This window comes from Nocardia sp. NPDC047654 (genome assembly GCF_043205035.1).
In the GTDB taxonomy this organism is placed as follows: domain Bacteria; phylum Actinomycetota; class Actinomycetes; order Mycobacteriales; family Mycobacteriaceae; genus Nocardia.
The window spans coordinates 1-57,177 of record NZ_JBIDDF010000013.1; the positions used below are offsets into that span (position 1 = coordinate 1).

Consider the following 57,177-nt stretch of genomic DNA (forward strand, 5'->3'; position numbering starts at 1 on the left):
GCGTCTCCGCCTCGCTTCTCGGCTCCGGGTCGGTGTCCGTGTCGCTCTGACTTGGATAAAGTTACGCGGCGGAAAACGCTACGTCAAATCGCCTGGACAAGCTGGCGTTTCCGCAGGTCAATGCCATGGGATCACCGTGATGGCTGGCTTGAATCACACGGATGTGATTCAAGCCACGGCGATCTTCATGCACCTGCCCGCAGAACCCCCGCGAGGTTCTTCTTCCCGCGCCGCAGGACGAGCCACCGTCCGTGCAGGTAGTCGGCATCCGCCGGGGTCCACTCGATATCGGAGATCTTCCCGTTGTTCACCGAGGCGCCGCCTTCGTTCACCGCGCGCCGCGCCGCGCCGCGGCTTTCGGACAGGCCGGTGGCGACGAGCAGATCCACGATGGTGCTCGGCTCGCCGGCTTTGATCTGCGCGACCTCACCGTCGACCGCCGCTTCGCGCAGGGCGGCGCCGAGGGTCGCCTCGTCGAGTTCGCGGAGCTCACCGCGACCGAACAACGCTTGGCTGGCCAGCTGCACCGCGCGGGTATGGGCCTCCCCGTGCACCAGGGTCGTCATCTCGGCGGCGAGCCTGCGCTGCGCTTCCCTGGCATGCGGTCGCTCTGCCGTCGCCCGCTCGAGTTCGTCGAGTTCCTCGCGGGACAGGAACGTGAACCAGCGCAGGTACCGCACCACATCGGCGTCCGCCGTGTTCACGAAGTACTGGTACCAGGCGTAGGGGCTGGTCATCTCGGGATCGAGCCACAGGCTGCCGCCGCCGGTGGACTTGCCGAACTTCTTGCCGTCCGCGGAGGTCACCAGCGGAACGGTCATGGCGTGCACGGACGCGCCGTCCACCCGGCGGTTGAGTTCGACGCCCGCGATGATGTTGCCCCACTGGTCGGAGCCGCCCACCTGCAGCGTGCAGCCGTAGTCGCGACGCAACTGCAAGTAGTCGTTGGCCTGCAGGAGCATGTAGCTGAACTCGGTGTAGGAGATGCCCTCGCCGTCCAGCCGCCGCTTGATGGTGTCGCGCGCCAGCATGACGTTCACCGAGAAGTGCTTGCCGATGTCGCGCAGGAAGTCGACCGCGGACAGCCGCCCGGTCCACTCCATATTGTCGACGACGACCGCACCGGTCGGCGAGTCGTCCAGGTCGACGAAGCGCTCCAGCTGGGAGCGGATCCGCTCGGCCCAGCCCGCGACGGTGTCGGTGGAGTTCATGCTCCGCTCGCCGACGTCGCGCGGGTCACCGATCAGCCCTGTGGCGCCACCCGCCAGCACGATGGGGCGATGTCCGGCGCGCTGGAAACGCTTCAGGGCGAGCAACGGCACCAGGTGTCCCGCGTGCAAGCTGGCTGCGGTGGGATCGAAGCCCGCGTACAGGGTCAGCGGCCCGGCGGCCGCCGCCGCGCGCAGGGCATCCAGATCGGTGGACTGCGCGATCAGTCCGCGCCAGGTCAGTTCGTCGATGATGTCGCCGCTCACGTTGTCCTATCTTTCCGCACCGGATCCGAGGCTTCGTGCGCACCTCGGTGTCGTGGCGCGGCACGGCGTGAGTCGAACGATTTTGCTGTGCACCGGCGACCCTGCCGCCCGGCACGACGGCCGGTGGACCGAGTCCACCGGCCGTGCGCGTGGCGCGAGCGCTCACCGCGACAGGGTTTCCCGCACCGCGACGATGCTGTCGCGCCGCTGGTAGGCGATCCAGGCGAACACCGCGGCCAGTACCAGCGGGAACGGCGCCAAAGCTGAGGCGCCCAGGAGGAAGGGCTGGGTGGCGGCGGCCAGCACCATGGTGATCGACAGACCGGACGCGGCCACGCCGCTCAGCCGCGGCACCAGCAGACCGGCGCCGCCGGCGACCTCGACCAGGCCGGTGAGTTAGCGGAACCAGTCGCAGAAGCCGATCTCGTGGAAAATGCGCACGGCATCGGACTGACCGGCCAGTTCCGGCAGGCCCGAGGCGATGACCAGGAACAGGCGGAGCAGGATCTGCACCGTCCACAGGGTGCGATCGAGAACCTTGCCCGGCTGGGCGGCGGCGGGCGCGGTGCTGGTGGAGGCGATGCGAAAACTTCCGCCGAGTGCTCAGGCCGACTTCTCGGTGGGCAGTGGAGCACGCGGACTGCGCCGGTAGACCGACACCGCCCGCGAACCCGGAAGCCAGAAACGCCATGGCAGGTCCGCCGCGCTGCTGACCCCGACCCGCGGACCACTGGCGATCTCGGCGTCCGCGATCGGATCGTGCAACTCGAGCCGAATCGGTGACGCCGGATCGAACAGTGGGGTTCCGTAGTCGCTCAACGTGATTCCCAGCGCGCTGCCGAGGTTGCCCGGGCCGCGGGCCGAGTCGAGGTCGCTTCGAGCTCCGGGGCGCCGTTCACGCACCGTCTCCAGCCCCTCGATGACCTCGCCGGAGCGGATCAGCGCGGCGCTGGCGACCCCATCCGGGCCGCTCGTCACGTTGATGCAGGTGTGCATGCCGTAGCTGAGGTAGACGTACAGCACACCGGCGGGACCGAACATCACGTCGTTGCGCTTGGTCCGGCCGCGCCCGGAATGCGATGCCGGATCCGGCCATGGCCCGGCCGGGTCTCCCCCGTAGGCCTCGACTTCGACTATCCGGACACCGACCGGGCCCGACCACAAGGTCGCCCCGAGCAGACGCCGGGCGGCAGCGGGTGGTTCGACGGCGAGTTCCTCGACAGGCTGGGCACACACAGCCGCCATTCTCCTCGACGGCTACGACAACGGTGCGCCCAGCCGCTCGGCGACCGTACCGCCCTCGGCGCGGGCAATCGCGCGGGTAGAAGCAACGCCGAGTGCGCGGCACGCGCTCGCGCGCGCAGGCCGGGACACCCGGCTACGCGCCGAAGACGCGAGGTCACCCGAGGAAGCCGGACGGACGACGACCACGGCCCTCAGAAGTACGTACTGTGCTCGCCGGACCGCAGCGTGAGCAGGTCGTCGGCGATGACCGCGGCGTAACCGACGACGACGATCGCGACCAATTGGGCCCACGACACCCAGAAGATGCCGATCGGCGTTGTCGCCGCCACCGCGAGCGCCGCGAGCAAGCGAGCCCATGGACGCGGCAGCCGCAGTGTCAGGCGGAAGAAGAACTGGCCGAGGAAGTACAGCGCGACGCCGCCGGAGAGCGCGGCGGCCACGGCGACCGAGGTCGCTTCGTCGCCGTGGGCGACGCTCATCTGAATGCCCGCCGCGGCCACGATGACGCCGATCAGCAGCGGGTACAGGGAGTAGCCGTAGGCCAGCACGGCAGGCCGGGAGCGTTCCCGGTCCGGTACCGCGGCCAGCGCGTGCTCGCCACGTTCGTCGTCGACACCGAAGTAGGCCCACCACAGGACGTAGGCCAGACCTAGGCCGAGGCCGACGGTGGCGATCAACTGCGGGGTGATCTTCTCGCCGGCCAGCCCGGCGCCGACGGCGACAATGGACTCACCGATCGCGACGATCACAACCAGCCCGTGCCGCTCGCAGAAGTGGCGCGCTCGGATCACGAAGTCGCGCGTGTCGACCAGATAGGGGCTGATCACCTGCACCGTGAAGGCCACGATCCAGCAGGCGTACTGCATCCAACCGTGCACGAATCCGCCTGCCAGTACGAGCGCGGCGGCCAGGGCGTTGAGCGGCGCGAGCCTGCGGATCGCGATCGTCGCCGACGCTCCGCCCGCCGAGGCGAACAGCGCGGTGTGCACGGCGGTGACCAGGACGTACCCGATCCCGAACGCGAGGCCGGTGCCGTGGAACGCGTCCGGGATCGCCAAGGCGAGAACGAAGAACGCGAACATGCCCACCAGCAGCCAGGTCCGCCTGGTGGAACTGTTCGGGGCGACCTCGTTGGTGAGCCAGACGTAGCCGGAATACATCCACCAGACCAGTCCGAACAGCAGGGCGACCTGGACGAGCGCCTGGAAGCCCGGGTGATGCGTGTAGACGTGCGAGAGCTGGGTGATGGTGAGGACGAAGACGAGATCGAAGAACAGTTCGAGCGTCGAGGCCCGCAGCTGCCCGCCGTCGGCGGACAGGGCGCTCTGGTTGGTCACAGCTGGAGCCTAGAACGACCGCCGTCACCCCAGCGTGTCGGTGCCCATGGCGAGACCCTTCAGCTTGTACGGGTTGACCTGGAACCGGAGGTTCTGGATCCGTCCGTCGGCGATGTCGTAGGTGAACACGGCCACCGGATTCCCCTCGATGAGCGCCAGCGCCCCGAGTTCACCGTTGATGTGCGCGGGTTCGAGCACGAATCCGGCGACGATCGGCTTGGCCAGCACGCCGAGTATCCAGCGCGCCACGTGATCGGGTCCGTACAACGGCCGGCGCGCCGCGGTGACCACGCCGCCGCCATCCGACCACGAGGTGACATCCGGGGCGAGCAGGTCCATCAGCGCGTTGAGGTCGCCGCCGGAGCACGCGGCCATGAACCGGGCGGTGACATGGTCGCGCTCGGCCTTGTCGGTGTCGAAACGCGGTCGGCGGGATAGCACGTGCCGCTTGGCGCGATGCGCGATCTGCCGGATCGCGGGCTCCGGCCGGTCCAGGGTCTCGGCGATCTCGGCGTGCGTGTAGCCGAAGACCTCGCGCAGCAGGAAGACCGCGCGTTCGACGGGACCGAGTGTTTCCAGGACCACCAGCATCGCCGTGGAGACGGTGTCGGCCAATTCGGTCTCCTCGGCGACGTTCGGTGAGGTGAGCAACGGCTCGGGAAGCCAGGGCCCGACATAGCTCTCGCGAGTGGCCCTGGCCGAGGTGAGCCGGTTGAGCGACAGGTTGGTGACCGCCCGCACCAGGTAGGACTTGGGCTGACGCACCGTGGAGTGGTCGGTCTCGTTCCACTTCAGCCAGGCGTCTTGGAGGACGTCCTCCGCGTCGGTGACGGTGCCCAGCATCCGGTACGCGGTGGCGAACAACAGACGCCGGTGCTCGAGAAAAGGGTCCTGCTCCGATATCGGGTCGGTCATGCCTGGATTCTCCTGGTTGCCCGGCCGCCTTTGGACAGGGTGACCGACACCGTCATCCGCTTGCTCAGCGTGAACACCGGCACCGGGCTGCCGCTGACGGCCTCCTTGTAGCGGACGGCGGCGCGTCCGGTCAGGTAGCCGCGGCGCGGACGGTCGTCGGCCTTGGTGAACTGGATGACCGCGTCCTTGCGCCCGAGGCTGACCGGCTGGTGGAAATAGCCGAAGCGGAACGGCCGCACGCGCTTGCCGCGCAGCTGCCGCGCGATGACGTCCGCGGTGTAGGCGGCGGTCGGCATCCCGCTCTGGCAGGTGCCGTGGATCCGCCCCCACGTCTGGCGGACCGCGGCGGCGTCGCCGATGGCGTGGATCGTCGGGTGCGACACCGACTTCAGGGTCGGGTCGACCACGATCAACCCGTGCGGGTCGGTCTCGATCCCGGCCTGCGCGGCCAATGGGGAGACGCGGACACCGGCCGTCCACAGCGTCAGGTCGGTGTGCACGAGTTCCCCGCCGGCCAGTTCGACCGCGTCGGGCAGCACCTTCACCACAGCCCGGCCGGTCTGCCGGGTGACACCGAGCCGATCGAGTGCCCGATGCAGGTAGGCGCGAGCCTTCGTGCCCATCATGGCGCCGGGCTCCCCGGTGCTGATCAGGGTGACGCGCGCGCCGGGATGGCTCTCGGCGATCTCGGCCGCCGCCTCGATGCCGGTCAAGCCGCCGCCGCAGACCGCGACCGTGCCGCCGCGCGCCGCCACCTCGGCGAGGCGTCGGCCGAATCGGTGTGCGGTGGCGGGGTTGTCCAGGGTCCACGCATGGTCGGCGGCGCCGGGCACGATGCTCGTGTCGGCGGTGCTGCCCAGCGCGTAGATCAACTCGTCATAGGGAAGGCGAGTGGTGCCGTCGACGGTGACCTCTCGAGCCATCGGGTCGATGGCCGTGGCCCAGCCCTGGACGAAGGCGACGCCGGTGCCCTCCAGCAGCGCGGGGATCCGGTGGTCCGCCAGCTCTTGGCCCGCGGCCACCTGGTGCATGCGCAGGCGCTCGGTGAATCGCGCCGAAGGGTTGACCAACGTGATCCGGACGTCCAGCGCACGGGTGCGCCGGGCCAGCCGCACGGCGGCCAGCATGCCGGTGTAGCCGCCGCCGACGATGACGATCCGATGTGTGGTGTTCATGACAGTGCTCCAATGGTCGGGTCACCGAGGCAGTGTTGGCGGATGGTGACGACCATGGGACAGCTGAGCGGTCCGGAACGTGACACCCCACGATGTGTTCCGAGTCACACTCGATGGGCGCGGCCGGACCAGCGAATCCCGCGCGCACCCTGAGGCCGCGGCACGGGTATCAGGGGCGGGATCGGGGAGGAAATCGGGACGCTTCCGGATGTGTTGTGGCACCGCTGATTTCTACCGTCGGTCCATGTCTTCGGATTCCCGGCCGCGCAGGCGGTTGTTCCTCGTTCTCGGCTGCCTCGCGGCATTGCCGGTCCTGATCCTCGGTGGTGTCGCGTGGGTGTACGCCGGGGCAGCCGTATCCACCGTGGGCAAGACGGAATTCCGCAACGAACTGGCCGTACCCGCGCTGGCTCCGTCGCGGGTCGGCGCCGACGGCACGCGCACGTTCGAACTCGACATGCGCGCCGGGCAACGGGAGTTCCTTCCCGGCCGGGCCACGCCGACCTGGGGGTTCAACGGCGACTATCTCGGTCCGACACTGCGGGCGCGGCGCGGGGAGAAGGTGGCGGTGACCGTTCGCAACACCCTGCCGGAGGCCTCCACCGTGCACTGGCACGGCATGCACCTGCCCGCCGCGATGGATGGCGGCCCGCACCAGATGGTGGCGCCCGGCGCCGCTTGGACGCCGCAGTGGACCGTCGATCAACCCGCCGCGACGCTGTGGTACCACCCGCATCCGCACGGCGCGACCGAAACCCACGTGGGCCGCGGGTTGGCGGGCATGTTCCTGCTCGACGACGACGTGTCCACCTCCCTGGCGCTTCCCTCCACCTACGGCGTGGACGATCTGCCGGTGATCGTGCAGGACGTGAAGTTCAACGGCGCGGCGCTCGACTCCTCGCACGGAATGTTCCGCGATGTCGGTTTCCTCGGCGACCGGACCATGGTCAACGGCACGCTCGCGCCGTACCGGAACGTCGGCGACGAACTGGTCCGGCTGCGCCTGCTCAACGCCTCCACCGCCCGGATCTACACCTTCGAATTCTCCGACGGGCGACCGTTCGCGCTCGTCGCCACCGACGGCGGCTTCACCGAACGGCCGAGCACCCAGGATCGGCTGCGGCTGTCGCCGGGTGAGCGCGCCGAGATCGTGGTGCGGATGCGACCTGGCGAGCGCGCCGTACTGCGCTCCGGCGAACTCGACGCCGGACTCGATTTCTGGACACAGCGTTTCGCGGGGGGTGACGACACCTTCGACATCCTGGAACTGCGCGCGGCCGAGACGCTGCGGCCGTCACCGGAGCTGCCCGCGGCCCTGACTCCCCCCAGCACCCCGGACGGCGGCGATTCGGTCCGGGAACGGAATTTCGACCTGAACCTCGCCGGGATCAACGGCACCCCGATGGTTATGGACCGGATCGATTTCGCGGTGACGCGCGGCACCACGGAGACGTGGGTGGTGCGCAACGGCGACGGCATGCCGCACAACTTCCACGTCCACGACGTGCGATTCCGCGTGCTCGCGGTGGACGACGGCCCGCCACCGGCGGCGCTGACCGGCCCGAAGGACACCGTCTTCCTGCCACCGGGCAGCACGGTGCGATTGGCCATGCGCTTCGACGGCCCGGCCGATCCGGACGCGCCCTACATGTACCACTGCCACCTGCTGTGGCACGAAGACCTCGGAATGATGGGCCAGTTCGTCGTCGTGAACCCGGGCCAGACACCGGGGACCCCGCCGGTGCACCACGGCCACTGACTCTCCGCCCGACACTCTTGCCTGTTCAGCGCGAGCGCGCTAAATTCATCACACAGTGAATTCAACACTCGATGAATTGAGGCGACCGTGTCGCAAGCCATCCCATCCCCCGCCGTCGAGGTACGGAACCTGCGGGTCCGTCGCGGCGGCCGCGAAGTACTGCACGACGTCTCACTGACCATCCCGCGCGGCTCGATCACCGGGTTGCTCGGCCCGTCGGGATGCGGCAAGACCACGCTGATGCGCAGCATCGTCGGCACTCAGATCATCGAATCGGGCGACGTCAGCGCGCTCGGACGCCCGGCGGGCTCCGCGGCGCTGCGCCACCTGATCGGTTACGTCACCCAGGCGCCGAGCATCTACAACGACATCAGCGTCCGCGAGAACGTCGCGTACTTCGCGGCGCTCTACGGCCGCGACCGCGCCGACGTCGACGACGCGATCACGGCGGTCGGTCTGACCGATCACGCCCACCAGCGCGGCGACGAGCTCTCCGGCGGGCAGAAGACGCGCGCGTCACTGGCGTGCGCGCTGGTCGCCCAGCCCGATCTGCTGGTTCTCGACGAACCGACCGTCGGCCTCGATCCCGTGCTGCGCGTCGAGCTGTGGAAGCAGTTCCACGAACTGGCCTCGAACGGGACGACGCTGCTGGTGTCCAGCCACGTCATGGACGAGGCCGAGCACTGCGACCGGCTGTTGCTGATGCGCGAGGGGCAGTTGCTCGCCCAGCTCAGCCCCGACGAACTGCGCGCGCAGACCGGCGAGCAGAACCTGGAGACCGCCTTCCTCACCCTGATCACGATGGGACAGAACGCATGACCGCCACCATGGAAGCCGCGCCCCGGCGGACGCCCACGCTGCGCCCCTATGCCGCTACCACCGGCCGCATCCTGCGCCAGCTGCGCAACGACCACCGCACCGTCGCCATGATCCTGGTGGTCCCCGCGCTGCTGATGGCGCTGCTGTATTTCATCTACAAGGACACCCCGACCAACCCGCTGAACCCCGTCTCGCTGTTCGACCGGGTCGGCATCAGCATGCTCGGCATCCTGCCGTTCATCGTGATGTTCCTGATCACCGCGATCGCCATGCAGCGCGAACGCACCTCGGGCACGCTCGAGCGGCTGCTGTCGACGCCGCTGTCGAAACTCGACCTGCTCGCCGGTTACGGCACCGCGTTCTCGCTGGCGGCGGCCGCGCAGGCCGTCGTCGCCTGCCTGGTCTCCTTCGGGCTGCTCGGGCTCGGCGCGGCGGGCAGTCCGAGCTGGGTGGTGCTGATCGCGGTGGTCGACGCGGTGTGCGGGGTGGCGCTGGGACTGCTGGCAAGCGCGTTCGCGCGCACCGAATTCCAGGCCGTACAGTTCATGCCGGTCGTGGTCGCGCCGCAGATCTTCCTGTGCGGCCTGCTCGTTCCCCGCGGCCAGCTGCCCGATTGGCTGGAGGTGATCAGCAACGTGATGCCGTTGAGCTACGCGGTCGACGCGCTGCAGCAGGTTTCGACGCATCCGGAGGTCACCGGCCAGATGTGGCGTGATCTGGCCATTGTCGCCGGGTTCGCGATCGTCGCCCTGTGCCTGGGCGCTGCCACGCTACGACGGCGGACCACGTGACGGCAGGCAACGGCTCCGGCGGCGCCGAGCGGCCTACCCGCACGGGCCGCCGACCGGGGCAATCGGGCGCCCGCGAGGCCATCCTCGCGGCCGCCCGCGCGCGTTTCGCCGACGCGGGCTTCGACAAGACCTCGGTGCGCGCGGTCGCCACCGACGCGGGGGTGGATCCGGCCCTCGTGCATCACTACTTCGGCACCAAGCAGCAACTTTTCGCCGCGGTGGTGGAATTCCCGGTGAATCCCGAGGCGACACTGCGCATCATCGAGGCCGCGCCGCTGGATCGCTTGGGCGAGACCATCATTCGCGCGGTGGTCGGGGTGTGGGACTCCCCCGCGGGGCCCGGCGTCGTCGCCGTGGTGCGCAGCATCCTGGCCGGCAGCGACGACCCGTCCCTGGCCAGGAGATTCCTGTTGGAGGTGGTGCTGGAGCGCGTCCGCCTGCGCATCGCCACCCCGGAGGACGACGGCCGGGTCCGGATCGGTTTGGTCGCGTCGCAGATGATCGGCGTGCTGGTAGCCCGCAAGATCGTCGGTGTCGAACCGCTGGCATCGATGCCCGCGGCCGAGCTGGTCACCGCGGTGGGCCCGACGCTGCAGCGCTATCTCACCGGAGACATCGGCCGGGGACCGGCGTCCCCGTGACCGCGGCGATCACCGGGACACGCCGGAGCCGTCACTCCACGACTTCGACGATGTCACCGGGCCAGAGGTATTCGTAGAACGCCTTGGCTCCCTCGTGGGTCATCCGAACGCAGCCGTGCGACTTCTTCTCGATCGGGCCGACGTGGAAGGCGATGTCGCCGTTGAAGAAGGTCGCGTACGGCATCGGAGCGTTGTGCATGGTGCTCCAGTGGAATTCCTTCTTGAACGACACGTGGAAGACTCCGGGCGGCGTCTCGTACCCCGGCATCCCGTGCGAGATCGGCGTGGGGCCGTAGACCACTTTGCCCTCGTCCATCAGCCAGGCTTCGTCGGTGGACAGCCGCATGCACGCGCGGGCCGCCGTGGAGCACGGCGCGACGGGCGGCGGGGGCGGAATCAGCGCGGGCATACCGGGGATGTCCGGGCCGCCCGGCCAGAGCGGTTCGGCCTGGGCGGGCACCGCCATGGCGAATGCCGCCGCCGCGACTCCGCAGGCGATCGCGCATCGAGCCGTCCAGTTACGTGAACGCGAACCGCTCATTACGTTCCCGACCTCTCTCCCATACGCCACCTGTGCCGCTCATCAGGTCGGCCGCGGCGCCCCTTCGCTGGAGCGCCTGGACCGTCGCGAAGTGCAAATGATCATGGCGGACCCGGCTCCAAACGGTCAATGGCCGCAAAACGACCGTGACGCATCCGTTGCCCTGCGGCGGGCGAGTCGTGCGAAGAGAGTTCGGCGGGTCAGGCGTCGGGCTGGGCGGTGAACGCGTCGTGCTCGGCGTCGGTGACGTCCCTTGCCTCGTCGACGAGCAGGACCGGGATGCCGTTCTCGATCGGGTATGCCCGGCGCAGGCGCGGGTTGTAGAGCAGCGCGCTGCCGTCGGCGGCGCGGACCAGCCGCAGCGGGCCCTTGTCCTGCGGGCAGGCCAGCAGGCTCAGCAGTGTGGCGTCCAAAGTGGTGTGCTCAGGCATACGAGGAACCTACCTGCCCGCGGTGCCGGACCGGGAACCGTCCGCGTCGAGTGCGGACGCTCGGCGGAACGAGATGTGGCGATGCCCGAAGAAGCTGGCGCCCGCCACCAGCGCCATCACGGCGACCGCCGACGGGATGCTCGGCAGGTGCAGCAGCGACACCCCCAGCTGGAGCAGCACCATGTTCAGCACCAGCCCGCCGGAGTTCACCGCGACGAACGCGGCGAAATCCCGCATCAGCCGCCCGCGCACCCGGAACACCAGGGTGCGGTGCAGGACGAACGCCACGACCACGCTGATGCCGTAGGCCAGGGCGGGCGCGAGCGCGGCGGGCGTCCGGTTGCCGAGCACCGCCAGCCACATCACCGTCAGCGCCATGCCCAGACCCGTGTTCACCACGCCGACGACGGCGAACGCGATCTCCTGGCGACGCACCAAACGCAGCAGCGGGCCGGGGTCGGCGGGGAGTTCCGCGGCACGGGGAAGCGGAGCATCCGCCTCGGCGGGCGGTGGCGTGCTCGTCGCGTCCGCGGCATCGGAGCGTCGCACCTCCGATGCCGCCCCGGCTCCGTCCCCCGCGCCCGCGCTCATCGGACGGCGTCGGCCGAGTCGGTTTCCGATGTCACGGCGGCATCGGGTGCGGACGGCTCACCGCTGTCGCCGATCGGCCGGTCGAGCCGCCGCCTGCTACGCAGGTACACCCACTCCAGCAGACCGAGGCCGAGCAGCCCGAGCAGTGCCGCGGCGACGCCGATCCACCAGCCCGGCGGCTGCCAGGACAACTCCAGCTCACCGGAGGCGCCGGGCGGGAGATCGACGGCCGAGAAGGTTTTCCCTACCAGCGTGGTGGGAATCTCCCGGCCGTCGAGCGTCGCCCGGTAACCGGGCCACCCGAGCCGGGCGAACACGATCCGCCCGCCGTCCGGGGAACTCACCCGCACCCGGCTGGCCGTATCCGATTCGCCGATCGATGTGGCCGTAACCCCCTGGGCGGCGGCCACCCGGCCGTCACGGGTCGAGATCAGGCCGTCGGTGCGTTCCAGGACCGAGATGTACTTCTCGTGCCCCGGATAGTCGACCCATTTCCAGCCGGGGGGCGCGGGCTGGTCGCGCGCGTCCGGGTACAAGGCGCGATGCAGCACCACCCGGTCGACCTTCATGAGGTCGACGATGGTCCGGCCGGTGGTCGGCTCGGTCGCGAACGCGCGGCGGTAGGCATCGGCGCAGACGCTGGTGTCCCAGCGCATGCACAACGTCTCGCCGAACCAGTAGTGCCCGTTGGGGGTGTAGCCGCTGACGTAGGTCAGCTCGAGATCCTTCGCGTAGTTGCCGAATACCAGCGATCCGTACGCCCCGGAAAGGTTCCGTTCCGACGGCGGGATGAGCATACGGTCCGCGAGTTGCAGCGTGGTGCCGGGGAAATCCGGGAACGCGGCCTTCATCTCCGACCGCTTCTCCGGCAGATTCCACCCCATCGGAGTCGGTTGCGCGTCCCACACCTGCAGATACGCGATCGGGAACACCGAAGCGACGATCAGCGCGCACGCGGCGGCCGCGCCACGGCTGCGGCCGAGCCATACCGCGACGGCGCCGAGCGCCGCCACACCGAGCGCCGCGATGACATGCCTGATCACCTCGTGGGGTGCGGCCGAGAAGGAGCGCACCCACAGCAGACCGATCAGCACCGCGGCCGCGATTCCGCGACGCCGCCAGTCCTGAACGGTCGCGAAGCGGCCGAGCAGCACGCATACGAGCACCAGCAGACCGAGCGCGACCATCGGCAGCACACGGACGGGCCAGCGCAACGGGCCGATGGCGCCGGGACCGGCCGTCCACATCAGTGCCATCACCGCGAACAGGGCGGGCGCGACGAATTCGCGCGCCGAGCCGAGCGCCCTGCGCCAATCTACGAAGGCCAGCGCCGGAACGAGGAACCACGCGATGTAGACCACCGGCATCGGCTGCACGTAGCCCCACCAGGAATTGAACGCGGGCAATGTGCTGGGCAGGCTGGCGTTCAGCGACTCCGACCACGGCACCGTGAGGAACTGGTCGTTGTTGATCTGCGCGGTGCCGCGCCAGGTCACCTTCGCCGACAGCATGCTCGGCAGGTAGGTCGCCGATCCGGCCACCGCGGCACACGCCGCGACCGTGAGCAGGCGCAGCGACGGGCGCCACGCCTTCTGATGGACGAGTTCGCCGATCGCGACCGCGCCCACCATCAGACCGGCCTCCACCGCGGGGAAGACGTATTGCACCGAAATGGCCAGATACAAGAAGACGAAGGTGGGAATCGGCCCGCTGCGCCCGCGGGCGTAGCGCACCCCGGAGGCCCACGCGTGCGCCATCCATGCCGTGCCGGTGAACGCGGTCATCCAGCTGGCCTCGTCGAAGAACAGCAGCCATCCGCTGAACGGTATGGCGACGCCCGCCACCGCCGCCCACGGCGCCTTCGCTCCGTAGGCCAGGCAGATCCGGTAGACGCCGAGCGCGAGGATGATCGCGAAGATCAGTTTCACCACGGTGGCGTACAGCGCGAGGTTGTCCACCGAAGGCGCGATCAGGTCGATCAGCAGCTGCGGCGGATTCAGCAGCCCGGCTTCCTCGATGGTGTAGTTGCCCGCCATCCAGTGTTCGGGCACGAGTGCCGGGAACCGTCCTTCGCGAAGGTATCGCCCCAGCATCACCCACAGCGGCGCGTACTGCGATTCGGTGTCGTCGGTATAGAAGTGCCGGACGTTGGCCACTAGAACCGCACCGTATCCCGCGATCACCCCGAGCGCCGTGATGACGCCCCATGTGCGGACTTCTCGCGAAGAAATGGTGCTACGTTCGGCCACGAGTCCCAGACCCTACCCGCACCTGTCCGCCCGTCCGGCAAGCCAGTGCCGGGATGCGGTCCGCGACCGCGCTATCCGGACCCGGCCTCGGGCCCGCGGCGGAACGAGATGTAGCGATGACCGAAGAAACTGGCGACCGCGACCAGGCCCATCACCACGACCGCCGATGGAATGCGCGGCAGGTGCAGCACCGAGACGGCCAGCGACAGCAGCACCGTATTCATCAGCAAGCCACCGGAATTCACCACGACGAAGCCGACGAAGTCGCGCAACAGCCTGCCGCGGACCCGGAATACGAGGGTCCGGTGCAGGACGAAGGCGACGACGATGCCAACGGCGTAGGCCAGCACCACCGCGACGGCGGGCGGCCACGCGTCACCCAGCACCGCCAGCCACGCGACGGTCAGCCCGATGCCGAGCAGGGTGTTGCACGCGCCGACCATGGCGAACGCGACCTCTTGGCGCCGGACCATCCGCAGCAGAAGCCCCGCCGCGGGCCCGTCGCCCGTCGCGTCGGAATCCGCGGCGACCGGCCGAGCGTTCGTCTTCACGAAACGACGTCCGCCAGCTCACGATCCGGCTCGGCGCCCTCGGCGTCGCCGGGCTCCTCCGGTTCGTCGCGGCGCCGCGACCGGAGCTGGAACCATTGCAGGACGCCGATGCCGAGCACGCCCGCCACCGCGGCGGCGATGCCGATCTTCCACCCGGGCGGGCGCCAGGTCAGCACGAGCTCGGCGTCCTGGGTGCCCGCGGGAACGTCGACCGCGATGAACGATTTGGCGACCGTGGTGATCGGCAGCGACTTCCCGTTCAGCGTGACCCGATATCCCGGCCAGCCCAGCCGGGCGAACACGAGCCGGCCGCCTTGGTCCGAGGACACGCGCACGCGGCTGGTGGTGTCGGTCTCGGAGATCGATGTCGCGCGAACCTTCGCCGCATCGGTCACGCGGCCGTTCGTGGTCGAGATGGGGCCGCCCACGCGTTCCAGCACCGCGATGAAACGCTCGTGCCCGGGGTAGTCGACCCACTTCCAGCCCTCGGGCGCCGCCTGGTTCGGCGCGTCCGGGAACAGCGCTCGTTGCAGCACCACGCGGTCCAGGTTCATCAGGTCGACCAGCGGCCGCCCGGTGGTGGGCTCCGGTGCGAACATCCGTCGGTAGGCGTCCGGGCAGACGCTGCCGTCCCAGCGCATGCACAGCAGCTCACCGAAGTAGAAATGGCCGCTGGGGGTGTAGCCGTTGACGTAGTCCAGTTCGAGTCCGCGGGCGTAGTTGCCGAAGACGAGCGACCCGTAGGCGCCCTCGATGCTCTTGTCCTGCGGCTGCAACAGTCCGCGATCGCCCAGCTGGATGGTGTTGCCCGCGAAATCCGGGAACGCCTCTTTCGCCACCGAGCGCTGCACGGGCAGGTTCCACGACATCGGCGTGGGTTGCGCGGCTTCGACCTGGAAATAGGCGATCGGGAACATCGCGACGATGGTCAGCGCGCACGCCGCCGCGGTCCCCTTCGCGCGCCCGAGCCACACCGCCCCCGCCACCAGCGCGGCCAGCGCGAACGCCGCGATCACGTGCCAGATCGCGTCGTGCGGGTCGGCGGAGAACGAGCGCACCCACAGCAGACCGATCAGCACGCCCGCCGCGACGGCGCGGTTCTTCGGATCGCGCACCGTCCCGTAGCGGCCGAGCAGCACGCACACCAGCACGAGCAGGCCGATGGCCAGCATCGGGAGTACGCGCGCGGGCCAGCGCAGCGGTCCGATCGAACCGGGGCCTGCGGTCCACATCAGCATCATGATCGCGAAGATCGCGACGGCGCTCAGTTCCCGCCATGCCTCCCTGGCGCGGCGCCAGTCGACGAACGCCAGCGCGGGGATCAGGAACCAGGCGATGTAGGTGACCGGCAGCGGCTGCACGTATCCCCACCACGAGCTGAACGCGGGCAGCGAGCTGGGCAGGCTGGCGTTCAGCGACTCCGACCACGGCACCGTGAGGAACTGGTCGTTGTTGATCTGCGCGGTGCCGCGCCAGGTCACCTTCGCCGACAGCATGCTCGGCAGGAAGGTCAGCAGGCCGGCGAGCCCGGCGCAGCCCGCCGCGACGGTCAGCCGGAGCACCGGCTGCCACTTGCGCTGGTAGACGAACTCACCCACGGCCACCGCCAGCAGCATCAGCACCGCTTCGACCGCCGGGAAGATGTACTGCGTCGAGATGGTCAGATACAGGTAGACGAAAACCGGGATGGGGCCGCCCTGTCCTCGCGTGTACCGCACCGAGGCCGCCCAGGCGTGCACCATCCACGCGGTGCCGGTGAGCGCGGTCATCCAGCTGGCTTCGTCGAAGAACAGGAAGAAGCCCGACAGCGGCAGCGCGATACCCGCCACCGCCGACCACGCGGGCCGCCCGCCGTAGACCAGGCAGATCCGGTAGACGCCGAGTGCGGCGATGATCGAGAAGATCAGCTTCACGACGGTGGCGTACAGCGCGACGTTGTCCACCGAAGGCGCGATCAGATCGATCAGCAGCTGCGGCGGGTTGAACAGGCCCGCGTCGTCCATGGTGTTGTTGCCCGACATCCACTGCTCGGGCACCATGACCGGGAACTCACCGGCGCGCAGCGCGCGGCCGAGGCCCACCCACAGCGAGGTGTACTGGGATTCGGTGTCGTCGGTGAAGAAATGGCGGGCGTTGGCGAGCAGGACAGCGAGGTAACCCGCGACCACTCCGAGCGCGGTGATGACCCCCCACCGGTAGACCTCTCGCCGCGAATAGACATCCGGCCGCGAGCCGGGCACTGCACTGTCCGTCACGAGTTCCAAACCCTACAGGGCGGCTCTCCGCTTGGCATGGGTCGTGGACGCCACCAAGATGAGGGCATGATCAGCTGCTCCGGTAGCCGGATATCGCACCGTGCTAAAGTCCACACCGGTTCGGGCTCCGCAGTTCTGCGACGAGTACCGGCACGCACCGTCATCGAAAGTCGATCCAGCTGATGCCGATTCCCTCCGCCCGCGCACTCCGTTCCGGCGCCTCCGCGACGAACGGCGCCCCGGCACGGCCCGGCGTGGACCGGCCGCACCGGGTGTCGGTGGTCGTGCCGGTGTATCGGGGCGAGGACACGATCGCCGGTCTGGTCGCCGAGCTGCACGATCTCACCCGCCCCGCCGAGACCCCCGGCGGCACCACGTTCGCCGTCACCGAGATCATTCTGGTGCACGACCACGGCCCCGACCGCTCCGATGTGGTCCTGCAGGAACTGCAACGGACCTATCCCACGGTGCGCGCCGTCTGGCTCAGCCGCAATTTCGGTCAGGACGCCGCGACGATCGCCGGAATGTCCGTCGCGGCCGGTGACTGGATCGTCACCATGGACGAGGACGGCCAGCACGATCCCGGCTTCATCGGCACGTTCCTGGACACGGCCCTGGCGCAGCGAGCCGATCTGGTCTACTCCAAGCCGACCAACACCAGGCCGCACGGATTCCTGCGCAATCTGACCTCGCGCGGAGCCAAGCTGGTGCTCGCGACGCTGTTCGCCTTCCCGGATTCCACCCGGTTCGAAAGCTACCGGCTGATCCGCGGGGACATCGGCAGGCAGCTGGCCGAGGTCGCCTCCAACGGCGTCTACCTGGACGTCGCGCTGACCTGGGTGGTCGGCGCCGTCGCGCAGGCACCGGTGACGTTGCGCGCCGAGGGCAGGGAGGAATCCGGCTACAACTACCGCCGCCTGTTCTCCTTGTTCTGGAAGATGGTGCTGTGCAGCGGGACCCGCGGGCTACGGCTGGTCAGCATGCTCGGCGTCACCCTGGCGCTGGCCGGTGGCGTGATGGCCGCGATCGTCGTGGTCGAAGCGCTGACCACCGACGGCTGGGCGCCCGAGGGCTGGGCATCCACCATCGTGGTGTTGCTGCTGTGCTCCGGCGCCGTGCTGTTCTCCCTCGGGCTCATCGCCGAGTACCTGGGCGTCGCGTTGCACATCCTGGTGGGCAAACCGCTCTATCTCACCGTCGAGACGCCGACACCGCGTCCGGCCGACACTTCGGAACTGACCGCGACCGCAGCCAGCAAGGGGACCGACCGGGTTGAGCACTGACCGCGTCATCTTCAGCCGCCCGTACCGGGCCCGCCGGGAATTGGCGAACCTGGAGGCCGTGCTCGCCTCCGATCACAGCCACGGCGACGGACAGTTCACCGCGGCGGCCACCGCGAAGCTGAAGGCGATCACGGGCGCGCCGCACGCCCTGCTCACCACCTCCTGCACGTCCGCGCTGGAAATGGCGGGCCTGCTGCTGGAGCTGGGCCCCGACGACGAAGTGATCGTGCCCAGCTTCGCGTTCACCTCCACCGCCACCTCGATGGCGCTGCGCGGCGCGACCTGCGTTTTCGGCGACATCGATCCGGCTACCGGAAACCTGGACCCGCAGTCGGTGGCGGCCCTGATCACCGAGCGGACGAAGGCCGTGGTGGTGATCCACTACGGTGGCGTCGCCGCCGATATGGCCGGCCTGCTCGACCTGGCCGGCGCGCACGGCTTCGCCGTCGTGGAGGACAACGCGCACGGGCTCGGCGGCAGCTGGCGCGGCAGGAAACTGGGCACCATCGGCACGATGGGCACGCTCAGTTTCCACGACACCAAGAACGTGCACTGCGGCGAGGGCGGCGCGCTGCTGCTCACCGACGAGATCCTGATGGCGCGCGCCGAGATCATCCGGGAGAAGGGCACCGACCGGGCCAGGTTCCTGCGCGGAGCCGTGGACAAGTACTCCTGGCAGGACATCGGCTCCAGCTACTTGCCGAGCGAGTTGAACGCGGCCGTGCTCGACGCGCAATTGGACGAGTTCGACGCCATTCAGGCCGGACGGCACCGGGTATGGGACGCCTACGCCGCCGCCCTGCCGGATTGGGCCCTGCGCAACGACGTGCGCCTGATGTCCGTGCCCGCCGATCGCGAGCACACCGCCCACCTGTACTACTTGCGGACCCCGACCGAGCGCCGCCGCGACGACCTCATCGCGCATCTCGCCGCACAAGGCATCTCCGCGCCGTTCCACTACATCCCGCTCGACTCCAGCCCGGCCGGCTTCAAGCTCGGCCGCACGCCGCGGGCGTGTGTGCGCAGCGCCGAGTTCTCCGGAACGGTCGTGCGCCTGCCGCTGTGGCCGGATCTGACCGACGCGCAGGTAGCCCGCGTCGTGGACGCGGTCACCGCGTTCACGGTGTGAGCGCGCCGCCCCGGCGCGCGACATCCGTCCTCACGCGGTGAGGACGTAGAGCTTCTCCCTGCCGCCCGCGATCAGTGATTGCCGGGCGACCCGCGGCCGGTACGGCGTGAAGAACTCGTCCAACGTGCGCTCGGTGAAGCGATGCGCCTGCTCGCCGTCGCCCGCGTCGGTGAACCGCTTGCCGATCGTGGCGAGGAACGGATTGGCGCTGCTGGCCAGGTTGCGCACCGGCTCGGCGACGATCACCCGCTCGGTGGCCGCCGCGAGCATCCGATCGAGCAGGGGGCCAGGCTCGGGCAGGAAGTGATAGAGACTGGCCTGCATGACGACATAATCGGCCGCGGGCAGCGCGTCACCGGAACGCAGGTTCCACACTCGCCCGCGTCCGCCCGCTTCGTTCACGCGTGCGACGAAGCGTTCGTTCAGATCGAGGCCGGTGTAGTCGACCGACTTGTGGCGCAGGTAGCGGGTGTAGAGCGTCGCGGGCCCGCAGCACAGATCGACCACGCTCGCACCCTCCGGGACGAGTTCCGCGATAGCGCGATACCGAGCCGCGTAGTGCCTGCCGTACAACCCGCGCATCAGGACCTCGTAGACGGTCCCGTTGCGGTAGATGAGGCTCGTTCTCACAGGCACAAACTATGCCATCGGTCGGCGAATCCGGTGTTTCGGCAACAGGAATCGCATCAGCCGCCGAACAGGATGCTCGCTCGGTCCTCGGTGAGGACCTCGTAGGCGTCCGAGGCGCGGTTGTACCACCAGGTGTCCGGTCCCGGCTCCGGCCGCTCGGCCGCCTGCACCGCACGGGCGGAGGGACGGAACGACGGGCTGCGCGGGATGTCGTCCACCACATAGACCAGATCGGGCCGCTGGTCCGGTTCCAAGACCCGCAACGCCTCGGTGACGTCCTTCGGTTCCAGGCGGAAGCCTTCGCGCACGCTCACCGCGGCCACCGCGAGGCAGTGGTCGCCGACATTGAGCCCGTAGGTGACTTCCATGTCGACGGGGGTGATGTCGTTGAGCACGTCGACGATCGGCTGACCGAAGACCGGTCCGCGCCGGGTGTGGATCACCGTGTCCGTGCGGTCGACCAGCCAGTAGTCGCCGTCGCCGTCGCGGCGGAACAGATTCTCCGTCGGCATCCAGGAGTCGCCCGCCGCGAAGACCCCGCGCAGGCCCCCCGCGGAGATGTCGACGCCGTCGGACGCTTTGCCGATCAGCAGGCCCACCTCGTTGTCCGCGCAACGCCTGGCGAAGCCGGATCCGTCCACCAGGATGCGTTCGGTGAGCGGGTCGTAGGCGACCAACTCCACCTTCGCGGTGCCGGGAACCGGCCTGCCCTTGCACCCGCGCTTCACTCCGGCCACATTGGCCAGCACCACGTCGCCCTCGATCGAGGCGTAGAACTCCAGCACGCGGGCCGGGTCGAACTGCTCGACGGTGCGCCGCCACAGCCCGGCGGGCATACCGGAGCCGATGAACAACCGGATCGGATGGCGATGGCCGACCGGGAACACCTCGGCATCGAGGATGTCGCGCAGCATGGTCCAGGTGTAGGTGACCACGGTGACGCCGTAGCGGTGCACCTCCTCGGCGAAGCGCTGCGGGTCCAGCGACCGGGCCAGCGCGATCCGGCTTCCGCCCGCGACCGCCCCGCCGAGGCTGACCAGCAGCCCGGACGAATGATGCAGCGGGGCAAGGCAGTACACCGTATCCTTGCGATCGAGGTCGGCCGTGGTCGCGGTGCCGAACGCCGACAGCGCCCAGCGGTGGTTGCTGATGTACTTCGTCTCCAGCCGCTCACCGGTGCCGGTGACGAGCACGAACGCCAGCTCCCGCGCCAGGCCGGGATCGGGCCGGTACCACGCGGGCACCCGCACCCGCGCCGGATCGATCTGCTCCAGGTCGATCAAGCGGTCGCTCGTGGGCAGCGCCAGCTCCCGGGTGTCGCCACCGCCGAGCACCAGCACCCTGGCGCCGGTCTCGGCGGCCCGCCGCAGATTCTCCGGGTCGGCGATCAGAGTCTCCACGCCGGTCAGCTCGATCGCGCGGCTCAGTTCGCCGTTCGGGGCCAGCAGGACCGCCACCGCGCCGAGACGCGACAGCGCCGCGACGGAGGCCAGCGCGCTGGGCCGGGTCTCCATCACCACGCCGACCCGCATGGCGGGGCGCACGCCGACCGAGATGAGGCCGCGCACCACGTTGTCGATGCGTTGGTTGACCGCCTCGTTGGTGTGCACACGGTCGTCGAACAGGAACAGGTCCCGCTGCGGCGCGCGCCGCGCCTGCTCGGTAAGCAACCGGCCGAGCGATACCCGGGTGTGCGGCTGGATCATGCCGAGGCGGGTCAGCCGGGGCAGTGCCCGCGCCGCTTCGCCTGCCAGTTCGATCGAACCGCGCACCGTGTTGTTCGCGATGCCCTCGAGGGCCTTGCCCACGCCGGTGCCCGCCTCCGCCAGCGACGCGGCGGTGTGCACCACCCGGGTTGCCGCCGACCGGGGGCGATTGCTCGCCACGTGCTCGGCCATCGGCACGATCTCGGGGGGCAGCGGCTTGTCGCCGTTCATCCATCCGACCCACTGCCGCACCAGCGGCCAGGTGTGATTGGTGGCCGTGCTCCCGGCCACCAGGCCGAAGTGTCCCGCGACCAGCGTCGCCTCGTAGACCTCGGCGTTCGGCGCGGCCCGCACGATGCCGCGCACCGCGGCGGGCTGTCCGATGTCGTCGACTTCGCCGACGAACGCCAGGATCGGGCACTTCAGCTCGGCCAGCGAGATCGGATGATCGCGGATGACGAAACCGCCGAGCATCAGCCGGTTGTGCGCGACGAACTGCTTGAGCAGATCCGCCGCGGCCGGGCCCGCGTAACCGACCCAGCCGTCGCTGTTGAGGAAGCGGCGCTGGCGCTCCTTGGGCAACAGCGCCTCACGGTCGTGCAATTGCCGGAGGAAATCGATTCTGGACTTGGCCGTCTTCACCGGGTCGAGCAGCTGGAAGCCGATCCGCACCATGGAATCGGTGATCGGCAACCGGGTGACCACATGATCGGCCAGGAAGTCGGCGAGGTCGGAGACCATGCCGTAGGGCAGCCCGAACGGCATGCCCGCGACGATGTCGACCGGGCTGCCGAAGGTCACGATGCTGTCCACGCCCTTGCCGTACCGGTAGGCGGCGGTCTGGTAGGCGAACATGCCGCCCTGCGAGTAACCCATCAGGTGCACGCCGGAGCCGGTGGCCTCGTTGACGGTGTCGATGGCGCTGTTGACGGCCAGCACGTGATCGGCGAGGTCGCGCTGCCAGCCGCCCTCCTCGCTCGCGGGCGAGCCGAAGTCCACCACCCAGCAGTCGACTCCGCCGCGGTGCAGGATCCCGACCGCGCCGTCCTCGGCGTTCACATCCCAGATGTCGGCGTTGACCATCAGCGGCGGCACCAGCAGCGCCACCGGCCGCCCCGGGGTCGTGTCGTCGGGGAAGTAATGGCGCAGCCGGTACATGCGTCTGCGTTCCACGACCTCGAACGGCGAGGACGCGACGTCATGGGTCAACCCGCCGAAGCGGATGACCTCCAGGCCGTTCTGCGCGGTCGCCATCAACCGCTGCACCGAGCCCACCACAACATTCGCGTTCAACTTCACCATCGCTCCTGGCCTACCCTAGAACGTGACCCGCATCACACACCGCGAGGTGTTCAGACGAGCTTCCCATACCACCTGTCCATTATGTGTCCGCTGTGACACGTCGCATGCCAGGTTGCCACGGTCGGCTCCCCCTCGACATTCCCCCCTCGACCCCGAGCACACCCCCGCGGACGCTCGAGCCGCCGGGAACCGAACCGCCCGGCGCGACAGTGCGCGCGCCGCCTCGGCCGACTCCCGCGTAGCGAGTAGGGGCCGGTGTCCGTTCGGGACGTGATCACCTACCCGACTCGACCGAGGAGCGACACTACACGCCCGGCTTCGGCCGAACGTCTCATCGCTTTCCGCGGCCGGACGCGACGTCCTCGGCGACCACCCGGCGCGGCTCCGATGGATCGTCCCGGCTCTCGGACCGATCGGCATGAGCGTGGAACGAGCCGGGGGCGGGAGGCCAGGAGGCCGCGCCGTATGACAGCTAATTCTTCGCTACTAGAACGCGATTGCGGGATAGCTCCGCAACGCCACCCGCCGTTACCGGAATCGACCGCGTGTCGTGACCATCCGCGGGCCGGTGGGACGATCTTCGAAATTTTCCTGCGCACAGCCGCTTTCGGCGTCTACCATCGAACATGTCTGGAACGCCGTGGCGCGTAGGCAATTTCGTTCGATGAGCTCTCCGCGGGCATGCCCGCCTGCTGTTTGATGTGAACACCCAGCGACTCTGAACTATCGACGACTTCTCGATTTCCCCTGCCCCAAAACCCGTCACCATGTCTCGGTGGCCGTCTCGAGGTGAGGACCACGCATGACCATAGAAATGCCAGTCCAAACGGAAAACAACGTGCGCAAGAGCCTGAGTACCAGCACTGCCGGCCTGCTCGCGCACACCACCAAATCCGAACCGCAGATGCAGGGCATCAGCTCGCGGTGGCTCACGCGCGCGCTGCCATGGACGCAGGTCAACGGCGGGGTGTACCGCGTGAACCGCCGCCTGACCCACACGGTGGGCAATGGTGAGGTGGAATTCGTCATCGACGGGTCGACGGCTCGGGTCATTCCCCTCGAATTGCAGGAGCTTCCGGCACTGCGCGGCTTCGACGACGAGGACGTGTTGCGCGGCCTCGCAGACCGTTTCGAACAGCGCGACCTCGAACCGGGCACTGTAGTAGCGGAATTCGGAAATCCGATGGATCAGGTTCTGCTGATCGTGCACGGTAAATTGAGCAAGATCGGGTCGGGTGAGTACGGCGAGCAGACGAAGCTCGGAATCCTGGGTGGCGGTGACTTCTTCGGCGATACGATACTCACCGAGCCATCGGCGATCTGGCCGGTAACGATCAAGACGATCACGCCGACGACCATGCTGGTCCTTCCGCGGCGATCGCTGACCGAGTTCATCGACAGCGCTCCGGCACTGCGCGAGCAACTCTCCCGCGTCGCCTCCGCGCCCACGCGTCCGCAGAACCACAAAGGCGAGGCGGACATCGAGGTCGCCTCGGGTCACTCCGGCGAGCCGCTGCTGGAAGGCACGTTCGTCGACTACGACGCCTCCCCGCGCCAGTACGAACTCAGCCTCGCGCAGAGCGTGCTGCGAGTGCACACCCGCGTCGCCGACCTGTTCAACGACCCGATGAACCAGGTCGAGCAGCAGCTGCGCCTGACCATCGAAGCGCTCTACGAACGACGCGAATACGACCTGGTCAACAACCCCGACTTCGGCCTGCTGCACAACTGCGACCTGAAACAGCGCATCTACGCCGAGTCCGGCGCGCCCACCCCGGACGACATGGACGAACTGCTCAGCATGCGGCGCAGCACGAAATTGTTCCTGGCCCATCCGAAGGCGATCGCCGCGTTCGGACGCGAATGCACCAAGCGGGGGCTCTACCCCGACCCGGTCGAGGTGGACGGGCACCGCGTTCCCGCATGGCGGGGCGTGCCGATCTTCCCCTGCGGCAAGATCCCGATCAGCGACACCCAGACCACCTCGATCCTGGCCATGCGCACCGGAGAGAAGGACCAGGGCGTGATCGGCCTGCACCAGACCGGGATCCCGGACGAATACGAGCCGAGCCTCAACGTGCGCTTCAAGGGCATCGATGACCAGTCGATCATCTCCTACCTGGTCAGCTGCTATTACTCGGCGGCCGTCCTGGTACCGGATGCCCTCGGCGTACTCGGCAACGTCCTGGTCGCCCGGCAGGCCGACTGACCGGGGTGATGGGCATGTCGGTGCTCTCCCGCGCCGCGGCGGCGCATGCCACCGATGAGGTGGCCGCCACGGTCGTCGCGCTACTCACCAACACCCGGACGACCGCTCCGTCCGAGCTCTTCTCACCGAAAGCAACTGCGCCGAAGGGTATTTCGTCTTCGGATGGATCGTCGGGTGCGACGCCTCGCGGGCTGCTCGGCCCGTCCGGCCTGGGTGCCGCCGCCCTGCTGCTTCCGAGCAGCCCGGACCGTGCCACGACGCCCGCCGTCACACCGGCCGCCGCCCCGGCGGCCGCCACCGGCGGAGTGGGGGTAGCGCCGGGACCGATTCCGGTGGCGGGACGGACACCGCTGCCGACCGCGCCACGCATTCCGGCCGGCCCCACCGGGCTCGGCACCGCGTCGGCGTACCTCGGACGACATAGCATCGCCGCAACGCCACGTACGGCCACGCATGCGGCGCCCGCCCCGCGAACCGGGTCGGACTCCGCTCGCGGTCCCGCACTCGTTCCGCGGGGGCCGAGCGGCCCGGGCACCGCGACGGTGGACCGGGACCTCCCGGATCCGATTCCACCGCTGTACTGCCCGCCGCCGCTGCGGGACGATCCGGCGCTCGCAGAGGCGGTCAACAACGGGATCGTGGACTGGGCCGAAGAGATCGGACTGTACGAGGGCCGGCTGGACGAACTGCGGGACGCCGATTTCGGCCGGCTGATCATGCTCGCCCACCCGGACTGCGACGACGCCGACCGCCTGCTGGCGGCGGCGAAGTGCGCGGTCTCGGAATGGTCGGTGGACGACTACTACTGCGAGGAGGATGCCGACGACCGGGCTCCGGACGGCACCCCCTCCAGCGCCGAGGCGGAGTTGGGTCCCCGGCTCGAATTGGCCGCCGCGGCCATGGATCCGGTCCACCTTCCCGCGCGTTACGTCGCCGAACTCGAGGCGGCCCTCGAGGCCGACCCGATCCTGCGCGCGTTTCGCACGTCCTTCGACCATATGGCTCGCTACGCGCGCCCGGCGCAGCTGGCCCGGCTGCGCACCGAGATAGCGGGCTGGTTCATCGCGCTCGGTGCGGAAGCGGGCTGGCGCGCGGCCGGGCGGACGCCGCCGGTATGGGAGTACCTCACCAACCGGCAACCGCACAGCTTCCTGCCGTGCATGGCGCCGACCGACGTGGTCGGCGGCTACGAGCTGGAGGCCGCGGAATACACCGCCCCCGCGGTGCGCCGCGTCGTCACCACGGCGGCGCTGGCCAGCCAGATGGTCAACGACCTGTACTCGATGGCTCGCGAGGACCTCTCCAACGGCAGGGAGTTCAATCTGCCGACCGTCCTCGCCGCCGAGGAGCGCTGCTCGCGCCGCGAGGCCGTGCTGCGCACCGCCGAGGTGCACGACGAGCTGGTGCACCGGTTCGAACGGGAGGCGGCGCCGTTGGCCGCGGCGGGGTCGCCGGAACTACGCCGCTTCCTCACCGGCCTGTGGGCGTGGATGGGAGGAAACCGCGCCTGGCACGCCGACAGCAAACGCTATCGCGACCCGCAGTGAAAGCAATGAAGCAGTACCGCACCGAGAGAGGATGATCTCGCATGACCATGCTCAACCCGGAGACCGGGACCGTTCTGCGTACCAGCTACCAGAAGTCCGTCGCCGCGTACTGGAACAACAACCCGAACGACGACCGGGTCAACACCAAACTCGGTGAGGTCGACGGGCTCTACCACCATCACTACGGCATCGGCGACCCGGACCTGACGGTGCTGACCGGTCCGGAGGACACCCGGGAAGAACGTCTCGTCACCGAACTGCATCGACTGGAGACCGCACAGGCCGATCTCCTGCTCGACCATCTCGGCGACGTCCGGCCCGGCGACCGGCTGATGGACGGCGGCTCCGGCCGCGGCGGCACCAGCTTCATGGCCAATCAGCGCTTCGGCTGTCAGGTCGACGGCGTGACCATCTCCGAGTATCAGGTGGGCTTCGCCAACGACCAGGCCGTGCATCGCGGCGTCGCGGACAAGGTGAGGTTCCACTTCCGCAACATGCTGGACACCGGCTTCGAGTCCGGTTCCATGCGCGGCATCTGGACCAATGAGACCACCATGTACGTGGACCTGTTCGATCTGTTCCGCGAGTTCTCCCGGCTGCTGGAGCCGGGCGGGCGCTACGTGTGCATCACCGGCTGCTCCAACGACGTGACCGGTGGCCGGTCGTCCTCGGTGAGCTGGATCGACGCGCACTACGGCTGCATGATCCATCCGCGCAGCGAGTACTTCCGCGCCATGGCCGAGAACAACCTGGTGCCCATCGCCGTGACCGACCTCACCGCGGCGACCATCCCGTACTGGGAGCTGCGCACGAAATCCGAGCTCGCCACGGGTGTCGAGAAGCCGTTCCTGACCGCCTATCGGGAGGGCAGCTTCCAGTACCTGCTCATAGCCGCCGATAAGGTGGGAAGGTGACCGACGCCCTCGCCCAGCCGCACACCGACCGCGAGGCCCTGCCCGTCGAGCTCGTCGACGACGTGGGCCGCGCGGTCGGCGCGTGCTCGGTGGCGGAGGCCCACCTGGCCCCGGGACGGCTGCACCGCGCGTTCTCCGTGTTGCTGTTCGACTCGGCGGGCCGCGTGCTGCTGCAGCAGCGCGCAGCGGTGAAGACCAGGTTCCCGTCGCTGTGGGCCAACACCTGCTGCGGCCACCCCGCACCGGGTGAACCGGTCGCCACCGCCGCGGGCCTGCGGCTGGCGGAGGAAATGGGCCTGACCATCGCGCTCACCGAGGCGGGGATCTACCGCTACCACGCGGCGGACCCCCGCACCGGGCGCGTCGAGTCCGAATGGGACCACGTCCTGATCGGGCGGCTGGACATCGGCGCGCCTCGCCCGGACCCGGCCGAGGTCGCCGATTTCGCTTGGATCCACCCGGACGCCCTCCGGGACGCGCTGGCCGACAATCCGGACGCCTATACGCCGTGGCTGGCCGGTGTCCTCGACGTCGCGGAGCACGCGCAGGCCGGAAGAATCTCAGCCCCCTGATCGGCGGCGTTCAGCACTTTTCCGGTCCGAGGCAGTCGAGCGCATCATCGGCTGCGGCCGCGCGGCTGCCTCGGCCCAGCTTTGGCGTTCGGGAGGGCCTCCCTTCCCGGCAGTGTTGCAGGTCGAGTTCGAGTTGCCCCCTCTTGCCCTGCCTGGCGGACCTGGGCACATCCATAGATGCGCATATTTCTGTAACACCATGGACGGAAACTGAGAGAACTCAAAGGAACGGCACAGGCTGCGGCCAGGACCGTTCGGCATCGTTGACGTTGTAGGAGTTCTCGGTGAAGTGAGGTGCGTGATGGTGGAATTCGAAGTCACCGGAACGACGGTGACAGTGCACGTACTCGGTACCCATCAACTGCTGGCGCTGCGCGACCAGCTGACCTTCGACCTGTCCGACATCACCGCGCTCGGCGTGGCCGGGGTCGACCGCCGCCCGCCGTGGGTGCGCACGCCCGGCACCTTCTTCCCCGGCGTGATCGCGGCCGGGACATTCCGCGGCAAGGGCCGCAAGGAATTCTGGGACACGCGCTTCGACGGGCACGCCATCCGTATCGACTTGGCGGGCGCTGATGTCACACGGCTCGTGGTCGACGTGGCCGACCCGGACACCGAGTTGCGCAAGCTCGCCACCGCGGTGGCCGCCTGACCCGTTCGAGCGCCGCCTGCTCGCAGCGGGCCGGTGTGCGGCGGGGCGGTGTGGCGGACTCTCGCCCCGGCTCGCGCAGACGGTGAGCAGTGACGGTCGCTCGGCGTCCTGGCCACACCGTCTACCCACTGTCACACCGACCTCAGCGGGCATCTGCACCCACGGATCCGCCATGTCCGGGCGATTCGGGCCGATCGCGTTCGTCCGCCTCGACCGCTTCCGTGACGATCGCGCACGCGTCCCGCTCGTCCACCACCGGTACGCGGACTTCAGCAAGTAGCCCCGCGCACAGAAATCGGCGGTGACGCTCCCACACTGCCTTCGAGCGCGTGAGCGGTTGCCTCCGGCCCCCGCGTGCCGAATGGCAGCATGACGGTATGGAGTCGGTCGAAATGTCCCGGATCGAGGCGGCCGCGCGGCTGCTCGCCCCGGTGATCCGGCGCACACCGCTGCTGGCCTCGCGGGTGCTGTCCGAACGTACGGGTGCCCAGGTGTGGCTGAAGTGTGAGAACTTGCAGCGCACCGGTTCGTTCAAGCCGCGCGGCGCCTACAACCGGATCGCGAATCTGCCGCAGGAGGCACGGGAACGCGGCGTCGTGGCCGCGAGCGCGGGTAACCATGCGCAAGGGGTCGCGTGGTCGGCGGCGGCGCTCGGCCTCACGTCGACGGTGTTCATGCCGATCGGGGCGTCGCTGCCGAAACTGATGGCCACCAAGGCGTACGGGGCGCAGGTTCGCCAAGTCGGCGAGACCATCGATGAGTCATTGGACGCCGCGCTGGAGTTCGCCGACCGGTCCGGCGCGACGCTCATCCACCCGTTCGACCATCCCGACATCGTGGCCGGTCAGGCCACCGTCGGCACGGAGATCGCGGAGCAGTTGCCGGAGGTGGGGACGGTCCTCGTACCCACCGGCGGCGGTGGGCTCTTGGCCGGCGTCGCGGTCGCGCTGCGACATCTGGCGCCGGACGTGCGCGTCATCGGGGTACAGGCGGCGGAAGCGGCCGCCTGGCCGGACTCGCTGGCGGCGGGGCGTCCGGTCCGGGTGGAACGGATGGCGACGATGGCCGACGGCATCGCGGTCGGCCAGCCGGGCGTGGTGCCGTTCTCCCACGTGGCGCAGCATGTTTCGAGCATTGTGACGGTAGACGAGGAAGCCCTGTCGCAGGCGTTGCTGCTGTGTCTGGAACGCGCGAAGCTGATCGTCGAGCCCGCGGGCGCCGCGGCGGTCGCCGCCCTGATGAGTCGCACGCCGGAGGAACTCGGCCTGCGCGGGCCGGTCTGCGCGATCCTGTCCGGCGGCAACATCGACCCGTTGCTGCTGACCAGGGTGATCGGGCACGGACTGAGCGCGGCAGGCCGCTACCTCGCGGTGCGCGTGACGATTTCCGATCGCCCGGGTGCGCTGGGGGCGCTGCTCGCGGTGATCGGCAAGACCAGCGCCAGCGTGGTCGACGTGGCGCACTCGCGCACCGGGACCTGGCTGGCGGTGGACGAGGTCGAGGTAGCGCTCACGCTGGAAACACGCGGTTCCGACCATCGCGACGACGTACTCACCGCCCTCGCGAACGCCGGATACGCGGTCCGCGTTTCGGATTGACCGCTTGCCACCCGCAGGGCGACGGGGCACTTCGATTGCCCACGCCCGCCGCCATCGAGTGGCACATCGCCGAGGGATCTACTCGCCGAATTCCGCAGCCCTGTGCCACCGGTGCGCGTCGCGGGAGAAGTCAGTGCGCTCCCCCGAGTTCCAAGGCAAGTACGCCGAGTATCACCAGTGCGATGCCGCCGAGTTGCACGAGGGTGAGCCGCTCCTCCAGGAACAGCACGCCGATCAGGGCGATCGCGGCGACACCGACCGCCGACCAGATGCCGTAGGCCACGCCGATCGGCATGCCCCGCTTCAACGCCTGGGCCAGGAAGAAGAACGCGGCGCAATAGCCGACGACCACCACGATCGAGGGGACGAGCTTGGCGAATCCGTCGGATAGTTTCAGCGAGACGGTCGCGGTCACCTCGGAAGCGATGGCCAATGCGAGCAGGAGCAAGGTCATTTTCGCAGCGTAGCCAGAGTTACCCGGCAGGCACAGCGGCACTCGGCCACCGGCGCAGCCGCTCCCCAGCCCCGGGGATTCACGGCCCGGTCGCCGTGGCCGGCGCGTCGATACGATCGGCCGATGTGTAGCTCGGGCGTTGCGGTAACCGGTTTTCCGTTCGATGAGGTGACGTGCAACGAGTTGCCGTACGCCGAGCGCGACGAACGGTATCGGCGATTGCACGAGTGGCCCGAGCCGAGCTACGCGCATCGGTCCGGGCTGCGGATGATCTGGAAGTACGCCGACGTGCGCGAGGTGCTGGAGGCGGCCACGCCGGGCATCTCCAACGCGAATTCGCTGGACCCGCTCGTGGGTTACGCGCGGATCGCCGCGACACCGCGAGCCATCCCGCCGTTCGTCCGGCACCTGATCCCGCCGCCCGCGAAGGCGACCGCCAACCTGGCCGACGACCGGTTGCACAAGCGTGTGTGGAACACCATGGCCGGACCGTCGGGACACTTCACCATCTCCCCGGCCGATCGTCCCGCCCGGGCCGCGGCGATGGCCGAGTACTTCCACGAGGCTGTGCGCGATACGGGGTTCCGCACCGGGGGTCCGTTGGACGTGACAGCGCTATCGATCGGCTACGCGGCCCGGACCGTCGGTGCGGCGGTCGGCCTGCCCGCCGCGGACTGGCCGCAGGTGGCCGCCTGGAGCGGAGCGCAATCGGGACTGCTCGGCCGGGTGATGCGCGGACGCGAACTGGCCGACGCGGTGAGCGCGCTCGGCTGGTTGTTCACGGTGAGCGGCGCGGCGGTGCGGGAGGGCCGGGGCAGCGAGGCGACCGGGTTCGCCCGCAGGCTGCGCGACGCCGGGCTCTCCCATCGGATCGCGGTGTCCGCCATGGCGAATTCGCTCGCCGCGGGAGTGCACACGGTCAGCGGCAGCATCCAGCAAGGCGTCCAGCGGTTGCTCGGCGATCCGGACCGCGCCTGGTGGGACCTGCTCACCGAGCCGGACGGCGGCACCCGGGTGGCGGCGAAGATCCTGCAACTGGATCCCGGGTTGGTGGCGTGGAAACGTCAGGCCAGGACGCCGGTCGTGCTGTCCAGCGGCACGCGGTTGCCCGCGGGACCGGTGCTCGCGCTGTTCGCCGCGGCCAACCGTGACCCGGAGGCCTTCCCCGACTGCCTGGCCCTGGACGGGACCGGTAAGTTGCCGTTGACCTTCGGCTTCGGCAGACACGTGTGCCCCGGCAAAAGCATGGCGACGTTGGCCGTCGAAGTATTTCTGCGGCAGTTGCGCGAGCTGGCGCCGGAGGCCGACCTGCTGCCGGATTCCAGTGGTAGCCGGCGGCGCAGCGATCTGCTGTTCAGCGGCGCCGATATCACTGTCACCGCCTAGGTTCGCCGACAGCGATTCCCGACCGGCCGGGTTCGCGTCGGTCCGGCCCGGCCGGCGCCGGTCCAGCCAAACCCGTACCGGTCAAAACCAGCACCGGTTCAACCGGACTCGCACCGGTCCGAGACGACCCGGACCGGTCCAACCAGACCGGCATCAGGTCCGCAAGTCCCGCGCCACGGCCACCGCCGCACACATCTCGGCGAACTGCGCCGCGACCTGAACACCGGCCCTACCGGTCCAACCAGACCGGGATCAGGTCCGCAAGTCCCGCGCCACGGCCACCGCCGCACGCACCTCGGCGAACTGCGCCGCGACCTGAACACCGGCCGTACCGCCCCGGGCAACACGAAACGCGAAAAATCACCGCATGATGAGCACCTCGCGAACCTTCCGGTCAGCGCGGCGTCGACGGCAGCGAATTCCCCGACCGATGTCAGCCCAGACAGACCCGCATCGACCCAGCCGAGTCGGCGTCGGCCAACCAGATCCGCGCCGCTGCCGCACCAACCTCGGCGAACTGCGCCGCGACCTCAAGACCAGCCGTACCGCCCCAAGCGTCGCGAAACGCGATAAATCCCTGCTCGATGAACGCCTGACGCGCCCGTGGCCAGCACCGGGCCGACGGCGGCGAACTGATTCGAATCCGGCGGCCGCCCAACCCGACCGGCGTCAGCCCAGCCAGTCCCGCGCCGCGACCGCCGCCGCACGCACCTCGGCGAGTTGCGCCGCGACCTGAACACCGGCCGTGCCGCCCCGGGCGTCGCGGGACGCGATGGACCCCTGCACGGTGAGCACCTCGCGCACCTTCCCGGTCAGCGCCGGGTCGACGGCGGCGAACTCCTCGTCGGTGAGCTCATCGAGGCCGACGCCGCGGGACTCGGCGGCGCGCACGCACGCGCCCGCCGCCTCGTGCGCGACCCGGAACGGAACACCTTGGCGCACAAGCCATTCGGCGATATCGGTGGCCAGGGTGAACCCGGCGGGTGCGAGTTCGGCCATCCGGTCGGTGCGGAAGGTGAGCGTCGAGACCAGGCCCGCGATGGCCGGCAGCAGCAGTTCCAATTGCGCGACCGAGTCGAAGAGGGGTTCTTTGTCTTCTTGCAGATCGCGGTTGTAGGCCAGCGGCTGCGCCTTGAGGGTGGCCAGCAGGCCGGTGAGGTTGCCGATCAACCGGCCCGCCTTGCCGCGGGTCAGCTCGGAGACGTCCGGATTCTTCTTCTGCGGCATGATCGACGAGCCGGTCGACCAGGCGTCGGCCAGTGTGACGTAGCCGAACTCCGGGGTGCTCCAGATGATCACCTCTTCGGCCATCCGGCTCAGGTCGACGCCGATCATGGCCAGCACGAACGCGGCCTCGGCGGCGAAGTCCCGCGCCGAGGTGGCGTCGATGGAGTTGGCGGCCGCCGCGTCGAAATCCAGTTCCGCGGCGATCGCCTCCGGGTCGAGTCCGAGCGAGGAACCCGCGAGCGCGCCGGAACCGTAGGGCGACACCGCCGCCCGGCGGTCGAAGTCGCGCAGCCGGTCGAGGTCGCGCAGCAGCGGATGGGCGTGCGCGAGCAGATGGTGCGCCAGCAGCACCGGCTGCGCCGCCTGCAAGTGCGTCTTGCCCGGCATCACCGCGTCCGGGTGCGCGGCGGCCTGCTCGACCAGCGCGTCGATCACCGCGAGCACGCCCGCGGCCACCCGGCGCACACCGTCGCGCAGCCACATCCGGAACAGCGTGGCCACCTGGTCGTTGCGGGAACGTCCCGCCCGCAGACGTCCACCGAGCTCCGCGCCGACCCGCTCGATGAGGCCGCGTTCCAGCGCGCCGTGCACGTCCTCGTCCGACTCGACGGGGCCGAACGCGCCGGAGGCCACGTCCGCCGCGAGGCGGTCCAGCCCGTCCAGCATGCCGGACAGATCGGTGTCCGACAGCAGGCCCGCTTTGTGCAATACCCGCGCGTGCGCCTTCGAGGCGCGGATGTCGTAGGGGGCCAGCGCCCAGTCGAAATGCGTCGACTTGCTCAGCGCGGCCATGGCCTCGGCCGGGCCGGAGGCGAATCGCCCGCCCCACAGCGCGCCTTGGTTCGTACCGCCACTCATGCGCTGTTCCGCCTCTCCGAATTTCAGGCCGTACCAGTCGGGTGACCGGTGGGTTCGCGTTCAGGTCCTGTGCGGGTTGCCACTCGGGTTTTGGACGTACCCGGCGAGTCACCCATGGTCTTACGAGATCAATTGTTGCGGTCGCGCTCGCGCGCTTCCGGCGGGGGTCTCCTGCCGGGCGGTGTCCACCGCGAAGCACTCGACGGTGAACGCCCTCCGATAGGTGGTAACTCGACATCACCGATCGAGAACGGCGGCCTGGCGCGCAAGAACAGATGCGCTCGGCGCCCCTGTGGGCGATTGCCTCGGGGTGGCGCTGTTCCCGTGTTCAGCGCACACGCCGAATACTGCCTCGAGACTTCGACCCCGCGCCGCGCTGCTCGCGGAGCACCGACGCGTCCAGGGTCAGCGCGCCGCTGGTATTGAGCGATATCCGCATCAACCCACGCCATCCAGAGGCAGCGGGCGCAGTCCGTCGGCGTGCCGGTGCGTGTCAGGGCACCGGCACGCCCGGTGCCTACTTCTGATTGAGGTCGCGGCGGGCGGCGACCTTGGAGGACAGGCCGTGGATTTGGACGAAGCCCTTGGCCAGCGACTGGTCGAAGGTGTCGCCCTCGTCGTAGGTGGCCAGGTTGAAGTCGTAGAGCGACTGCTCCGAGCGGCGGCCGTTGACCACGGCCGAGCCGCCGTGCAGGACCATCCGGATGTCGCCGGACACGTGCTGCTGGGTGTCGCCGATGAAGGCGTCCAGCGCCCGCTTGAGCGGGGAGAACCACAGGCCGTCGTAGGCCAGCTCGCCCCAGCGCTGCTCGACCTGGCGCTTGTAGCGACCCAGCTCGCGCTCGATGGTGACGTGCTCGAGCGCCTGGTGCGCGGTGATCAGCGCGAGGGCGCCGGGCGCCTCGTAGATCTCCCGGCTCTTGATGCCCACCAGGCGGTCCTCGACCATGTCCAGCCGGCCGACGCCCTGGCGGCCCGCACGCTTGTTCAGTTCGACGATCGCCTCCAGCACGCTCACCTGGCGGCCGTCGATGGCCACCGGCACGCCCTTGTCGAAGGTGACGATCAGTTCGTCCGGGGCCTCGAAGTTGACGGTGGGGTCGGAGGTGTAGTCGTAGACGTCCTTGGTGGGGGCGTTCCACAGGTCCTCGAGGAACCCGGTCTCGACCGCGCGGCCCCAGACGTTCTGGTCGATGGAGAACGGCGACTTCTTGGTGACGTTGATCGGCAGCGAGTTCTCCTCGGCGAAGGCGATGGCCTTCTCCCGGGTCCACGCGTAGTCGCGGACCGGGGCGATCACGTTGAGGTCGGGCGCGAGCGCGCCGATGCCGACCTCGAAACGGACCTGGTCGTTGCCCTTTCCGGTGCAGCCGTGCGCGACGGTGCTCGCGCCGTGGAACTTCGCGGCTTCGACCAGGTGCTTGACGATGAGCGGGCGGCTGATCGCCGACACCAGCGGGTACTGGCCCATGTACAGCGCGTTGGCCTGGATGGTGGGCAGGCAGTACTGCTCGGCGAACTCGTCGCGCGCGTCGATCACGATCGCCTCGACGGCGCCGCAATCCAGGGCGCGCTGGCGCACCACGTTCATGTCCTCGCCACCCTGGCCGAGGTCGATGGCCACGGCCACCACTTCGGCGCCGGTCTCCTTGCCGATCCAGCTGATCGCGACGGAGGTGTCCAGCCCACCGGAGTAGGCGAGTACGACGCGCTCGGACATGTTCTGTGTGCTCCTCGATGGTTCGTGTGCGTGATACGGACCGGCTTCCCGCCACAGCGGCCCGCACGTCCTGCAAATGATTATGCACGACGATGCAAGCCCATTCATAATCGGGTGGGGCGTCGCCCTGTGCTGGGACAACAGCTCCGTCTACACCCTCGCACAGCCGCCGTCCCCCGCGCTCGCGATCCCTACCCGTGGGCGAAAAGGAGCCGAAACCGCGCGCCCCGCCGACAGATCGGCGCCCGAAATTCAGGCCGAGCGAACCGCGCATCGGACTGCCTATCGCCGCACGTCGCGGACTCAGCGATGTGTAGGCGGGTCGCACGGACGCGCACGGCTCAGGCTAGTTGTTCGATCTTCGTGGCTATTTCGGCCCCGCTCAGCGGCTCGCGGGCGAAGACGGCGATGGTGTCGTCGCCCGCGATGGTGCCGACGATGTACGGCAAAGCGGCGCGGTCGAGGGCGCTGGCCAAGTAGTGCGCCGCGCCGGGCGGGGTGCGCAGGACCGCGATGTTGCCGCTGGCGTCGGTGGAGACCAGCAGGTCGCCGAGCAGTTTGGACAATCGGTCGGTGCCGCCGGTGACGCCGCGGACGGGGCTGCCGTCCTCGGGCACCACGTAGACGCCCGCGCCGCCGTCGGCGGCGCGAAGCTTCACCGCGCCCAGTTCGTCCAGGTCCCGCGACAGCGTCGCCTGTGTGGTCTCGATGCCCTCGGCCGCGAGCAGCGCCGCCAGCTCGGTCTGGCTGCGCACCGCGTGCGCCGACAGCAGTTCGATGATGCGCGACTGCCGCCCGGCGCGGGTGCGCGCGATGGCCGGGCCGCTTCTGACCTCGGTCACGTCGCTCCCCCGGATCGTCGCTCGAGCAGCCAGACCAGCAGCGCTTTCTGCGCGTGCAGGCGGTTCTCCGCCTCGTCCCACACCACACTGTGCGGCCCGTCGAGCACCTCGTCGGTGACCTCTTCGCCACGGTGCGCGGGCAGGCAGTGCAGCACCACCGCATCCGGCTTGGCGTGGGCGAGCAGATCGGCGTTGAGCTGGAACGGCCGGAACGGACCGACTCGGTCCAGGCCGTCGTTCTCCTGTCCCATGGAGGTCCAGGTATCGGTGACCAGCGCATCGGCGCCCCACGCGGCGGCGACCGGGTCGCCGGTCACCGTGACGGTGGCGCCGGTCTCGGCGGCCCGCTTGCGCGCGGCCTCCACCACCCACGGCTGCGGCTCGAAGCCGGCGGGCGCGGCGATGGTCACGTTCAGCCCCGCCGTGACACCGCCGAGCATCAGCGAATGCGCCATGTTGTTGGCGCCGTCGCCGAAGTAGGCGAGTTCGCGTCCGGTCAGGTCGCCCTTGTGCTCGGCGAGCGTCTGCAGGTCCGCGAGCACCTGGCAGGGATGGAACTCGTCGGACAGCGCGTTGACCACCGGCACCGTCGCGGTGGCGGCCATCTCGTCCAGCCGGGACTGCTCGAAGGTGCGCCACACGATGGCGTCCACGTACCGGGACAGCACCCGGCCGGTGTCGCCGAGCGTCTCCTCCCGGCCCAGCTGGGTGTCGCGGCCGTCGACGACCACCGCGTGTCCGCCGAGCTGGGCGATGCCCATCTCGAAGGAGAACCGGGTGCGGGTGGAGTTCTTCTCGAAGATCACGCCGACGCCGCGCGGGCCCTCGAGCGGGCGCCGCGCGAAGGGTGATTTCTTGAGTTCGGCGGCGAGGGCGAGGATCTCGGCCTGCTCGGCCGGGCTGACATCGTCGTCACGCAGGAAGTGCCTGATAAAACTCATTGCGCCGCAGCCCCTTTCGCGTCCGCGAGCGCGGCGTCGAGGATTTCCGGCAGGTCGGCGACGAAGTTGTCCGCCTGGGTCTCGGTGAGCACCAGCGGCGGCGCCAGCCGGATCACGTCGGGTTTGGCCGGGTTGACGAGGTAGCCCGCCTCCCGCGCCCGCGCCTCGACGTGCGCGGAGACCTCGTCGGTGAGCACGATGCCCAGCAGCAGGCCCGCACCGCGCACCTGGTCGATGAGCGGGTGCTCGAGCAGCTCGATCCCGTCACTGAGCCGCTTGCCGACCGACTCGACGTGCGAGAGCAGATCCGTCTCGTCGATCGTGCGCAGCACCGCGAGCGCCGCCGCCGCGCACACCGGATTGCCGCCGAAGGTGGTGCCGTGCATGCCGGGAGTGAGCAGCTCGGCCGCGCGGCCGGTGGCCAGCACCGCGCCGATGGGCAGTCCGCCGCCGAGGCCCTTGGCCAGTGTGATCACGTCGGGCACGATGCCGACGGCCTGGTGGGCGTAGAACTTCCCGGTCCGGCCGATGCCGGTCTGCACCTCGTCGAGCACCAGCAGCGCCCCGTGACGCGCCGTGATCTGGCGCGCCTTGGCCAGGTAGTCGAACGGCGGTACCACCACGCCGCTCTCCCCCATCATCGGCTCGAGGAACACCGCCGCGGTGTCCTCGTCGACCGCGGCTTCCAGCGCCGCGGCGTCACCGTAGGGCACATGCACGACACCGGGCGGCATCGGTTCGAAAGGGGTGCGCTTGGACGGCTGGCCGGTGAGGGCGAGAGCGCCCATGGTGCGGCCGTGGAACGCCTCCTCGCAGGCGACGATCTTGGGCCGCCCGGTGAGCCGGGCGATCTTGAACGCCGCTTCGACGGCCTCGGTGCCGGAGTTGCAGAAGAACGCCCGGCCCTCGCCGTCGCCGAAGTGCGCGAGCAACCGCTCGGCCAGCTCGACGACCGGCTCGCTGGCGTACAGATTCGACACGTGCCCGAGCGTGCCGAGCTGCTGGGTGACCGCCTCCAGGATCGCCGGGTGGGCGTGACCGAGGCTGTTGACCGCGATGCCGCCGAGGAAGTCGACGTAGCGCTTGCCGTCCGCGTCGTAGACCACGGCCCCCGCGCCGCGTACCAGCGCGACCTTCGGCGTGCCGTAGTTGTTCATCAGCGCGGCGGACCACCGCTTCTGCAGTTCAGCTGTGCTCATTGTTTCGTTCCGTTCGGTGCGCCGGACCCGTTCGGGATGAGCGGGGCGGGGGTCACCATCGTTCCGATTCCTTCTCCGGTGAACAGTTCCAGCAGCACGGCGTGCGGCACCCGGCCGTCGATGACATGCGCGGTCGGTACACCGGCCGACACCGCGCGCAGACAGGCTTCCATTTTGGGCACCATGCCCGCATCCAGACGCGGGAGCAACTCGGCCAGGGCGGCCGTATCGATGCTGGAGGTGAGCGAGGACCGGTCCGGCCAGTTCGTGTACAGGCCCTCGACATCGGTGAGCACCACCAGTTTCTCGGCGCCGATGCCCTCGGCGAGCGCCGCGGCGGCGGTGTCGGCGTTGATGTTGTGCACCACGCCCTCGGCGTCCGGCGCGATGGTCGACACCACCGGGATGCGGCCCGCGCCGATCAGGTCCAGCACGGCGTCCGGGTTCACCTCGGTGACGTCGCCGACCAGGCCGATGTCGGTGGGCTCGCCGTCCACCTCGACGGTGCGGCGGGTCGCGGTGAACAGCCCGGCGTCCTCACCGGAGATACCGACCGCGTACGGGCCGTGCGAGTTGATCAGGCCGACCAGTTCGCGACCGACCTGACCGAACAGCACCATCCGCACCACGTCCATCACCTCCGGAGTGGTCACCCGGAAGCCGCCGCGGAATTCGCCTTGCAGGCCGAGCTTCTTCAGCATCGCGCTGATCTGCGGGCCGCCGCCGTGCACGACCACCGGGTGCACGCCGACCGTGCGCAGGAACGCCATGTCGGCGGCGAAGGCCTGCTTGAGGTGATCGTCGATCATGGCGTTGCCGCCGTACTTCACGACGACGATCTTGTCCCGGAACTTCTGCAACCACGGCAGGGCGTCGGCCAGGACGTGCGCCTTGTCCAGCGCGGAGAGCGAATGCAGCACCTGACTGGTCATGAGCTGTAGGCCGAGTTCTCTTCGACGTAACCGTGCGACAGGTCGGTGGTGCGGATGGTCGCGCTCGCCGATCCGACGTTCAGCTCGATCAGCACCTCGATGTCGGTGCCGGACAGGTCGACCGCGCGGGCGCCGGGCGCGCCGACGCCATCGATGCACACCGGCTTGCCGTTGAACGACACCGAGATCCGGTTCGGGTCGAGCGTGACCGGCGCCATGCCGACCGCGGCGAGCACCCGGCCCCAGTTCGGGTCCGACCCGAACAGCGCCGTCTTGACCAGGCTGTCGCGGGCGACGGTGCGCGCCGCGGCGACGGCCTCGTCCTCGGTGGCCGCGCCCGCGACGGTGACCAGCACCCGCTTGGTGACGCCCTCGGCGTCGGCCATCAGCTGGGCGGCCAGGTCGTCGCAGACCGCGAGCACGGCGGCGTCGAGCTCCTCTTGGCCGGGCGTGACTTCGCTGGCGCCGTTGGCCAGCAGCAGCACGGTGTCGTTGGTGGAGCAGGAGCCGTCCACGTCGAGCCGGTCGAAGGTTCGCGCGGTGGCGTTGCGCAGCGCTCGGTCGAGCTGCTCGGCGGTCACCGCCGCATCGGTGGTGAGCACCACCAGCATGGTGGCCAGCGAAGGCGCGAGCATGCCCGCGCCCTTCGCCATGCCGCCGACGTTCCACTTGTCGCGGTGGTGGAACGCCGCCTCTTTGGGCACGGTGTCGGTGGTCATGATGGCCCAGGCGGCATCCGAGCCGCCGGACAGTCCGCCGCCCATCTCGTGGACGATCTCGGTGACCGCGGGGAGCAGCTTGTCCATCGGGAGCCGGTCGCCGATCAGTCCGGTCGAGCAGACGGCGATCTCACCCGCGCCGGTCTCGGTGCCCCAATTGCTCAGCGCGGCGGCGAGTTCCTCGGCGGTCTTGTGGGTGTCCTGGAATCCGCCCGGGCCGGTGCAGGCATTGGCGCCGCCCGAGTTCAGGATCACCGCGCGCAGCCGCTTGCCGGTCAGCACTTGCTGAGACCACAGCACCGGAGCGGCCTTCACCTTGTTGCGGGTGAATACGCCGGCGGCCGGGTACTCGGGGCCTTCGTTGAACACCAGCGCCAGATCGGGCTTGCCGCTGGCCTTGATGCCCGCGGCGATGCCCGCCGCGCGGAAGCCGAGCGGAGCGGTCACGCCCTGCGTCCGGACCAGCTTGCCGTCGGCGATGTCGACTGTCGTCACGGTGCCACTCCTACGGTGGAAAGTCCTTCGGTCTCCTCGAATCCGAGGGCCAGGTTCATCGATTGGACCGCGGCGCCCGCGGTGCCCTTGGTCAAGTTGTCGATCGCGCCGATCACCACGAGCAGGCCCGCGTCGGCGTCCACCGCGACCTGCAGGGTGACGGCGTTGGAGCCGAGCACCGAACCGGTCTGCGGCAGCGTGCCCTCCGGCAGCAGGTGCACGAAAGGCTCGTCGGCATAGGCTTTCTCGTAGACGGCGCGCGCCTGCGCGGCGTCCACACGCGTGGGCGCGGTGCAGGTGGCGAGGATGCCGCGCGGCATCGGCGCGAGAACCGGCGTGAACGACACCGCGATGTCCGTGCCGCCCGCCGCCGTCAGGTTCTGCGCGATCTCCGGTGTGTGCCGGTGCGCACCCGCGATCCCGTAGGCCCGCGCCGAACCCATCACCTCCGACCCCAGCAGGCCGATGTCCAGCTTGCGGCCCGCGCCGGAGGCGCCGCTCACCGCGACCACGTGCACGGCGGGCTCCACGATGCCCGCGGCGACGGCGGGAGCCAGCGCGAGGCTGGCGACGGTCGGATAGCAGCCGGGGACCGCGATCCGCGTCGCGCCGCGCAGTTTCTCCCGGCCGCCGGGCAGCTCGGGCAGACCGTAGGGCCAGCTGCCCGCGTGCGGGCTGCCGTAGTATTTCTCCCAGGCCTTCGGGTCGGTGAGGCGGAAGTCGGCGCCGCAGTCGATGACCACCGTCGACTCGGGGAGTTCGGCGGCGATGGCCGCCGACTGACCGTGCGGCAGGCCGAGGAAGACCACGTCGTGGCCGGCCAGTTCGGCGGCCGTGGTCGGTGCGAGCACCCGGTCGGCCAGCGGCAGCAGATGCGGCTGCAACTCTCCCAGCGCGGTGCCTGCGTTCGAGCCCGCGGTCAGCGCCCCGATGACGAGGCGCCCGGTTCGGTAGGCCGGATGCCCCAGCAGCAGACGCAACACTTCGCCGCCCGCGTACCCGCTGGCACCGGCTACCGCGACCCGCACGACGGGGCCGACCGAGGAATCAACCATGTGATGATTATGCATGACTATGCAAGCTCATTCACAGCCTGGTCGCCGCGAGCGTGGTCACGAGGACCTGATACCCACCCGGTTCGCGCGCAAACGGCATGGCGGGCCGCACCCCGCTGAGCCGGTTCGTCGCAGGTCAGCGCAGTGCGAGCGGGTCGATGTCCAGCGTTTGCGCCAGTCCGGCTTCGCCCAGCGCGGTGACGCGCACGGCGCGGCCGCTGCCGACGCTCTTGATCCAACCCAGCTCCTTCAGGCGGCGGCACAGCTGCGCGCCCGCCGAGCCGCCCAGATGGACTCGGCGTTCGGTCCAATCGAGACAGGGCCGCGCCACCGGGCGGCGTGTGGCGCGCAACGCGGCAGGGTCGATGCCCATCGGCCCGGTGAGCCACGCCGCGCCGGACCCGGTCAGGGCGAAGCCAGCGTCACCGCTCAGCAGACCGCGCGCTGTCATGGCGTCGGTGACGGCCACGCCGAGGCGCCCCGCGAGATGGTCGTAGCAGGTGCGGCCCCGGGCCAGGCCGGCGGCGACGGTGGCGGTGCGCAGCCCGGTGACCGGTGCGGCGGGCGGGCCGAGATGGGCGACCATGGTCTCGAGCAACTCCGCGACCTGCGGGCCGGCCAGCCGCAGATAGCGGTGCCTGCCCTGCCGGTGCTCGACGACCAGCCCGCCGTCGCGCAGGCGGTCCAGATGCTCGGTGGCGGTGGACGCCGCGACGCCGGTGTGGCGCGCGAGTTCGCCCGCGGTCCAGGCCCGTCCGTCCACCAGCGCCAGGCAGATGTCGGCGCGGGTGCGGTCGGCGAGCAGTGCGGCCAAGCCCGCCAGTTCGGTTCCTCTGGTCGGCACCACACCATCATGGCGGGCCGTCGTTTCGGCGCTCACCGAAACGTCCCGTGGCTACGGTCGCGGCATGACTTCATCTTCTGCGGCGGCGACCCCGCCGGCCAAGTTCGAGATCTTCCGCGGCCTGCACCACCGCGACCGTCCCCTCGTCCTGCCGAACGCTTGGGACTTCGCCTCGGCCGCCCTGCTGGCCAACGAGGGATTCGCGGCGATCGGCACCACCAGCTTGGGCGTGGCCGCCGCGGCCGGGCGCACCGACGGCGCGGGCGTCACGAAGGCGGAGACGTTCGCCTCGGCCCGGCGCCTCGCGCGGCTGCCGATCCCGGTCACCGTGGACATCGAGGCCGGGTTCGACGAGCGGCCGGGCGCGGTCGCGGATTTCGCCGGACAGCTCGCGGCCTGCGGGATCGCGGGCGTCAACCTGGAAGACGGCCGCCTCGGATCGGCGCTCGCCGCGCCCGAGCACCAGGCCGCGCTGATCGCGGCGGTCAAGGAGCGCACACCGGAACTGTTCGTCAACGCTCGCGTCGACACCTACTGGCTGGGGCTCGATCACGGCTCCACCCACGATCGCGTACGCCGGTATGCCGCGGCCGGAGCCGACGGCGTCTTCGTGCCCGGCCTGACCGACCCGGCACGTATCGAGCAAGTCGTGGCGGCGAGCGAAGTGCCCGTGAACGTCCTCTATTCGGCCGATGGCCCGGGCCTCGTGACGCTGACCGAGCTGGGCGTGCGCCGGATCAGTACCGGGTCGCTGCTGTACCGGGCGGCGCTGTCGGCCGCGCTGGACGTCGCACGCGCCGTGCGGCACGACGCCTCCGTTCCGCCGGGAATCGTCAGCTACGGCGAGATCCAACGTCTCTTGCCCGCACCCGTCGAGGCTTCTCGCGGCTGTTCATCCTGAGCGAAGATTTTCGGCGACGCTGTCGATCCGCCGGGGGCCCGTTCGTATAGATGGTGCGACCGGCGCCGCGCCGGTCCCGGAAGGAGCGGAGATGAGCAAGATCATCGCGGTGGAGCACCTGACCCTGGACGGCGTCATGCAGGCGCCCGGGCGGACGGACGAGGACACCCGAGACGGATTCGCGCACGGCGGCTGGGCACACCGGCACGACGACCCGGTGCAGGCCGAGGTCATGGGCAGGCACATGGCCGCGAACCGCGGCGCGCTGCTGCTCGGCAGGCGCACCTACGAGGACTTCGCGGGATACTGGCCGCGACAGGTCGGTAACCCGATGGCCGATGCGCTGGACAAGACCGAGAAGTTCGTCGCTTCCCGCACCGGTAGCGGGCCACTGGCCTGGCAGAACTCGACATGGCTCGGCGGTGACGCGGTGACGGTGGTCCCCGAGTTGCGGCGGCGGGAACCGGACCGGAATCTGGTGGTGCTGGGCAGTGGTGACCTGTTGCGCTCGCTGATGCGCCACGATCTGGTGGACGAGTACCTCCTGCTGATCCACCCCTTGGTACTCGGTTCGGGCCGCCGGTTGTTCGACGGCGTCGCGCTGGGCGGCCTGCGGACGACCGACACGGTGACGACCGGAACCGGTGTCGTCATCACCACCTACCGGCGCGGATGAGGAGGACGACGCGATGAAGCACTATTTGCTCAGCATCTACCAGCCCGACGCGGGCGTGCCGGAGAACCTGGACGAGATCATGCGCGAACTGGGCGCGCTGAACGACGAGATGCGGGCGGCGGGAACCTGGGTGTTCGCCGCCGGTCTGCACGCGCCCGGCACCGCGACCGTGTTGCACGCCCGCGGCGAGGACGTGCTGATCACCGACGGCCCGTACGTCGAAGGCAAGGAGCACATCGGCGGGTTCACCGTCATCCGCGCCGCCGATCTCGACGAAGCGCTGGAATGGGGCCGCAAGCTCACCGCCGTCGTCGGCCTGCCCGTCGAGGTCCGTCCGATCCAGGACTGACAGATGGGCGAACCCGTGACCGGCTCGGTGATCGAAACGGTCTTCGCGGAGCATTACGGCCGCGCGGTCGCGAGCCTGATCCGCGTCTTCGGCGACATCGGCGTCGCCGAGGACGCGGTGCAGGACGCCTTCACCGCCGCCGTCCAGCGTTGGCCCGCCGACGGTCTCCCGCCGAGCCCGCCCGGCTGGATCATCACCACCGCGCGTAACCGGGCCATCGACCGCCTGCGCCGCGAGGCCTCCCGCGCGGACCGGCACGCGCAGGCCGCCCTCCTGCACGCCGAGGACGAGCCGGAGGAGGCGGTGAGCGCCGTGCGCGACGACCGGCTGCGGTTGATCTTCACCTGCTGTCACCCCGCTTTGGCGCCGGAGGCGCAGGTGGCGCTGACTCTCCGGCTGCTCGGGGGGTTGAGCACCGCCGAGATCGCCCGCGCGTTCCTGGTCTCCGAAACGACCATGGCGCAGCGCCTCGTTCGCGCCAAAGGCAAGATCCGCGACGCCCGCATCCCGTACCGGGTGCCCGCCGACGCGGACCTGCCCGCCCGGCTGCGCGCGGTACTCGCCGTCGTCTACCTGATCTTCACCGAGGGACACACGGCCTCCTCCGGCGCGCGGCTGGTCAAGGCCGATCTCTGCGCCGAGGCGATTCGCCTGGGGCGTCTCACGGCGGAGCTGATGCCGGACGAGCCCGAGGTGACCGGCCTGCTCGCATTGATGCTGCTCAGCGAGTCCCGCCGGTCCGCGCGCATCGGCTCCGACGGCTCCCTGATCCCCCTCACGGAACAGGATCGCGGCCGGTGGGACCGCGACCTCGTCACCGAGGGGCACGCGCTCGTGCGGCAGTGCCTGCGCCGCAACCGGCCGGGGCCGTATCAACTCCAAGCGGCGATCAACGCGGTGCACGCCGACGCCCCCGTCGCGGCGGCCACCGACTGGACCCAGATCCTGCACCTCTACGACCAGCTCACCGCGCTCACGCCGAATCCGGTCGTCGCTCTCAACCGCGCCGTCGCGATCGCAGAGGTAGACGGTCCGGCGGCGGCATTGGCCCTGGTGGACGCTCTCCCACTCACGGGGTACCACCTGTTCCACGCCATCCGCGCCGACCTGCTTGCCCGCCTCGGGCGCACCGCCGATGCCGTGGCCGCCTACGACGCCGCCATCATTCGCACCGAAAACGCGGCCGAACGGGATTTTCTGCGCCGGCGGCGGGACGAGTTCGGCGATGGCGAGCCGAGCCGGTAGCGGCGCGATCCGCGCTCAGGCCAGGCGGTCGCGGTGATGTCGTCGGCCTCACCGCGACCCCGCGCGCTGTCCTCGTCCGCCGATTCCCGGACGACCCGCGCCGCGGTGTCTCGATCGCCGCCCAGCCGGCGGCACGGGACCGACGCCGTCTCGCCGAGCCGGAGTCAGTGCTTGCGCACCACGCGCTCCCCTTCGCCCGGCTTCCAAATGGTGATTTCGAGGTGGTCGCCGTCGACCTCCACCGTCGACGCCCCGGTGAGATCGGCGACGTAGAAGTGGTCGAACTCCCGGCCCCGGATGTCGAAACCGGTCGCGTCGAACAGGTGCTGGGCGAAGCGGACGTGCACGTCGCGGTCGGGCAGGTCGACGACGGCGCCGAAGAGTTTGGCGTCACCGTCGGACACGTTCGTGTCCACGGTGGCGGTGTGCAGGCAAAAGCGTGGATCCCGAGCCAGATCGCGGAACTTGGTCGTACCCGGCATCCCCGCGATCACCAGGAACTCCTCGAAGACGCGTGGTTCGACCGGGCTGATCCGCGGTGATCCGTCGGCCCGGATCGTGCCGAGCATGCAGAGATTGCCCGCCGCGCGGTGCCTGCGCGCGAAGACCTCGGCGACGTGCGGTGCTTCTTCGGTGAATCGGCTCCAAGTGGTCATGCCGAGGACGGTACGGCGAAACCCTGCCGTCTCGTGTCAAGGTTTCCGGCTAGTGTCGCCTGCATGCGGGCGAGTCGGCTGGTGCAACTGCTTCTGCTGTTGCAGACCCGAGGCCGGCTCACCGCGCCCGAACTGGCCAGGGAACTGGAAGTGTCGGTGCGCACCGTCTATCGCGATGTCGAGGCCCTTTCGGCGGCCGGTGTCCCGGTCTACAGCGAACCGGGCCGGGCAGGCGGCGTCCGTCTGGTGGACGGCTATCGCACCCGGCTCACCGGCTTGACCACCGACGAGGCCGACGCGGTGCTGCTGACCGGCTTGCCCGGCGCCGCCGCCGATCTCGGCCTCGGCACCGTGCTGGCCACCGCGCAGTTGAAAATGCTCGCCGCGCTGCCGCCGGAATTGCGCGGGCGGGCGACGCGCATCGCCGAGCGGGTGCATGTCGACGCGCCGGGCTGGTTCCACCGGCCGGACGAGACGCCGACGCTCGCGACGATCGCCGACGCGCTCTGGCACGATCGCAGGCTGCGTGTGCGCTACGCCCGCAAGGATCAGGTCGTCGAGCGCCTGCTCGACCCACTCGGCCTGGTGCTCAAGGCAGGCACCTGGTACCTCGTCGCCCGCAGCGGGCACACGCCCCGCTCGTATCGGGTGGGCCGGATCCTCTCCGCCGAGACGACCGGCGAATCCTTCGCCCGCCCGGCCGGATTCGATCTGCGGACGCACTGGACCGACGCCGCCGACGATTTCGCGCGTTCGATGCTGCGCGTCCGGGCCCGCTGCCGGATCGCCGCCACCCACCTGCGGTTGCTGCGGCTGATGAACGATCCGGCGGCGGTCGCCGAAGCACTGGCCTCCTCCGGGCCGCCCGATGCCGAGGGGTGGGTGGAGGTGGTCGTGCCGTCGGAGTCCTACGAGGTGCTCGCGCACGGCCTGCTGCCGCTCGGCGAGTTCGTCGAAGTGCTGGAGCCGCCGCAGCTGCGCGCACGGCTCGCGGCGACAGCCGCCGCCATGCACGCGCGCTACTCCGCGAAGTCCGACCACCCGGGCTCGCCGGCGCGGCAACCCGGCGGGTAGGAGCGGATCCGGCGCTGATCGCGAAAGCGGCTGTCTCTCAGCGCAGCGTGCGGAAGAACTCGCGCACGTCCGCGATCAACAGATCCGGCGCCTCCATCGCCGCGAAATGCCCGCCACGATCGAACTCCGTCCACCGGACGATGTTGTGCGCCTCCTCGGCAAGCTTGCGAATGGACATGTCGCCGGGAAAGATCGCCGCCGCGGTCGGCACATCGGACTTCACCACCGGCGCGCCCCAGGCCGCGGATTCGCTGTAGAGCCGCAGCGAGGAGGCGAGGGTTCCGGTGAACCAGTACAGGCTGACGTTGGTCAGCAGCGCGTCCCGGCCCACCGCGTCGTCCGGCAGTTCGATCGCCGGGTTCGTGTATTGCCGGAACAGGTCGGCGATCCAGGACAGCAGCCCGGCGGGCGAGTCCTGCAGGCCGATCGCCAGCGTGTGCGGGCGGTTGGCCTGCACGGTCGCGTAGTCGTAGCGGGCGTAGCTCTCCGGGCCGGTCAGCGTCGCCATCCTCGCCTGGTCCTCCGGGCTGTACGCGGCCTCCGATGCGTCCGGGGACCACTCGGTGGAAGCGGACGCCGCCGTCCCCCACGATTCGCCGTCGCCGCTGTCCCAGGAGGGAATCGTGATCGGGCCGTTCACATGGAGGCCCACGACGTGTTCCCGAGCGATATGGCCCAGCTGTGCGGCGATGAAGTATCCGGCGTCGCCACCCTGCACGCCGTAGCGGTCGTAGCCCAGACGCGCCATGAGTGCCGCGACCACCTCCGCGAACCGCTCGGTCGAGCCCGCCCCCGGATCCGCAGACACCTCGGAGAACGCGAACCCCGGCAGCGAGGGAACGACCAGGTGGAACGCGTCGGCGGGGTCGCCACCGTGGGCGCGGGGATCGCTCAGCGGCCCGAGCACGTCCAGGAACTCGACGAACGACGCGGGCCAGCCGTGACCGAGCACCAGCGGCAGCGCATCCGGCTCCGGCGAGCGCACGTGCAGGAAGTGCATCCGCTGCCCGTCGACGGCGGTGACGAACTGCGGCAGCTCGTTCAGCGTCGCCTCGACGGCGCGCCAGTCGAATTCGGTACGCCAGTACTCGGCCAGCGGCCGCAGGTAGGACACCCGCATGCCCTTGTCCCATCCCGCGCCGGGCAGGTCGCTCGGCCACGCCGTCTCGGCGAGACGCCGGTGCAGGTGGTCGATCTTCTCCTGGGGGATGTCGATGCGGAAAGGGCGAATGTCCGGTTCGGTTGTCATGTCGGCCACGGTAGGAAGCGCTTAGGACGGGATCGTTCCTATCTTTCCGGCATTCTGGCGTGATGCTGGAAACGTCGGCTCGCCTGCTCGCCCTGCTGACTCTGTTGCAGACCCGTCCCGACTGGACCGGCGCCGAACTGGCCGCACGGCTCGGCGTCACCGGTCGAACCGTGCGCCGCGACATCGATCGGCTGCGCGAACTCGGCTACCCGGTGCATGCCACCCGGGGCGCCGCGGGGTACCGGCTCGGCGCGGGCGCCGCATTGCCGCCGCTGCTGCTGGACGACGACGAAGCAGTCGCGGTGGCGGTCGGGCTGCGCAGCGCCGCCGGTGGCAGCGTGACCGGACTCGAGGAGGCGTCGCTGCGCGCACTGAGCAAGCTGGAGCAGGTACTGCCGCCCCGGTTGCGCCACCGGGTCCGCACGTTGCGCGGCGCCACCCTGCGCGTCGCGGCGCCGGTGCCCGAGGTCCATCCGGACACGCTCATGGCCATCGCCGAGGCGTGTCAGCGCCACGAACGGCTGCGGTTCGACTATCGCGCGCACAACGGAGCACTGGGCCTGCGCACCGTCGAGCCGCACACCCTCGTGCACTTCAGCAGGCACTGGTACCTGGTCGCCTGGGACGTGGAACGCACCGACTGGCGCACCTTCCGGGTGGACCGGATCACCCCGCGGATTCCGACCGGCCCCCGCTGCGCACCTCGCGAGCCGCCGGAAGGCGATGTCGCGGCGTATCTTTCGATGCGGCTGTCGACCCGTGCCTGGCCGCATCAGGCGACGGTGCTCCTGCACCGCTCGGCCGATGACGCCGCCGACCGCGTGTGGCCGGGCACCGGCGTCCTGGAAGCCGTCGACGAGCACAGCTGCCGCCTGCACGTCGGCAGCGAGTCGCCGGAGCAGCTGGTGTGGATGATCACCTCGGTCGATCTCGACTTCACCCTGCTCGACGGCCCGCCGGAACTCGTCGAGACGCTGCGTGCCCAGGCCGCCCGCTGCGTGCGCGCCGTGCGCGACTTCCGCGGCGAGCGCACCGGCTAGCCGCGCCAATCCAGGACGGCGGCGAGCGATCCGAGTTGCACCGAGTCGGGGACCGCCCGCACCAAGGCGTCGCGGATCGCGACGGCGGGCGCCGACGACAGTTGCGCCACCGCGCCGATCCGGCGCGAGCGAGAGGCGATCATCCGGGTGCGCGGCCTGCGTTCCCGGTCGTAATCGGCGAGGTCACCGCCGCTGTCGGCCACCCTGGCCAGCACCACGGCGTCCTCCAGCGCCTGGCAGGCGCCTTGCCCGAGCGTGGGCATCATGGCGTGCGCCGCGTCTCCCACGAGCGCGATCCGGCCTGCCACGAAGCTCTTCGGCGTGGGCAGGTCGTAGAGGTCGTGCTTCAGCACCTCGGCGTCCCCGGCCGCGGCGAGCAGGGCGGGGATCGGGTCGTGCCATCCGCCGAACCGGGCGCGCAACTCGTCCACCCCGCCGCCCGCTTTCCCGGCGGGCATGTTCGCGGTGGCGAAGCAGTAGACGCGACCGTCCGCGAGCGGAACGTACCCGAAACGCTCACCGCGCCCCCAGCTTTCGCCCATCTCCGTGACCGGCTCACGTGGTGTGACGACCACCCGCCACGCGGTGTAGCCGCCGTAGCGGGGGCGGATCTCACCGCAGACGGTGCGTCGCACGACGCTGCGAATGCCGTCCGCGCCGACGACGATGTCCGCACCGGAGGTTCCGGCCGAGTGCACCACCGTGCCGTCGGCTCTGGCCTCGGCCACGGTGACGCCGGTGCGCAGCGCCGCCGCCGGTATCGCGGAGCGCAGGATGTGCACCAGGTCGGCGCGGTGCAGCATGACCGGGCTGCCGTACCGGGTCCGGATCGCCTCGGCGTCCATCCTGGTCAGCCACCGTCCGGCGCGATCACGGATGCCCGCCGCCCCCTGCTCGACGGCCCGTGCCCGCACCTCGTCGCCCAAGCCGAGGGCGTCGAGAGCGCGAATGGCGTTGGGCCACAGCGACAGCCCGGCGCCGACTTCGGTGATCTCGGCGGCCCGCTCGAGCACTTCGACGCGGTGGCCGCGCCGCAAGAAGGCCACCGCGGTCGCCAGGCCACCGATGCCACCGCCCACGATGAGCGCCTCGGCCATCGCTTCCCCTTTCTCCGAACCGCTCGACGAGCAGCCCTAACACGATACTACAGATGTAGTGACAAGTAGCGGGGCCGTCACCGGTATCACTCCCGCTGCCATGGCGAGCCGAATACGGATTGCTCCGGTGCCGGACTTCGTGCCTTCCCGCCGAACCATTCGGAGCGCCCGCCGCTCGCACCGCATGATCGAGGAACGCAGGGCCGAGCCGTCGCGCGAGCGCCCGGCATCGCTGAGGCCGACGCTTCTCGGGTACCGGGAAACCCGCGGCGCCCTAGAAGAACGTATGCAGCAGATCGACCACCCGGGGCGTCTGGGCGTCGGCGTCGTCGATCACCGGGATCAGGCGCCATTTGTCGAAGGCGGTGCACGGATGCGACAGCCCGAGCCGCACGACCGACCCGATGGGCAACTCCGCGGCGCCGACCGGAAGCCGGAGGAAGGCGTGCTGGTCGTTGAGCGCGGAGACCGTCGCGCCCGCGTCCAACGCACCGCCCGCGGGCCCCGCGACGCGCTGCGGAATCGGCAGCCCTTCGTCGAAAGGCAGATCGCGTTTGCCCGCGTCCAGCAGGGCGAGCCCCGGCTCAGGGCGCGAGAGGGTGCGCGCCCAGCCGTGCATCGCCGAGCGCAGCGGCCGCGCGCATCCGGGAGTCGCCAGCGGCGACATGCTCGCGTAGAAGCCGTCGTCGTGGATGACGTACGCACCCGAGCGCAGGACGACCGTCGTCGCGACACCCTGTTCGCCCTGCTCGTCGGACAGCGGGGCGAGGTATTCGAGCGCCAGCTCCGGATAGGCGCTGCCACCGGCGGTGACGACGGCCGGACCGCGGTATCGCCCCGCCGCGAGGAGTTCCCGGTGCAGGCGGGCGAGTTCGCCGAGGTAGTCACGCACCGCGCGAACGCCGCTCGCGGTGCGGTCGTGGGCGAGCGCGCCCTCGTAACCACCGACGCCGGCGAGCGTCAGCCGGGATGCCGCGCCGATCGCCCGCGCCACGGCATGCGCCTGTTCCACCGTGCGCGCACCGGTTCGGCCGTGCGGGCCGCCGAGTTCTACCAGCACCCGGATCCGCGCCGGCTGCGGGGCGGTGCGCAGGTGCGCGTCCATCAGCGCGACCGTCTCGACGCTGTCGGCCCAGCAGACGAACTCGAAGGACGGGTCGCGCGCCGATTCCGCCGCGACCCAGCGTAATCCGACCGGATCGACCAGCGCGTTGGCCAGCAGCACCCGGGCGACGCCGAACGATCGGGCCACCTGGGTCTGCCAGATGGTGGCCAGTGTGATGCCCCACGAGCCCGCCGCCAACTGGTCGGCCCACACCTGTGGCGCCATCGTGGTCTTGCCGTGCGGCGCCAACCGCACACCGGCCGCGCGCACCCAGTCGGCCATGACCGCGATGTTCGTCCGCAGGGCCGCGCGGTCGACGGTGAGCACCGGCGTCTCCAGCGAGTCGAGCGGCACAACGCCGGTGCGGAATTCCCGCACGGTCAGCCCCCAGGATTCCGGCGGCATGCCCTTGTGCTCAGGACCGATCCGGCGGTCCGCGAGCGCCGCGACGGCGGCTTCATCGATCGACACGACATTCCTTCCCGGCCCGGGGCCCTCGGCGGCTCAGCCCGAGTTGCGCAGCGCGGTGGCCAGGCCGTTCATGGTCAGCAGGATGCCGCGTTTCACCAGCTCGGAATCGTCCCCGGCGCGCAGGCGGCGCAGCAGCTCCACCTGCATCTGGTTGAGCGGTTCCAGGTAGGGGAAGCGGTTGTGGATGGACTCGGCCAGCGACGGGTTGTCTGCCAGCAGGTGATCGTTGCCGGTGATCGCGGCGTGCATGCGGACGGTGCGAGCGTGCTCGTCGCGGATCATGCCGAAGATCTGCTCGCGCAACGCCACGTCGTCCACGAGTTCGGCGTAGCGCGCGGCGATGTCGAGATCGCTCTTGGCCATCACCTGGGCCAGGTTGGACAGCACCGTGCGGAAGAACGGCCAGCGCCGGTACAGGTCCGCCAAGGTGGCCAGGCGTTGCGGGTCGCCGCCGATCCACTCCTCCAGGGCGGCGCCGGTGCCGTACCAGCCCGGCAGCATCACCCGCGCCTGACTCCAGGACATCACCCACGGGATGGCCCGCAGGTCCGCGACCGAATTCGTCGGCTTGCGCGAAGCGGGCCTGCTGCCGATGTTCAGGTCCCCCACCTCGGCCACCGGCGTGGACTGCCGGAAATATTCGACGAATCCGGGGGTTTCGTGCACCAGCCGCGCGTAGGCGGCGCGGGCGCGGGCCGCGAGGTCGTCCATGATCCCGTAGGACGGCTCGGCGTCGGCGCCGAGCCCCTCCACGTCCAGCAGGGTCGATTCCAGGGTGCCCGCGATCAGCGACTCCAGATTGCGGTGCGCGCTACCGGGTTCGGCGTATTTCGCGGCGATCACCTCGCCCTGCTCGGTGAGCCGCAGCGAGCCGCGCACCGCCCCGGCGGGCTGGGCGAGGATCGCGTCGTAGCTGCGGCCGCCGCCGCGGCCTACCGTGCCGCCCCGGCCGTGGAACAGCCGCAGCCGGATCCCGGTCTTGCGGGCGACCTCGATCAGATCCAGCTCGGCCCGGTACAGCGCCCAGTTCGCCGCGAGGTATCCGCCGTCCTTGTTGGAGTCGGAATAGCCGAGCATCACCTCTTGGCGCATGCCTTGCGCGGCGACCAGATCGCGATAGACCCCCACCTCCAGCGCCGCGGACAGTGTCGCCGCCCCCGCGCCCAGGTCCTCGATGGTCTCGAACAGCGGGACGATGCCCACCGGGCAGTTCGGCGGCCCGTCCGGCTCCCCCGGGTCGAGCAGCCCGCCTTCCTTGAGCAGCAGGGCGGCCTCGAGCAGATCGCTGACCGAGGTGCACATGCTGATGATGTAGTTCGGCACCGCGGCCGCGCCGAGCGTGTCCACCACATCCCGCGCGGCGCGCACGATGCCGAGTTCCTTGGCGGCCGACTCGCTCAGCCGTGCGTGCGGGCCGAGCAGCGGGCGGCGGGTGCGCAGCTCGGCGGCCAGCAGTTCCACCCGGCGCTCCTCCGGCAGGCTCGCGTAGTCGGAGTGGACTCCCGCCCAGGACAGCAGTTCGGCGACGACCTGCTCGTGCACTTCGGAGTTCTGCCGCAGGTCCAGACTCTGTAGGTGGAAGCCGAAGGTCTCGATGGCGTGGCGCAACGCGGCGAGGCGATCGTCGGCGAGCAAGCCGTCGCCGCTGCCCCGCAGCGAGGCGTCTATCGCGTCCAGGTCGTCCAACACCGTCTGCGGAGTCGGATAGGGCCGCGCACCGGCATCCAGTCCGTTCGGCGGAACCTCGCCGAGCGCCGCCTTCGCGGTGGCGGTCAGCCGGGCCCGAACGTGGTGCAGCGCCCGGCGATACGGCTCGTCGGCATGCGCGGCCGGATCGGGGTATCCCGTCTCGGCCAGCGCGGCGACCTCGGGCGTCACGGTGACCAGCCGGGCCGAGAGCGACAGCGTCTTCTCCAGTTCCACCAGCTCGCGCAGGTAGCGCTCGAACGCGACGCCCGCGGCGCGGAAAGCGGCCTGCCGCACGACATCGGCGGTGACGTATGGGTTCCCGTCGCGGTCGCCGCCGATCCACGAGCCGGGACGCAGCATCGGGCGTGCCAGCAGCTCGACGCCCGGCCAACGCGAGCGAAGCGCGGCGCGCACTTCGGCGTTGATCGCCGGGATCACGTCGAACAGGGTGAGGTCGTAGTAGCGCAGACCCACCGAGATCTCGTCCTGGATGCGCAAGCGGGCCAGACGGATCAGCGCGGTGCGCCACAGGCTCAGCACCTGGCGGCGGATCCGCAGTTCGAGGTCGGCCCGCTCACGCTCGTTCTCGGCGTAGCGCAAGCGCAGGCGCATCAACTCGGTGATCCGGGCCTGCGCGTCGAACACGGTGCGGCGGCGGGTTTCGGTCGGGTGCGCGGTGATCACCGGCGACACCAGCGCGTCGGCCAGCAGCTCCGCGACCCGCGACCCGTCGAGTGCCGCCGCGTCCAGTTTGCGGTAGGTGGCCGCCAGCGACGAGTCCTGTGGCGGTTCGCCCGCCGCCTCGTGCGCGGCGCGGCGTCGGTCGCGCTGGATGTCCTCGGCCAGATTGGCCAGCAGCACGAAGTAACTGAACGCGCGGATGAGCGGAAGGGCGACCGCGATGTCCACACCGTCGAGCATCTCCGCGACGGCGCTGCGCCCGACCTCCTCGCGGCGTACCCGGAACGCCTCGATGCGCACCCGCTCGATGAGGTCGAAGACCTCCGGACCCTCGTGGTCGCGAATGGTGTCGCCCAGTACGCCGCCGAGGAAACGGATGTCGTCGCGCAGCGGCCGGATGGCGTCCTGTTCGATCTCGCTCATCGATTCGCCCATGATCAGACAGTATTGCCCGCCGGGCCGCCGGGGTATGCGACGCGGCCCACACCGGCCGCGATCGGCTCAGCCGGGAAGCTGGGAGAAGCGCAGGTAATTGCCCCAGGGGTCGCGGAAGCCGCAGTCGCGTACCCCGTACGGCTGGGAGATCGGCTCCTGCGTCACCTCGACGCCGGCGTCGCGCAGCCGGGCGAAGGTGGCGTCCACAGCGTCCGTGGTGAAGATCAACGTGCCCTGCGCGCCGCTTGCCAGCCGCGCCCGCGCCGCCGCGCCGGCCGCCTCGTCCGGCACCATCTCGGGGGTCTCCAGGATGAACTCGATGCCCGGCTGCTTCGCCGGGCCGACGGTCAGCCAGCGCCCACCGGCGAACGGCAGGTCCGCCCGCACCTCGAGGCCGACCACGTCGCGGTAGAACTCCAAGGCCTTGTCCTGGTCACCGACCAGGACGCCGATGTGGGTGAGGGCGAGGTCCGCGCCGTTGCTCATGAGGATGCTCCTTGTGTTCGTCAGGGTCGGGCAACAGTACAGACGACGCACGCGCGGCTGATTCATCGGCGGCGCGGCGCGCACTGCCGCGGCCCGACCGACCGAATCTCAGCCCGCGTCTCGGACGGTGAGGTGATCCGCGCGGTGCGACAGGACCTGTTCGAGCAGCGAGACCAGCACCTCCTTCACCGAATCACGTTGCCTTGCATCACATTCCAGCACCGGGATCCAGGTATCCAGCTCCAGCGCCTCACGGACCTCGTCGAGATCGAAGCGGGTGCCGCCGTCGAAGCGGTTGACCGCCACGACGAAGGGCGTGCCGCGTGCCTCGAAGTAGTCCAGCACGGGATAGCAGTCGTCGACGCGGCTGGTGTCCACCACGATCACCGCACCGAGCGCACCGTCGACCAGGTCGTCCCACAGGAAGACGAAACGGTCCTGGCCCGGCGTACCGAACAGGTACAGCAGCAGTGCACTGTCCAGGGTGATGCGCCCGAAGTCGAGTGCGACGGTGGTCTGCGTCTTGTCCGCCCCGTGCCCCATGTCGTCCACGCCGACCGCCGCCTCGGTCATCGCCGCCTCGGTCACCAGCGGCTCGATTTCCGAGATGGCCCCGATGAACGTCGTCTTCCCGACGCCGAATCCGCCGCTGATCACGATTTTCACCGAGGACGGCATGGACGGCGTGCGTGCGTCAGAGTGCCCGGACAAGGTCCCTGATCCTCTCGATGGCGGCGGCGGTGAGCTGATCGGCAGCGCGCACGGTCACGTGTCCGGTGGCGGCCAGGTCGCTGACGACGACCTTGGCGACCCCGATCGGAACGCCCAGCGCGGTGCCGATCTCGGCGATGGAATGCGGCCGCTGGCACAACCGCACGAGGGTGCGCTGCTCGAAGCGCAGCGGTGCGGACAGCGCGGCGGGCTCGGCCCTCACCAACGTCTCGACGCGCAATCCGTCCACCAGCGGCGTGGTGCGTCCGGCGGTGACCACGAAGGGACGCACGAATCGGTCGTCGCCCCGAGCCGGTTCGTGT

Annotated in this window: 51 protein-coding genes (1 of these 51 only partly in view); 19 read left to right on the forward strand and 32 right to left on the reverse strand. The window is 70.0% G+C overall.

What is annotated here, in order from left to right; genetic code table 11:
• Positions 1 to 185: 185 nt before the first annotated feature.
• The 6 genes from tyrS to ACGF7Y_RS26575 all read right to left on the reverse strand — a co-directional run bounded on the left by tyrS (position 186) and on the right by ACGF7Y_RS26575 (position 6,147).
• Entirely contained in the window at positions 186 to 1,475 is a 1,290-nt protein-coding gene (tyrS, locus tag ACGF7Y_RS26550; RefSeq protein ID WP_393237940.1) for a tyrosine--tRNA ligase, read from the reverse strand.
• A 162-nt stretch (positions 1,476 to 1,637) separates the two neighbouring features.
• Positions 1,638 to 1,829, reverse strand: a complete 192-nt coding sequence (locus ACGF7Y_RS26555; protein ID WP_393237943.1) for a hypothetical protein — start codon at positions 1,827 to 1,829, stop codon at positions 1,638 to 1,640.
• A gap of 249 nt (positions 1,830 to 2,078) precedes the next feature.
• Complete coding sequence (locus ACGF7Y_RS26560; protein WP_393237945.1) at positions 2,079 to 2,720, reverse strand: DNA-3-methyladenine glycosylase; 642 nt, start codon at positions 2,718 to 2,720, stop codon at positions 2,079 to 2,081.
• Positions 2,721 to 2,911: 191 nt separating this feature from the next.
• Positions 2,912 to 4,057, reverse strand: coding sequence for a low temperature requirement protein A (locus tag ACGF7Y_RS26565; protein ID WP_393237947.1), 1,146 nt, complete (start codon positions 4,055 to 4,057; stop codon positions 2,912 to 2,914).
• 24 nt (positions 4,058 to 4,081) lie between these two features.
• Entirely contained in the window at positions 4,082 to 4,972 is an 891-nt protein-coding gene (locus ACGF7Y_RS26570) for an RNA polymerase sigma-70 factor (protein ID WP_393237950.1), read from the reverse strand.
• Complete coding sequence (locus ACGF7Y_RS26575; RefSeq protein WP_393237953.1) at positions 4,969 to 6,147, reverse strand: NAD(P)/FAD-dependent oxidoreductase; 1,179 nt, start codon at positions 6,145 to 6,147, stop codon at positions 4,969 to 4,971. The genes ACGF7Y_RS26570 and ACGF7Y_RS26575 overlap by 4 nt, the downstream gene beginning before the upstream one ends.
• Before the next feature lie 244 nt (positions 6,148 to 6,391).
• Here ACGF7Y_RS26575 and ACGF7Y_RS26580 point away from each other — a divergent pair, with 244 nt between their 5' ends.
• The 4 genes from ACGF7Y_RS26580 to ACGF7Y_RS26595 all read left to right on the forward strand — a co-directional run bounded on the left by ACGF7Y_RS26580 (position 6,392) and on the right by ACGF7Y_RS26595 (position 10,157).
• A complete protein-coding gene (locus ACGF7Y_RS26580; RefSeq protein WP_393237956.1) occupies positions 6,392 to 7,906 on the forward strand; it encodes a multicopper oxidase family protein in 1,515 nt (504 codons plus the stop codon).
• An 87-nt stretch (positions 7,907 to 7,993) separates the two neighbouring features.
• On the forward strand, positions 7,994 to 8,725 hold the full coding sequence (locus ACGF7Y_RS26585; protein WP_357041941.1) for an ABC transporter ATP-binding protein: 732 nt from the start codon (positions 7,994 to 7,996) through the stop codon (positions 8,723 to 8,725).
• Positions 8,722 to 9,516, forward strand: a complete 795-nt coding sequence (locus ACGF7Y_RS26590; RefSeq protein ID WP_393237960.1) for an ABC transporter permease — start codon at positions 8,722 to 8,724, stop codon at positions 9,514 to 9,516. Before ACGF7Y_RS26585 ends, ACGF7Y_RS26590 begins: the two co-directional genes overlap by 4 nt.
• The gene (locus tag ACGF7Y_RS26595) at positions 9,513 to 10,157 is read left to right on the forward strand and encodes a TetR family transcriptional regulator (protein WP_393237963.1); all 645 of its coding nucleotides are present in this window, start codon (positions 9,513 to 9,515) and stop codon (positions 10,155 to 10,157) included. The genes ACGF7Y_RS26590 and ACGF7Y_RS26595 overlap by 4 nt, the downstream gene beginning before the upstream one ends.
• A 31-nt stretch (positions 10,158 to 10,188) precedes the next feature.
• Here the strand turns inward: ACGF7Y_RS26595 and ACGF7Y_RS26600 are convergent, their stop codons facing one another.
• The 6 genes from ACGF7Y_RS26600 to ACGF7Y_RS26625 form a co-directional block, all read right to left on the reverse strand.
• Positions 10,189 to 10,698 carry a L,D-transpeptidase gene (locus ACGF7Y_RS26600; protein WP_393237966.1) on the reverse strand — a complete coding sequence of 170 codons (510 nt, stop codon included), beginning with the start codon at positions 10,696 to 10,698 and terminating at the stop codon, positions 10,189 to 10,191.
• 200 nt (positions 10,699 to 10,898) lie between these two features.
• A complete protein-coding gene (locus ACGF7Y_RS26605; protein WP_040866139.1) occupies positions 10,899 to 11,129 on the reverse strand; it encodes a Trm112 family protein in 231 nt (76 codons plus the stop codon).
• A 9-nt stretch (positions 11,130 to 11,138) separates the two neighbouring features.
• On the reverse strand, positions 11,139 to 11,678 hold the full coding sequence (locus tag ACGF7Y_RS26610) for a GtrA family protein (RefSeq protein WP_393237969.1): 540 nt from the start codon (positions 11,676 to 11,678) through the stop codon (positions 11,139 to 11,141).
• Positions 11,679 to 11,716: 38 nt separating this feature from the next.
• Entirely contained in the window at positions 11,717 to 13,969 is a 2,253-nt protein-coding gene (locus tag ACGF7Y_RS26615; RefSeq protein ID WP_393237971.1) for a hypothetical protein, read from the reverse strand.
• A 71-nt stretch (positions 13,970 to 14,040) separates the two neighbouring features.
• On the reverse strand, positions 14,041 to 14,520 hold the full coding sequence (locus ACGF7Y_RS26620; RefSeq protein WP_393237974.1) for a GtrA family protein: 480 nt from the start codon (positions 14,518 to 14,520) through the stop codon (positions 14,041 to 14,043).
• Complete coding sequence (locus ACGF7Y_RS26625) at positions 14,517 to 16,688, reverse strand: hypothetical protein (protein ID WP_393238419.1); 2,172 nt, start codon at positions 16,686 to 16,688, stop codon at positions 14,517 to 14,519. The genes ACGF7Y_RS26620 and ACGF7Y_RS26625 overlap by 4 nt, the downstream gene beginning before the upstream one ends.
• 269 nt (positions 16,689 to 16,957) lie before the next feature.
• Here ACGF7Y_RS26625 and ACGF7Y_RS26630 point away from each other — a divergent pair, with 269 nt between their 5' ends.
• Together ACGF7Y_RS26630 and rffA are read left to right on the forward strand one after the other, a co-directional pair.
• Positions 16,958 to 18,058, forward strand: a complete 1,101-nt coding sequence (locus ACGF7Y_RS26630; RefSeq protein ID WP_393237976.1) for a glycosyltransferase — start codon at positions 16,958 to 16,960, stop codon at positions 18,056 to 18,058.
• Complete coding sequence (rffA, locus tag ACGF7Y_RS26635; RefSeq protein ID WP_393237979.1) at positions 18,048 to 19,187, forward strand: dTDP-4-amino-4,6-dideoxygalactose transaminase; 1,140 nt, start codon at positions 18,048 to 18,050, stop codon at positions 19,185 to 19,187. Before ACGF7Y_RS26630 ends, rffA begins: the two co-directional genes overlap by 11 nt.
• 30 nt (positions 19,188 to 19,217) lie before the next feature.
• Here the strand turns inward: rffA and ACGF7Y_RS26640 are convergent, their stop codons facing one another.
• On the reverse strand, positions 19,218 to 19,817 hold the full coding sequence (locus ACGF7Y_RS26640) for a class I SAM-dependent methyltransferase (RefSeq protein WP_040866135.1): 600 nt from the start codon (positions 19,815 to 19,817) through the stop codon (positions 19,218 to 19,220).
• Between the two features lie 56 nt (positions 19,818 to 19,873).
• Complete coding sequence (locus ACGF7Y_RS26645) at positions 19,874 to 22,825, reverse strand: acyl-CoA synthetase (protein ID WP_393237983.1); 2,952 nt, start codon at positions 22,823 to 22,825, stop codon at positions 19,874 to 19,876.
• 802 nt (positions 22,826 to 23,627) lie between these two features.
• Between ACGF7Y_RS26645 and ACGF7Y_RS26650 the strand changes: the two genes are divergently transcribed.
• The 6 genes from ACGF7Y_RS26650 to ilvA all read left to right on the forward strand — a co-directional run bounded on the left by ACGF7Y_RS26650 (position 23,628) and on the right by ilvA (position 30,317).
• Complete coding sequence (locus ACGF7Y_RS26650; protein ID WP_393237986.1) at positions 23,628 to 25,034, forward strand: family 2B encapsulin nanocompartment shell protein; 1,407 nt, start codon at positions 23,628 to 23,630, stop codon at positions 25,032 to 25,034.
• 14 nt (positions 25,035 to 25,048) lie between these two features.
• Complete coding sequence (locus ACGF7Y_RS26655) at positions 25,049 to 26,581, forward strand: family 2 encapsulin nanocompartment cargo protein terpene cyclase (protein WP_393237989.1); 1,533 nt, start codon at positions 25,049 to 25,051, stop codon at positions 26,579 to 26,581.
• 41 nt (positions 26,582 to 26,622) lie between these two features.
• A complete protein-coding gene (locus tag ACGF7Y_RS26660) occupies positions 26,623 to 27,495 on the forward strand; it encodes a geranyl diphosphate 2-C-methyltransferase (protein ID WP_393237992.1) in 873 nt (290 codons plus the stop codon).
• The gene (gene idi, locus ACGF7Y_RS26665) at positions 27,492 to 28,067 is read left to right on the forward strand and encodes an isopentenyl-diphosphate Delta-isomerase (RefSeq protein WP_393237995.1); all 576 of its coding nucleotides are present in this window, start codon (positions 27,492 to 27,494) and stop codon (positions 28,065 to 28,067) included. Before ACGF7Y_RS26660 ends, idi begins: the two co-directional genes overlap by 4 nt.
• Positions 28,068 to 28,368: 301 nt before the next feature.
• Positions 28,369 to 28,719 carry a hypothetical protein gene (locus ACGF7Y_RS26670; protein WP_357041899.1) on the forward strand — a complete coding sequence of 117 codons (351 nt, stop codon included), beginning with the start codon at positions 28,369 to 28,371 and terminating at the stop codon, positions 28,717 to 28,719.
• 377 nt (positions 28,720 to 29,096) lie between these two features.
• Positions 29,097 to 30,317, forward strand: a complete 1,221-nt coding sequence (gene ilvA / locus ACGF7Y_RS26675; protein ID WP_393237998.1) for a threonine ammonia-lyase — start codon at positions 29,097 to 29,099, stop codon at positions 30,315 to 30,317.
• A gap of 130 nt (positions 30,318 to 30,447) precedes the next feature.
• Here ilvA and ACGF7Y_RS26680 read toward each other — a convergent pair whose 3' ends face one another.
• Positions 30,448 to 30,771, reverse strand: coding sequence for a multidrug efflux SMR transporter (locus ACGF7Y_RS26680; protein WP_040866129.1), 324 nt, complete (start codon positions 30,769 to 30,771; stop codon positions 30,448 to 30,450).
• 123 nt (positions 30,772 to 30,894) lie between these two features.
• Between ACGF7Y_RS26680 and ACGF7Y_RS26685 the strand changes: the two genes are divergently transcribed.
• On the forward strand, positions 30,895 to 32,157 hold the full coding sequence (locus tag ACGF7Y_RS26685) for a hypothetical protein (RefSeq protein WP_393238000.1): 1,263 nt from the start codon (positions 30,895 to 30,897) through the stop codon (positions 32,155 to 32,157).
• Positions 32,158 to 32,826: 669 nt separating this feature from the next.
• Here the strand turns inward: ACGF7Y_RS26685 and argH are convergent.
• From argH to ACGF7Y_RS26730, 9 genes are all read right to left on the reverse strand, one after another.
• Positions 32,827 to 34,242: an argininosuccinate lyase gene (argH, locus tag ACGF7Y_RS26690; protein WP_393238003.1), complete on the reverse strand. Its 1,416-nt coding sequence runs from the start codon at positions 34,240 to 34,242 to the stop codon at positions 32,827 to 32,829.
• Between the two features lie 517 nt (positions 34,243 to 34,759).
• Positions 34,760 to 35,962 carry an argininosuccinate synthase gene (locus ACGF7Y_RS26695; protein ID WP_040866126.1) on the reverse strand — a complete coding sequence of 401 codons (1,203 nt, stop codon included), beginning with the start codon at positions 35,960 to 35,962 and terminating at the stop codon, positions 34,760 to 34,762.
• Between the two features lie 341 nt (positions 35,963 to 36,303).
• The gene (locus ACGF7Y_RS26700; protein WP_393238006.1) at positions 36,304 to 36,804 is read right to left on the reverse strand and encodes an arginine repressor; all 501 of its coding nucleotides are present in this window, start codon (positions 36,802 to 36,804) and stop codon (positions 36,304 to 36,306) included.
• Positions 36,801 to 37,745 carry an ornithine carbamoyltransferase gene (gene argF / locus ACGF7Y_RS26705; RefSeq protein ID WP_393238008.1) on the reverse strand — a complete coding sequence of 315 codons (945 nt, stop codon included), beginning with the start codon at positions 37,743 to 37,745 and terminating at the stop codon, positions 36,801 to 36,803. The genes ACGF7Y_RS26700 and argF overlap by 4 nt, the downstream gene beginning before the upstream one ends.
• Positions 37,742 to 38,944 carry an acetylornithine transaminase gene (locus ACGF7Y_RS26710; protein WP_393238011.1) on the reverse strand — a complete coding sequence of 401 codons (1,203 nt, stop codon included), beginning with the start codon at positions 38,942 to 38,944 and terminating at the stop codon, positions 37,742 to 37,744. Before ACGF7Y_RS26710 ends, argF begins: the two co-directional genes overlap by 4 nt.
• A complete protein-coding gene (gene argB / locus ACGF7Y_RS26715) occupies positions 38,941 to 39,876 on the reverse strand; it encodes an acetylglutamate kinase (RefSeq protein ID WP_062970740.1) in 936 nt (311 codons plus the stop codon). Before argB ends, ACGF7Y_RS26710 begins: the two co-directional genes overlap by 4 nt.
• Positions 39,873 to 41,090, reverse strand: coding sequence for a bifunctional glutamate N-acetyltransferase/amino-acid acetyltransferase ArgJ (argJ, locus tag ACGF7Y_RS26720; RefSeq protein WP_393238014.1), 1,218 nt, complete (start codon positions 41,088 to 41,090; stop codon positions 39,873 to 39,875). The genes argB and argJ overlap by 4 nt, the downstream gene beginning before the upstream one ends.
• Positions 41,087 to 42,145, reverse strand: coding sequence for an N-acetyl-gamma-glutamyl-phosphate reductase (argC, locus tag ACGF7Y_RS26725; protein WP_393238017.1), 1,059 nt, complete (start codon positions 42,143 to 42,145; stop codon positions 41,087 to 41,089). Before argC ends, argJ begins: the two co-directional genes overlap by 4 nt.
• Before the next feature lie 136 nt (positions 42,146 to 42,281).
• A complete protein-coding gene (locus ACGF7Y_RS26730; protein WP_393238019.1) occupies positions 42,282 to 42,989 on the reverse strand; it encodes an ArsR/SmtB family transcription factor in 708 nt (235 codons plus the stop codon).
• A gap of 64 nt (positions 42,990 to 43,053) precedes the next feature.
• Here ACGF7Y_RS26730 and ACGF7Y_RS26735 point away from each other — a divergent pair, with 64 nt between their 5' ends.
• The 4 genes from ACGF7Y_RS26735 to ACGF7Y_RS26750 all read left to right on the forward strand — a co-directional run bounded on the left by ACGF7Y_RS26735 (position 43,054) and on the right by ACGF7Y_RS26750 (position 46,160).
• On the forward strand, positions 43,054 to 43,890 hold the full coding sequence (locus tag ACGF7Y_RS26735) for an isocitrate lyase/phosphoenolpyruvate mutase family protein (protein ID WP_393238022.1): 837 nt from the start codon (positions 43,054 to 43,056) through the stop codon (positions 43,888 to 43,890).
• A gap of 91 nt (positions 43,891 to 43,981) precedes the next feature.
• Positions 43,982 to 44,566, forward strand: a complete 585-nt coding sequence (locus ACGF7Y_RS26740) for a dihydrofolate reductase family protein (RefSeq protein WP_393238025.1) — start codon at positions 43,982 to 43,984, stop codon at positions 44,564 to 44,566.
• A 13-nt stretch (positions 44,567 to 44,579) separates the two neighbouring features.
• On the forward strand, positions 44,580 to 44,915 hold the full coding sequence (locus ACGF7Y_RS26745) for a YciI family protein (protein ID WP_393238027.1): 336 nt from the start codon (positions 44,580 to 44,582) through the stop codon (positions 44,913 to 44,915).
• 3 nt (positions 44,916 to 44,918) lie between these two features.
• Positions 44,919 to 46,160: an RNA polymerase sigma factor gene (locus ACGF7Y_RS26750; RefSeq protein ID WP_393238030.1), complete on the forward strand. Its 1,242-nt coding sequence runs from the start codon at positions 44,919 to 44,921 to the stop codon at positions 46,158 to 46,160.
• Between the two features lie 164 nt (positions 46,161 to 46,324).
• Here the strand turns inward: ACGF7Y_RS26750 and ACGF7Y_RS26755 are convergent, their stop codons facing one another.
• Positions 46,325 to 46,816: a pyridoxamine 5'-phosphate oxidase family protein gene (locus ACGF7Y_RS26755; RefSeq protein ID WP_393238033.1), complete on the reverse strand. Its 492-nt coding sequence runs from the start codon at positions 46,814 to 46,816 to the stop codon at positions 46,325 to 46,327.
• A gap of 63 nt (positions 46,817 to 46,879) precedes the next feature.
• Here ACGF7Y_RS26755 and ACGF7Y_RS26760 point away from each other — a divergent pair, with 63 nt between their 5' ends.
• Entirely contained in the window at positions 46,880 to 47,890 is a 1,011-nt protein-coding gene (locus ACGF7Y_RS26760) for a helix-turn-helix transcriptional regulator (RefSeq protein ID WP_393238035.1), read from the forward strand.
• 37 nt (positions 47,891 to 47,927) lie between these two features.
• Here ACGF7Y_RS26760 and ACGF7Y_RS26765 read toward each other — a convergent pair whose 3' ends face one another.
• Complete coding sequence (locus ACGF7Y_RS26765) at positions 47,928 to 49,139, reverse strand: epoxide hydrolase family protein (RefSeq protein ID WP_393238037.1); 1,212 nt, start codon at positions 49,137 to 49,139, stop codon at positions 47,928 to 47,930.
• Positions 49,140 to 49,201: 62 nt separating this feature from the next.
• Between ACGF7Y_RS26765 and ACGF7Y_RS26770 the strand changes: the two genes are divergently transcribed.
• Positions 49,202 to 50,179, forward strand: a complete 978-nt coding sequence (locus ACGF7Y_RS26770; RefSeq protein ID WP_393238040.1) for a helix-turn-helix transcriptional regulator — start codon at positions 49,202 to 49,204, stop codon at positions 50,177 to 50,179.
• Here ACGF7Y_RS26770 and ACGF7Y_RS26775 read toward each other — a convergent pair.
• The 6 genes from ACGF7Y_RS26775 to ACGF7Y_RS26800 form a co-directional block, all read right to left on the reverse strand.
• Positions 50,176 to 51,276: an FAD-dependent monooxygenase gene (locus ACGF7Y_RS26775; protein WP_393238043.1), complete on the reverse strand. Its 1,101-nt coding sequence runs from the start codon at positions 51,274 to 51,276 to the stop codon at positions 50,176 to 50,178. The two genes, ACGF7Y_RS26770 and ACGF7Y_RS26775, sit on opposite strands and share 4 nt — an antisense overlap.
• A gap of 274 nt (positions 51,277 to 51,550) precedes the next feature.
• A complete protein-coding gene (locus ACGF7Y_RS26780) occupies positions 51,551 to 52,852 on the reverse strand; it encodes an amino acid deaminase (RefSeq protein WP_393238046.1) in 1,302 nt (433 codons plus the stop codon).
• A 33-nt stretch (positions 52,853 to 52,885) separates the two neighbouring features.
• Positions 52,886 to 55,657 (reverse strand): phosphoenolpyruvate carboxylase, encoded by a 2,772-nt coding sequence (ppc, locus tag ACGF7Y_RS26785; RefSeq protein ID WP_393238049.1) that lies wholly within the window; start codon positions 55,655 to 55,657, stop codon positions 52,886 to 52,888.
• Between the two features lie 66 nt (positions 55,658 to 55,723).
• On the reverse strand, positions 55,724 to 56,143 hold the full coding sequence (locus tag ACGF7Y_RS26790; RefSeq protein WP_393238052.1) for a VOC family protein: 420 nt from the start codon (positions 56,141 to 56,143) through the stop codon (positions 55,724 to 55,726).
• Positions 56,144 to 56,251: 108 nt separating this feature from the next.
• Complete coding sequence (locus tag ACGF7Y_RS26795) at positions 56,252 to 56,800, reverse strand: ATP/GTP-binding protein (protein ID WP_393238422.1); 549 nt, start codon at positions 56,798 to 56,800, stop codon at positions 56,252 to 56,254.
• 37 nt (positions 56,801 to 56,837) lie between these two features.
• On the reverse strand, positions 56,838 to 57,177 hold the 3' portion of the coding sequence (locus tag ACGF7Y_RS26800) for a DUF742 domain-containing protein (protein ID WP_393238055.1). It continues 5 nt past the right edge of the window; the window shows 340 of its 345 coding nt (coding positions 6–345); its start codon lies beyond the right edge, outside the window; its stop codon occupies positions 56,838 to 56,840.

Bases quoted from the DNA above. Each gene is read 5' to 3' on its own strand.
- ACGF7Y_RS26560 (WP_393237945.1), bottom strand. From the start codon at position 2,720: ATGGCGGCTGTGTGTGCCCAGCCTGTCGAGGAACTCGCCGTCGAACCA.
- ACGF7Y_RS26570 (WP_393237950.1), bottom strand. From the start codon at position 4,972: ATGACCGACCCGATATCGGAGCAGGACCCTTTTCTCGAGCACCGGCGT.
- ACGF7Y_RS26575 (WP_393237953.1), bottom strand. From the start codon at position 6,147: ATGAACACCACACATCGGATCGTCATCGTCGGCGGCGGCTACACCGGC.
- ACGF7Y_RS26580 (WP_393237956.1), top strand. From the start codon at position 6,392: ATGTCTTCGGATTCCCGGCCGCGCAGGCGGTTGTTCCTCGTTCTCGGC.
- ACGF7Y_RS26590 (WP_393237960.1), top strand. From the start codon at position 8,722: ATGACCGCCACCATGGAAGCCGCGCCCCGGCGGACGCCCACGCTGCGC.
- ACGF7Y_RS26600 (WP_393237966.1), bottom strand. From the start codon at position 10,698: ATGAGCGGTTCGCGTTCACGTAACTGGACGGCTCGATGCGCGATCGCC.
- ACGF7Y_RS26605 (WP_040866139.1), bottom strand. From the start codon at position 11,129: ATGCCTGAGCACACCACTTTGGACGCCACACTGCTGAGCCTGCTGGCC.
- ACGF7Y_RS26630 (WP_393237976.1), top strand. From the start codon at position 16,958: ATGCCGATTCCCTCCGCCCGCGCACTCCGTTCCGGCGCCTCCGCGACG.
- ACGF7Y_RS26645 (WP_393237983.1), bottom strand. From the start codon at position 22,825: ATGGTGAAGTTGAACGCGAATGTTGTGGTGGGCTCGGTGCAGCGGTTG.
- ACGF7Y_RS26650 (WP_393237986.1), top strand. From the start codon at position 23,628: ATGACCATAGAAATGCCAGTCCAAACGGAAAACAACGTGCGCAAGAGC.
- ACGF7Y_RS26655 (WP_393237989.1), top strand. From the start codon at position 25,049: ATGTCGGTGCTCTCCCGCGCCGCGGCGGCGCATGCCACCGATGAGGTG.
- ACGF7Y_RS26660 (WP_393237992.1), top strand. From the start codon at position 26,623: ATGACCATGCTCAACCCGGAGACCGGGACCGTTCTGCGTACCAGCTAC.
- ACGF7Y_RS26670 (WP_357041899.1), top strand. From the start codon at position 28,369: ATGGTGGAATTCGAAGTCACCGGAACGACGGTGACAGTGCACGTACTC.
- ilvA (WP_393237998.1), top strand. From the start codon at position 29,097: ATGGAGTCGGTCGAAATGTCCCGGATCGAGGCGGCCGCGCGGCTGCTC.
- ACGF7Y_RS26680 (WP_040866129.1), bottom strand. From the start codon at position 30,771: ATGACCTTGCTCCTGCTCGCATTGGCCATCGCTTCCGAGGTGACCGCG.
- ACGF7Y_RS26685 (WP_393238000.1), top strand. From the start codon at position 30,895: ATGTGTAGCTCGGGCGTTGCGGTAACCGGTTTTCCGTTCGATGAGGTG.
- argH (WP_393238003.1), bottom strand. From the start codon at position 34,242: ATGAGTGGCGGTACGAACCAAGGCGCGCTGTGGGGCGGGCGATTCGCC.
- ACGF7Y_RS26695 (WP_040866126.1), bottom strand. From the start codon at position 35,962: ATGTCCGAGCGCGTCGTACTCGCCTACTCCGGTGGGCTGGACACCTCC.
- argF (WP_393238008.1), bottom strand. From the start codon at position 37,745: ATGAGTTTTATCAGGCACTTCCTGCGTGACGACGATGTCAGCCCGGCC.
- ACGF7Y_RS26710 (WP_393238011.1), bottom strand. From the start codon at position 38,944: ATGAGCACAGCTGAACTGCAGAAGCGGTGGTCCGCCGCGCTGATGAAC.
- argB (WP_062970740.1), bottom strand. From the start codon at position 39,876: ATGACCAGTCAGGTGCTGCATTCGCTCTCCGCGCTGGACAAGGCGCAC.
- argC (WP_393238017.1), bottom strand. From the start codon at position 42,145: ATGGTTGATTCCTCGGTCGGCCCCGTCGTGCGGGTCGCGGTAGCCGGT.
- ACGF7Y_RS26735 (WP_393238022.1), top strand. From the start codon at position 43,054: ATGACTTCATCTTCTGCGGCGGCGACCCCGCCGGCCAAGTTCGAGATC.
- ACGF7Y_RS26740 (WP_393238025.1), top strand. From the start codon at position 43,982: ATGAGCAAGATCATCGCGGTGGAGCACCTGACCCTGGACGGCGTCATG.
- ACGF7Y_RS26745 (WP_393238027.1), top strand. From the start codon at position 44,580: ATGAAGCACTATTTGCTCAGCATCTACCAGCCCGACGCGGGCGTGCCG.
- ACGF7Y_RS26750 (WP_393238030.1), top strand. From the start codon at position 44,919: ATGGGCGAACCCGTGACCGGCTCGGTGATCGAAACGGTCTTCGCGGAG.
- ACGF7Y_RS26755 (WP_393238033.1), bottom strand. From the start codon at position 46,816: ATGACCACTTGGAGCCGATTCACCGAAGAAGCACCGCACGTCGCCGAG.
- ACGF7Y_RS26760 (WP_393238035.1), top strand. From the start codon at position 46,880: ATGCGGGCGAGTCGGCTGGTGCAACTGCTTCTGCTGTTGCAGACCCGA.
- ACGF7Y_RS26765 (WP_393238037.1), bottom strand. From the start codon at position 49,139: ATGACAACCGAACCGGACATTCGCCCTTTCCGCATCGACATCCCCCAG.
- ACGF7Y_RS26770 (WP_393238040.1), top strand. From the start codon at position 49,202: ATGCTGGAAACGTCGGCTCGCCTGCTCGCCCTGCTGACTCTGTTGCAG.
- ACGF7Y_RS26775 (WP_393238043.1), bottom strand. From the start codon at position 51,276: ATGGCCGAGGCGCTCATCGTGGGCGGTGGCATCGGTGGCCTGGCGACC.
- ppc (WP_393238049.1), bottom strand. From the start codon at position 55,657: ATGGGCGAATCGATGAGCGAGATCGAACAGGACGCCATCCGGCCGCTG.
- ACGF7Y_RS26790 (WP_393238052.1), bottom strand. From the start codon at position 56,143: ATGAGCAACGGCGCGGACCTCGCCCTCACCCACATCGGCGTCCTGGTC.